Consider the following 57,671-nt stretch of genomic DNA (forward strand, 5'->3'; position numbering starts at 1 on the left):
CAGGCATTCAACGGACAGGAGCATCTATGAAATTTTATGTTAACGCTTTTGTCATGTAAATAGGTGGCATATCATTTATTTTTCCTATTTTTGCCCCATTAATCAATATGTATAACCCCCATAAAACGATGAGACGATGGAAAAAGTTATTATCAACTCGTACGAAGAATTTGAAAAGCTGGTAGGGCAACAAATAGGTGTTTCCGATTATGTGGAACTCTCTCAGGAACGTATTAACCTTTTTGCAGACGCGACACTGGATCATCAGTGGATTCACGTAGACACAGAACGGGCAAAAGTAGACAGTCCGTATCATAGTACGATTGCTCACGGTTATCTGACGCTTTCCATGCTTCCTTACCTGTGGAATCAGATTATTCAGGTGAACAATCTGAAAATGATGATCAACTACGGGATGGATAAGATGAAATTCGGTCAGGCTGTTTTGTCCGGACAGAGCATTCGTCTGGTGACTACTCTGCATTCACTGACCAATCTGCGCGGTGTGGCAAAAGCTGAAATCAAGTTTGCAATTGAGATTAAGGATCAACCGAAGAAAGCCCTTGAAGGGATTGCTGTGTTCCTGTATTATTTTAATTGAGTAACGACGAAAAGATAAGATAAGGCTGTTTCCTGCAAAGGAAGCGGCCTTTTGTTTTATTTATTGGATGCAAGATATGTAAATACACGGAAATCGGTTAAAATATCAAAATAATAAGAGGTTTGTCCTCATTGTGGCATCCATAAGCGCCGCTGAGTGTTTTACGTATTATATATGTATTCAAATAATCATGAAGCAATTAAAAAGTGAGCGTTATGTCTTTAAGTAGTCTTTTAATCATATTTTCATCTTCTTTTATGGCGCTGTTTCCGGTGATCAATCCTTTAGGAAACGGTTTTGTCGTCAATGGATTCTTTGCAAACCTCGACCCTTCACAACGAAAAACGGCTATTCAGAAACTAACCATTAACTTTATAATGATCGGTGTAGGCACTTTGCTGATAGGTCATTTATTCTTATTGATTTTCGGTCTGGCGATTCCCGTGATTCAACTGGGTGGTGGAATACTTATTTGTAAGACTGCGATAGAATTGCTGGGTGATTCCAATTCTTCCGATAAAGAAGGGACCAGCCAGAATGTAGACAGCTTCAAGTGGAAGAGCATCGAACAGAAGATATTTTATCCTATCACGTTTCCTATCAGTATCGGTCCGGGCAGTATATCCGTGATCTTTACTTTGATGGCATCTGCCAGTGTGAAAGGCAAACTGTTGCATACCGGAATCAATTATCTGGTCATTGCGCTGGTCATTATTTGTATGGCGGGGATACTGTATGTGTTTCTTTCACAGGGACAGAGGATCATTCAGAAACTGGGACCTGTAGGAAATCAGATCATTAATAAACTCGTTGCCTTTTTTACCTTTTGCATCGGTATACAGATTTCCGTCACAGGTATATCCCAGATATTCCATCTGAATATATTATGAGTTCGGATGTTCTTTCTTTTTCTTTGCTTGGATAGCCTTCAATGTGTTTCTTCTTACTGAACGAATAGCGGGAACCAATAGTTCCGGTTCCATAATTTCCAGCATGGTACGCAGTTCTTGCTGTAGTTCGGGGATGGAGCAGGTCAGCTGATAGGCAAGTTTGATGCAAAGAGACTGCACTCCTGCCGGTTCTTGCCTTGATACCATTCGTTCCATACAGAAATCCAGTAAGTCCACTCGTGGAGGGTCGGCTAGCTGTTGTTGGCATAGCAGGTTCAGTAACATCCTTCGTTTTCCCGAATGCGGGCAGGTAAGTGCCGCGTCTATCAGTTCGTCTTGTTTCAGAGTCAGCCACTCTACCTCAGGTTTTGAGAAGTGGGTACAGACCCACAACGCCTGATAAGAGACGATGTCATCCTCATCAAAGATCAGCCGGTAAATTTCTTCTCTGAGCCGTTCGTCTTCTTTTATATAATGAAGCAGTTCCCGTATATTTTCTATATGGAAGCGTGTGGCTAGCTGTGTGCGTAAATCCATTTTTATTTTGGGTTCAGTATCTTATTTTTTATCGTCGGCCAGTTGTAAGTGCAAGATTGGATACGGCTTGCCCATGCTGTCTGTTTCATCCCGTCCGATGATCTCGAATCCCAGATGCTGATAGAACCGGAGAGCCTGGTCGTTGTCTTCGTTCACATCCACCTTGTCGATCTGTTTCTGGCGGATGGCATACTCTATCAATCGCTTCCCGTATCCCTTTCCCTGTTCGTCGGGGTGTACAAACAGCATCTCGATCAGTTCATCACTCAATCCCATGAATGCGGCAATCTTTCCGTGAGAGTTGCGGATGATGGAGAGCTCTACTGCCGGCAGATAGTGGTTGCGTATCAGTGGCTTATAGAACTGGATACTCTCTTCTGTCAGGAAGTGGTGCGTGGAGCGGACAGACTTCTCCCACAGCCGTATCAGTTCGTCGTAATCCTGTTCGGTGGGGCGTGCTATATTGGGAATGTAATAACATTCATGATCATATATATTCCCGTTATAGGTAAGTTCTGCCTGATGAAGTGTACCTTCGTAGATAAATCCGTTTCGCTTCAGCACTTGTTGCGAACGTTTGTTGTGCGGATAACAGTTGGCAGTGATGAGGCTGAGCTGTAGTTCGTTGAAGCCATAGTTGAGCACGGCTTGCACTGCTTCCGACATATATCCTTTTCCCCAATACGGTTCGTCCAGCCAATACCCCAGCATACGTACCTGAGGATTTTCCCGTTTCGGATCGGGTACGATGCCGATGGAAGCTATCAATTGCTGTGTATCTTTCAATGTGACAGCCCATATACCTTCCTGTCCTATAAATGTGCTGTGAAGGATTTCACGGGATTCATTCAGCGTCTTGTGGGGAGCCCATCCGGCATTATTCCCCAAATTGGGGTTCTGGCAACAGGCAAAGAATGCTTCTGCATCATTCTCCTGAAAAGGGCGCAACAGCAGACGCTTCGTTTCGATATTCGGGGATAAGGCTGTTTCGGTTCTTTCTGTTTCCGGTTCTTTCTTGTAAACACATTCCAAACGATTTCCGTCGGGGTCGAGTACAACGCTCTCAAAGTATCCGTCGCCCGAAGTGCGTGGTTCACCTGCTATGGTATATCCCTCGGAACGCATTTCTTCCGTAAAGCGAAGAATCTCCTCCTTGCTGGGAAATGTGAACGCAAGGTGTGTCAGTCCCCGCCTGTTTTCTTCTATCGGGGTATTCTGCACATCTACCCGACTCATCAACTCCAGAGTGGGGCCTTCATCAAAAGAGATAAAGTATGACTCGAATCCCTTCTTGGGATTGATATATTTCTCATTACTTGTCCCGCCCAGAAAGCGGACATAGAAATCTTTTAATTCTTCCAGACGAAAAGTCCAGATGGCGATATGATGTAGTTTCATATAAATCGTACTTAACGTTTTTATACTTTATTGATGTGTCACATATTCGTAAACGATACGTGAGATGTCCGCAATGATTTTACTGTTCTCCTGATTATTCTCTTCGGAATCTTTGACGAAGACGGCTATACTGTAAGCACGTCCGTCGGGCAGGAGGACGAAGCCGATATCGTTGCAGGCTACCTGTTGTCCTTTGGCATTGCGGTCACCCGTCCCTGTCTTGTGACCGATCGTTACATCTTTGCCGAGCAATGGGGCAACCAGTCGGTCTTGTCCGGTCTGGCATTCTGTCATTGTCTGATAGATGAAGTCTTTGTATTCCTGTGGGAACAGTGCTTCTTTGCGGAATATCTCCAGAAGTTCCGCGGCGGCCAGCGGAGTAGTCCAGTTTTGATAACACAGACTTTCATCCTGGTGCATATCGTTTTCCGTGCAGACAATGGCACAATCCGTAACACCCAGGGAATGGATGTACTGGTTCACCGCATCTACCCCTCCCTGATATTGAAACAAAATATCACAAGCATTGTTGTCACTTTGTTGCAAGGTGTATTTCAATAAATCTGCAATGTCTATATTGAATCCTCCCTGTGGGAAACTATCCCGTAGCGGACTGTAAGTATCGGGCTTTAAATCCTCTTTCTTTATGGTCAGTTCAAAGTTCAATGACTGTTGCTGTTTTCCCATATAATCTGCCAATGCCAGCGCCTGATGAAATTTGAATACACTCATCAATGGATAATGAATGTCATTGTTGACAGTTACCGTATCTTTTCCGTCGATAATGACGGCAATACCTATTTCAGCTTTCTTTCCTTGGATGGCTTGCTTGAGTTGATTCTCAAGAGAAAGATTCTGTGCACAGATAATAGTGGGGATCAGACAGAGAAGCAGGATGAATGAGCGCATACTAATTTTTTCATTAATTGGTTTGTATTTGGGTCTTAAGAGTCACAAAGATATAAATACTAATTTTATCAGCAAATACTTATCTGGAAATAGTAATCCTACATAAGAATTATCTATTTTTGTCGGTAAACAAAATGATAAGCCTTCTATATGTTAAAATGTCATTCAGAGTTGTTTAAATCGTCGGTGAAGTTGGCGGATGGTTTAAGATTGAGTACAAAAGAAGAATTGAAAGATATAGCACAGTTGCTTCTTCTTTCCGTTCCTTCAAAATTGCGAAAAGAAGAGTATGTATCCTGTCTTGCAGAAGCTGTTCTTACTTGTCCGGATATATGGATTTCGCAGTTGACACATTATGAATGGTTGCTCCTTCAAAAACTGGTGAAAGCAGGAGCCAATACCTATGTGGAAGAACCTAATATGATAATGACGAGTACATTAGAATTGCTTTCTTTTGTTGCGGTCGAGTGTAGTTTGAACGGAGACAAGATTCGTTATATGATTTGTGATGAGTTGCGTGAAGCGGTTGCTCCCCATATTGATAAGTTTTTGACATCGACGGAAGAGAACAGCCGTTTTGTGCTGGAGCAGTATGCTTTAGGAATTTTAAATCTTTATGGGCTCTTACCTTATACAGAATTTTTGAAGCAACTGACCGGATACTTGAAGGGCTCAATGACAAAGGACGAAATTGCTGAAGGTTTATCCAATTCAATGTTGATGAGACAACTGACGTTTGATATAGAAGATATATATAATTCTGTTATGTATCTTCGATCTCCCTTATTATTGGACGTTGAGGACTTGGAGGAAAGATTATATGCACATCGTGCTATAAAAAGTTTGAAGAAGTTTACCGTCGAAGAGGTTTTGTCGGCTGGAACGATGCCTGTGTTCTATATTCCAATCCGCATTCGGATCAACTGAAAGGATTTATGATGAGGAAATTAGGTTATAATGAAGAACTGGCTGAGGCCAAGATACAGTGGCTGTGGTATGCAATACAGATGAACGAAAATCCGATGTCTGCTATTGTTTCGGCAATAGACACGAAGGTTCTTTCTATGCAAGAACTTCAGGAAGTGGTTGGAATAGCTGTAAACTATTGTAATGATTGTCCCCGTTGGTTCTTGAAAGGTCACTCGTCCACCGAAGCATCTGCTCTACTTGGTAGGGGTGAATCGGTGAAAACTCCTCCTCGTATCGTTGCCGGACCAACGATGAAAGCAGCAGGCATGGATATCACTCCTGAAATGCAAAAAATGGTTGATGGTATGTTTTATGATACATTCTCCGGAACGAAAATCGGACGGAATGATCCTTGCCCTTGTGGGAGCGGAAAGAAATACAAGAAATGTTGCGGCAGGGATAACTGAAAAGGGACTGTTCGTAGAGATGCTATGTCGGTATAGGCGGACTGTTCTTTGATACTTCCCGCCATCGAATAAATGAACAGTCTGAAATGGATCATTCATATAAGATTTTTGGTATCCTTGTTGGCTTGATATGGTAAAGTTCTTACCTTTGTAAGGTCATCAAAATAAGTGTTCATGAAGAAGTCTATAAAACATTTGCCCAAGCGAACGCAGGAAGAACTGACAGTTCTGCTGGACTTAGTCTGCAAAAGCGTCGATAACTGTCAGATGATTATCCTGTTCGGGAGTTATGCCAGGGGTAATTATGTTTTATGGGATACTAAAATAGAGTTCGGTGTTCGTACCTCGTATCAGAGTGATTATGATATTCTTGTCATCACCAACGGAGCAGTCAAGCGGGTAGAAAGAAAACTGGAGCGTATCACTAACAAATATCATGATTTGTTTGAATACCGTCGTCACGCTTTTCCGCAATTCATTGTCGAACATATAAATACGGTTAACAATAATCTAGAGGTTAGCCAGTATTTCTTTACAGATATTATAAAGGAAGGAATTTTGCTTTACGATAGTGGCAAATGTCAATTGGCTAAACCACGGAAATTGAGCTTTAGGGAGATTCGGGATATTGCACAAAATGAATTTAGTGAGCTTTATCCTTATGCTTGTGGTTTTCTTGACTTAGTTAAACTATCATTGCCTAATGATCAGCGGAATAAGATTTTTGCTTTTCTGCTTCATCAAGCATGTGAGAAACTTTATAATACTATATTGATGGTTTTTACGAATTACCGTCCGAAAAGTCACAGACTTCGGGACCTTGGTGGGATGGTAAAGCGCTTTTCGATGGAACTGGTAACGGTTTTTCCTCTAAATACGGATGACGAAAAAGAGTGTTTTAATCTATTATGCCAAGCCTATATCGAGGCCCGCTATAACAAAGATTACAAAATTACAAGCGAACAGCTGGAATACTTAATTTCACGTTTAGAGATTCTAAAGGAAATGACTGAACGTCTTTGCAAAGAGAAAATTGCAGAATATAATGCGATGGCGGAAAATGGTTGAACACACGAAATATTTTAAAGTCTTATAACTTTGCATCCGTTTAGCTGTCACTCCCTATAAATTAAAAAGAAGAATATATCTGTCATCTGTCACCGATTTCATTCTAACTATCAGATTATAAATAGTTAATGATGTGACAGCAGTAGGTGACAGCACTGTGATGGCAATTATGCTGTCACCCTTGTATTTGTGATTCGGGATATGTTTTGAAGTCGTTGATTTCATCACGGTATGTAACGATCTTTTCTAAACCTTGAAACAGTTTGTTTTGCAGTTTGAAACTAAAGTTCCAAATGCTTGAAACCATAGTTCCAAACGCTTGAAACTAATGATTCCAAGCTGTTGGAACTAAAGTTTCAAGCCTTTGAAACTATGGTTTCTCTTCGCTGAAACTATGGTTTCAAGGCGACGAAACTAATTCAGTGCTATAACCTTATCATGACCCGGCTTAGATTGCTTCTTTAGTGTCTTCTCTTTTCTATGAGGCTGACTAAAAGTCGGTAGTATCTCGAATGGGGTTGACTAAAAAGTCAATAGTATCCAAAACTCTCCTCCTTCGGGAAGGAGGAGTACCCGTAGGGGGAGGTGGTAGGTGAGTACGTAAATTGATAATAATAAATTAAGTTATATGCTTACCTACCACCCCGCCCTTTGGGCACCCCTCCTTCCCGAAGCTACCCTTTATACACAAGTATATATTATTTTTTTTATCTTTGCTTGATGTTATTAGAGACAGATCAAATTCGTGATCCTCGGCTTTTGCGACGTTTAAACTTAATTTGCTCTCAGATGGTTGTCCATCAAAGTGCTATAGTGAATCAATTTAGTAAGGAACATAAAGAAAAGATGGGTGCTTATAGATTTTTGAACAATTCCTCAGTCAGTTCTGATGCTATCTTATCAGGTCTGATACAAACTTGCTGTAAGAATGCTTCCGGTCGTAAGCATTTACTGTGTATTCAAGATACCTCGGAGATAAACTATGAGGCTCATGTTGAGCGAATGAAGAAAAAAACAGCCAGTCCCGGCATTGTCGGTCAAAGGCAATGTGGTACTTTTTTGCATCCTGTCTTGGTAGTGGATGGCTCCAGCCATATTCCTATAGGCTTTTCTTCGGTCAAGCAGTGGAATCGCTCACCGGATGCTTTAAGTCGTGAAGAACGTAATTACAGATATCAGCCTATAGAAGAAAAAGAGTCATATCGTTGGATAGAAAGTGGAATGGCTGCCAGTGAGCAAATGCCCCGGGATGCAGTTAAAACGATCATCGGTGACCGTGAAGCGGACATTTTTGAACTTTTCAGCCGTATCCCTGCTGATAATGTTCACTTGCTGATACGTTCTGTTCATGAAAGGAATTGTCGGTTGGATGATCCAGACTGTTCTCTCCATCTGAATACATTAATGGAGCAGGCTGTTCTACGGGCAGAGTATAGCTTTGAAGTGCTCCCGGGAAGCGGACGTAAGAAACGGGTAGCGTGCATGGAACTTCGCTTTGAAAGAGTCACCTTGTGCGCTCCTGTTAACGGTCCGGCAAAGGGCAGTCCCCCTGTTAGTCTTTATTGCATACATGTTAAAGAAAAATCTTCCAGTACACCGGTAAATGAGAGCCCTATTGAATGGAGACTGCTAACTACACATGTGGTGGAGACTGTAGAACAAGCAATTGAATGTATCGGTTGGTATCGTTGTAGATGGCTGATTGAAGAGTTGTTCAGAGTGCTCAAAAGAAAGGGATTCATGATTGAGGACGCACAGTTGGAAACAGTTTCGGCATTACAAAAACTAATCTTAATTTCCTTGCAGGCAGCCCTGCAGGTGATGGTACTCAAACTTTCTTTTGATAAAGAAGATGAAAAACTCTCTTCAGAAATCTACTTTACAAGCAAAGAAATAGAATTATTACATATAGTAGGAAAAAAGAGTGAGGGAAATACAAAAATACAGCAAAATCCATATAAAAAAGAATCAATGGCATGGGCAGCATGGATTATTGCAAGGTTAGGAGCATGGAGTGCATACAAGAGCCAGTCCATTCCAGGATATATAACCTTTAAGAATGGACTGGATAGATTTTATACACAGTTTGAACTGTATGAGTTTATCAGATAAGACTTGTGTATAAAGGGTAGCTTCCCGAAGGAGGGGAGTTTAAGATACTACCGACTTTAGGGTCAGCCTTTTCTATATTAAACTTTCGTTTTTTCTTGTCGGTCCCGGATATAATGAGTAATTTAGCAGTCTCAACGACACGAAGACGCTGACACAAACAACCTATTATTATATAAATGAAAATTACCCTATTCCGTAAAAATGGAGATACAACAGCGCTCAGCGTACTGGATCTTGAAAAACTGGTAAACAAAGTAAAAACAGAGATAAAATCCCGCCCGGTTTCCACTTTCAGAGAAGAATTAAGATATATGCTTCCAGATGATCGGTGTATGTTTGCCGACAAGCTTCCCGAGATAATTCCTGCCGCAGAATTTAGAAAAGTAAACGGGCAGAAGCAGATGAAAGCGTACAATGGTATTGTTGAACTGACTGTCGGTCCCCTGTCCAATAAATCGGAGATAGCTCTGGTGAAACAAAAAGCGAGTGAACAACCGCAGACCCGTTGCGCTTTTATGGGTTCGAGTGGAAAAACGGTGAAGATATGGACCACTTTTACTCGTCCGGATAACTCACTGCCCAAAACACGGGAAGAGGCGGAATTGTTTCACGCTCACGCCTATCGGCTGGCCGTGAAATGTTATCAGCCCCAAATCCCGTTCGATATACTTCCCAAAGAGCCGACTTTGGAGCAGTATTCGCGATTGTCTTATGATCCGGATATTATGTATCGTCCGAATTCCGTGCAATTTTATCTCTCGCAGCCCACAGCGATGCCCGAAGAGACGACTTTCCGGGAGGCAGTGCAGGCAGAGAAGTCTCCGTTGACTCGTGCCGTGCCGGGATATGATGCGGAAAATGCTTTTTTGATGCTTTTTGAAGCAGCTTTTCGGAAAGCTTATACAGATCTTAGCGAAGCAGGCCTCCAATTACGGGAAGATAAATGGCAACCATTGGTCGTACAATTGGCCAAAAATTGTTTTGCTTCGGGATTGCCTCAGGAAGAAGTCGTGAAACGTACCGTTTTTCATTTCTATATGTATAAACAAGAAGTGCTGATCCGGGAGATGATTGGCAACGTATATCTCGAATGTAAAGGTTTCGGCAAAAATATCAGTCTGAGCAAAGAGCAACAGCTAGCCTTACAGACCGAAGAATTCATGAAACGCCGTTATGAATTTCGCTATAACACACAAATCGCCGAGGTGGAATATCGGGAAAGGCTTTCTTTCCGTTTTCGTTTCAATCCTCTCGACAAACGGGCGCTGAATAGCATTGCCCTGGATGCACAAATGGAGGGTATTCCACTGTGGGACAGGGATATCAGCCGTTATATCTATTCAAATCGCGTGCCTGTATTCAATCCGTTGGAGGATTTTCTCTATCGACTTCCCGGATGGGACGGTAAAGACCGTATCCGTGAATTGGCAGCCACCGTTCCTTGCCGGAATCCGTATTGGACAGACTTGTTTCACCGCTGGTTTCTCAATATGGTTTCTCATTGGAGAGGGTATGATAAAAAATACGCGAACAGTGTTTCGCCATTGCTGGTCGGGGCGCAAGGGACGCGAAAATCTACCTTTTGCCGGAGTATAATGCCACCTTCGGAACGTTCCTATTATACTGACAGCATTGATTTCTCGCGAAAGAAAGATGCGGAACTTTATCTCAATCGTTTTGCGCTCATCAATATTGATGAATTTGATCAGGTCAGTTCGACACAACAGGGCTTCTTGAAACATATTCTGCAAAAGCCTGTGGTAAATATGCGGAAACCTCATGCCAGTGCTGTGCTCGAAATGCGCCGGTATGCTTCATTTATCGCTACGAGTAATCAAAAAGACCTGTTGACCGATCCTTCCGGTAGCCGTCGTTTTATCTGTATCGAAGTGACGGGAGTGATTGACACGAATCGTCCGATAGATTATGAGCAGCTTTACGCGCAAGCCATGTATGAATTGGAACATGGCGAACGCTATTGGTTCGACCAGGAGGATGAAAAGATTATGATGGAAAACAATCGTGAATTTGAGCAAGTTCCTCCGGAAGAACAGCTGTTTTTCCGGTATTTTCGTGCTGCACAGCCTGAAGAAGGGGAGTGGCTGTCTCCGGCGGAGATCATGGAAGATATTCAGAGAAATAGTTCGATACCGATGTCCGTGAAAAGGGTCAATTCATTTGGAAGAATACTGAAAAAGCAGGAAATCCCCTCCAAACATGTACGTAGCGGTACGCTTTACCATGTCGTAAAGTTAGTGACCGGGTAGCGGGAACAAATAATAAATGTGTGATTGCATTGTGACGGCAAAAATGCCGTCACAATGCAATCACCTCCTGCTGTCACGGGCTGATTCGTTCATAATGAGTCTGTTATGTCCCGTTTGGTGACAGATGACAGCAACTTACCATATATATTCTTCTGTGTAGCGTTGGTAAGTAGGCTCTTCTTTTATTCCTTTGTTACGAAACAATTGTTTTATATAAGCTTGATCTTTGGGCATAAGGCCTCGTTCTCCACGATAGAGTCGGTAATATCCTGTTTTCCCATAGTGTCCCACCAACTGTGATCGGATACTGACTGCGTCTTCATAAGGAATCCTGTCAAGCAACCGTTTAAGTCCCCATGTTACATGAACTTTTGCAGCCGTTTTAAAACATTCGCATTGATTCCCGTCCGCAGGATAGCGTGTCGGATTAACGCTGGTGATATAAAGATAGTCGGCTCCGTTATATTGTGCAGCTATGTGGCGTAAGCATTTGGAGGCTTGTGAGCATTGGTCGTTGAAGCAACGGGCAAAATTGTAAGGGACAGACAGGCTGTCGGGTTCTTCTTTCATTTGTTGACTTTGTTTTATTTATGATAGCAAGGGATACAAGTTTTGTATTCTCTACAAATGTAAGGCTTTCTTTCAAGAATGAGAAATGATTGACAAGCTAATACCATTGTTCTATGCGATTTCTTTTTGAAATCACTATCTTTGCAATGGATCTATTCATTAAATAAAGAAGAGATTATGCTTGCATACACATATATTGAACACGGAAAATTTGAATTGCGAGAAAAACCGGAACCGAAAATTACGGATGCACGGGATGCAATCGTGCGTGTGACTCTTGGCAGTATCTGTACCAGTGACCTGCATATCAAACACGGTAGTGTGCCGCGTGCAGTACCCGGAATAACGGTTGGACACGAGATGGTAGGTGTCGTGGAAGAGGTGGGAGCTGAAGTTACATCAGTCAGACCCGGCGACAGAGTGACTGTGAATGTCGAGACTTTCTGTGGAGAGTGTTTCTTTTGTCATCACGGATATGTCAACAACTGTACCGACCCCAACGGTGGCTGGGCTTTAGGCTGCCGTATCGACGGTGGGCAGGCGGAATATGTCAGAGTACCTTATGCCGATCAAGGACTGAACCGTATTCCCGATACAGTCAGTGATGAACAGGCTCTGTTTGTCGGTGATGTCCTTGCCACAGGCTTCTGGGCAACTCGTATCTCGGAGATTACGGAGAAAGATACCGTCCTCCTCATTGGTGCCGGACCTACCGGAATTTGTACTTTGCTCTGCTCGATGCTGAAGAATCCGAAGCGTATCATTGTCTGTGAAAAGTCCCCTGAAAGGATTCAGTTTGTCCGTGAACATTATCCCGATGTTCTGATAACGCCCCCTGAGAACTGCAAGGAGTTTGTACTCCAAAACAGTGATCACGGCGGAGCTGATGTTGTTCTGGAAGTGGCGGGGACCGAAGATAGTTTCCGGATGGCGTGGGACTGTGCCCGTCCCAATGCGATAGTCACGATTGTGGCTCTTTACGACAAACCTCTGCTTTTTCCTTTGCCTGAGATGTATGGCAAGAACTTGATTTTCAAAACAGGAGGTGTAGACGGCTGTGACTGTGCTGAGATCCTCAGTCTGATTGAAGAGGGAAAGATAGATACCACTCCTCTTATTACCCATCGCTGTTCGCTGAACGAGATTGAGGAGGCATATCGTATCTTTGAAAACAAGCTGGACGGCGTCATCAAGGTAGCGATTGTATGTCAAACCGAAAGTAATAAATAAGAATATGCCTGTTATCGAAATATCCTCTTTGTCTCATCCCGGAGTTGAGATATTCTGTACTCTTACCGAGGCTCAGTTACGCAATCGTATCGAGCCTGACAAGGGTATTTTTATCGTAGAAAGTCCAAAGGTCATAGAGAGAGCTCTGGACGCCGGTTATGAACCTTTAGCCATTTTGTGTGAGCATAAACATATCACTGGCGATGCCTCCGACATCATTGAACGTTGTGGCAATGTACCTGTCTATACGGGTAGCAGGGAGCTGCTTGCTACATTGACCGGTTATGTTCTGACACGTGGTGTTCTTTGTGCCATGCGTCGTCCTGTGGTGCGCAGTATGGCAGAAGTCTGTCGGGAAGCCCGGCGCATCGTCGTGATCGACGGTGTTGTTGATACAACCAACATCGGTGCTATTTTCCGTTCGGCAGCCGCCCTGGGAATTGATGCCGTACTACTGACACGTAACTCTTGTGACCCGTTGAACCGTCGTGCGGTCAGAGTATCGATGGGAACGGTCTTCCTTGTACCATGGACTTGGATGGACGGTTCTCTCAGCGACTTGGGCAAGTTGGGCTTCCGTACAGCTGCCATGGCGCTCACGGATAACTCTGTTTCCATTGATGATCCTGTCCTGGCAACCGAACCCAGATTGGCTATCGTGATGGGTACCGAAGGGGACGGACTTTCGCCGGAAACGATTGCCGAAGCTGACTACGTAGTCCGTATTCCTATGTCGCACGGCGTCGATTCGCTCAATGTAGCCGCTGCGGCTGCCGTAGCTTTCTGGCAGCTTCGTGCTCGATAGTTCTCATAAGGATCCTTTTTATTGTCGGGACATAAGTTCCGCAAATTGATCGAGTGACTGGACATTATATTTCTCAATGAGATTAATGCATTGTTGAAGATAATCTTCATCCACTTTTACTCCATTCCATTGGTACCATCGTTTTACCATCTCAATACCTGCATTATGCTTCTTGGCAACATTCCAAATCGTGACGAGATCATCCTTTTGTTTTCTTGATTTTAACCGTTTCAGCTCAAGTGCCCCTTTGTAGATTTTGATTTCCTCATCATAGATGAGCTGTTTCTTTAGCGTCAGTTCATCATCTCCCAGAAAAGTGACATGGGTCATGAGTTTTAGTCCTTCGCTGAAATCGGCTACAGCGATACCATGGTCGGAAACGATGAAATAGCCGCCATTATTCTTGCGAGTATACAAGACTTGCGGATTGTTATACACAAAGTATTCGAATATGTTTTCCCCTTTGCGGTCTATTTGATAATGATCGATGTAGCGCTCTTTATATCGTTGCATGAAATGTGCTGTGTAATGCATCACCCTATCGCGGGACTTGAAACCCGTCATTTGGATATAGCCATTGCTTGAAGTGCCGATAATGGGGGCATAAGCCTGAAATCCTACGCCTTGCATATATGAATTGTGTTTTCCCACTACTGTCCACACATTTCTTCGGGTGGTGGTGAGGGTTATACGCTGGGTCGCCAAAGGATATGGCAGCATGTTCTTTGTTTTCTTACGAACCTTATCCATGAACATATTTGCTTTGGTCGATATTTCGATGAGGTCCTTATGCACTTCGGCATACAGTTCCTCGTGAGTCATACTTGTCAGATACATATTTGTGTTTTTGAATTGAGACAAAGGTAGTGGTTATCTTCAGAATTGACATCATTGTCGGATGGCTTTTTGCGGATGATGCCGAAAATAAATACTTTATTCTTTTTAGAACCTGTACGCTCTCATATCCATTATTTTGTGCTCCACCATTAATGCTATGGATACATTAGGTCTTTCAAAAGTAACATCATTGTTCATCCTGACTTTAATAGAAAGAGACGAGAGTAGTTTAATGAGACTGAAGCTATGTGTTAATTGCATAGGTTCAGTCCTAAATTTTATATGAGTAGGATTCTTTTTATTCAACAAAATAGAGAACTAAGATTCTTTAGGCTTCTTATAATGTTCATTTATCATTCTACTAACTTCGTTCATTGATATTTCTCCCTCTATATGTTTACGAGCTGTGTCTATGAGAAAATTTGATACACGCAGATTATCGACAGTTTGTAAGCCTATGGAAGCTCTCCATAAGTTGGCTCGTTCACGTTTCTCCTAATCTGTATTATTTAAATATTCATCAAATATGTGCATGTTCTTATCATCTTTTTGATTTTCACGTTATAAGTTGGGGTTCATGTAGCTACAAAAGTACAAAAACAATCCTGATATTGAATATAATTCACTACATTTGCATTATAAAATCGTATCAAACAATGAAGCTAAATAGACTAAAGGCAGTTCTTTTGGAAAAAGGTATCTCTCAGACGTGGTTGGCGAAACAGCTTGATATGAGTTTTAGTATGGTCAATGCCTATGCTTGCAATCGGATTCAACCTAATTTGCAGACACTTCAACAGTTTGCATCGATATTGCAGGTAGATTTGAAGGACTTAATAACCGATAAAAAAGATAGGTAATAATATACAAGCCTTTCTGATGTTATTATTGAGTTTAATTGATTAGAATATAAAAATAAGCAATAAGATGGCAAACTTAAATATTGAACAGAAAAAGGTGAAAAGCCTTTTTCAAGAATCGAAATACAACTTCCTTATACCTGATTACCAACGCCCATATGCGTGGGGTGAGATGGAGTGTAAAACTTTATGGGATGATTTGTTTTCGTTCTCTTTCCCAAATGATGACTGTGACCAATTTATTGACGATGAAGAGTATTTCCTTGGTCCTATAGTAACATTTAAGAATAGAAACCAAATGGAGGTAATTGATGGGCAGCAACGTTTAACGACACTTATGCTTTTGTTAAGGGCTTTTTATAATAAACTAGGTAGTATGAAAGACCCTCGCTCAAAACGGATGAAGGAGGATATTGAAAAATGTATTTGGAGAGCTAATGAATTTGGGGAGTTTGAAACATCTGCTCTGAAAATCAATTCACAGGTTGCTACGGATGAAGATAAAGAAGAGTTTATTGCAATATTGAAAGATGGACAAGGAATTGGCAAAAAAAGTCGTTACGCAAAGAATTTCAATTTCTTCGTTGAAAAGATAGATGCTTTTCTAAGTAATTATCCATCTTATTTTGCATATTTCCCGGCTCGTGTGCTGAATAACTGTGTCCTTTTACCAATAGAGGCGGAATCACAAAATACGGCATTAAGAATTTTCTCAACCTTGAATGATAGAGGGAAACCTCTCTCTGATGCAGATATTTTTAAGGCGCAACTTTATAAATATTATTCATCGTTTGGTAAAAAAGATGAATTTATAGAAACGTGGAAAAATCTAGATAAGATTACTAGCGAAGTGTTTCATCCAATTTATGGTACACCATTAGATGAATTGTTTACAAGATATATGTATTATGAGCGAGCACTTGCAGAGATAAAATCATCAACAACAGAAGCTTTGCGCAAGTTTTATGAAGGAGATGGCAGTTATCCTCTTTTGCATCAGCCAAAGACATTGAGTAATCTTGTAAGCCTTGCCAAATTTTGGCAAGATGTTAACAATCAGGAGACAGAACGTTTCTCAGATAAAGTCCTAAAGCGTTTGTTCGTACTTAGTTATGCTCCTAATGGAATGTGGACGTATATCACTTCTGTGTATTTTATGTACCATCGTAATGAAAATGATGAAATAGAAGAAAATGCTTTTTGTCGTTTCTTGGATTGTATAACAGCTTTCATATGGGCTTATGCTATAACTAATCCAGGTGTTAACTCTTTGCGTACTCCTGTATATGCAGAAATGGTTAAGATAATCAGAGGAGAAGATGTAACATTCTCAGATTTCAAATTTTCAGAAGAACGTTATCGTGCGCAAATAACAAATTATGCATTCAATAATAGTCGTGCGATTACAAAATCAATGATTACTTGGTGGGCTTTTCAATATGATAATCAATCATTATTGTCATTGGAAACCAAATTCGATATAGAACATATATATGCACGAAACAGACTGGATAAAGAAAAAGGTTTATCAAATCCTCAGAATGTAGAAATACTTGGAAATAAGGTTCTTCTTGAAAAAAGATTGAATATCAGAGCTTCCGACTATCGCTTTGTAGATAAAGTAAAATATTATAAAGGTTTTACCACTGCTAATGGTCAGGAAAAGAATGGCTCTCAAATTGTAGAATTGGCGGAGATAAGTAATTCATATAGTGATTTTACTGAAACTGATATTATTAATCGTAATTCTAAAATAATTGATTCGTTTGTGAATTTCCTTAGAGCGAATCAATTATTGAAAGAGTAAAGTTATAGCTTTGAATATCAATTTGTTTTTTAGCATAAACTTCTGATAATATATATTATTAAGAATATGACTCCTGAAGAAAAAGCAAGAATAAAGATAGACCAGTGGTTTGCCGATGCTGGTTGGAAAGTAGTTAATAGGGAGGATTATGAACCTACTGGTACGGCTGTAGCCATAAGAGAAGGTTTATTGAAAGGAAATCTTGAAGCCGATTATTTCCTTTTCATTAATGGAAAAGCAGTAGGAGTACTTGAAGCTAAGCGTGAAGAAACAGACGTTTTTGCTTCAAAAGTATGCGAGCAAGCAGCTCTATATGCACGAAGTGTCCCAAATATCTATCAGGCATATCAAAAGCCATTGCCTTTTATCTTTACCTCAAATGGAAAAGAACTATACTTCTGTGATTTCCGTGAACAAGATTCTTGTTTCAAACAGATAATAACTATTCCTACGCCACATGAATTGGTCAAGAAACTGGGGATTGAGGATACATTTGCCGGACTTCCCACATTGAAAAGGAAGGGGCTTCGTGATTGCCAGTATGAAGCGGTGACAGAACTTGAAAAGAGTTTTCGTGCTGGGCAAAATCGGGCATTGATGGTTCTTGCTACCGGAGCAGGCAAAACATATACTGCTTGTCTTGCTGCCTACCGAATGCTTTCTTATACACCAATGCGTAGGGTGTTGTTTCTTGTCGACCGAAATAATCTTGGAAAACAGGCAGAGGGAGAATTTGGAACTTTCCGACTGACAGAGAATGGAGACGCTTTCAATACTATCTTTACGGTCAATCGCCTTCGCTCGTCTTCTATCCCTTCTGATAGTAACGTCGTTATTTCTACAATACAACGTTTGTTTTCATTCTTGAAAGGAGAAGCTATTGAGGATAATGATGACGATGATGAGAACGAACCTGCAGAGGAAGTAACCTTGCCTCCCAATCCCAATTTACCGCACGATTACTTTGATATGATTATTATAGATGAGTGCCATCGCTCCATTTATGGAAACTGGCGCATGGTATTGGAGTATTTTGATACGGCAAGATTGGTAGGTTTGACTGCGACACCTATTCCCGAAACAATGGCTTTTTTCAATAACAATCGCATTGTCAACTATACATTAGAAAAGAGTATCGTTGATGGTGTGAATGTGGATTGTCGGGTATATAGAATAAAAACCCAAGTCACGGAAACGGGTGGGGCTATATTAGAGGGTGAGAAATTTAAAGAAGAAACAAGATATACAGGTGAGGTCAAGACTGTAAGTAGTAAGGAAACCAAAAACTACACAAATAAAGAACTTAATCGGAGTGTTATTAATCCGGCACAGATAAAGTTAATCCTTTCGACCTATCGGGATGTGGTTTATACAGAATTGTTTAATGACCCGCAACGTGAGCCGAATATGGACTATTTGCCCAAAACCTTGATATTTGCTCTCAATGAAGCTCACGCTACAAATATCGTACAGATAGCTAAAGAGGTGTTCGGACGGAATGACGACCGCTTTGTTCAGAAAATCACTTATTCGGCAGGCGACAGTAACGAACTGATACGCCAATTCCGTAACGACAAGGACTTCCGTATTGCTGTGACCTGTACGTTGGTTGCCACTGGAACAGATGTAAAGCCACTGGAAGTGGTGATGTTCATGCGTGATGTGGAGTCATTGCCTTTGTATATTCAGATGAAAGGGCGTGGAGTGCGTACTATTGGTGATGACCAACTTCGCAATGTTACCCCGAACGCATTCAGCAAGGATTGTTTTTATTTGGTTGATGCGGTAGGCGTGACGGAGCATGCGCAAACAGTGGCACCTATAGATGATGGTCCTACAACAAAAACGATTACTCTAAAGGAGTTGTTAGAACGTATTAGTCATGGCTATATTCCTGACGAGTATCTCAAACGGCTTGCGGCAACGCTTGCCCGAATATACAACAAGGCGGATGATTCGCAACGGAAAGAGTTTGTCCGTTTGTCTCATGATGACATGAAGGAACTTTCTGCTAGAATATACGATGTGCTGGAGAAAGGCATTCTTCCACTGTTTGTAAGCACTGATGAGCCTAACAATGAACGTAAGGGGCTAGTCGCTCCGCTTGCCAATCATGCGGATGCTCGGAAATACCTTCTTATACTTGCAGCCGGATTCGTCAATACATTGATGCCGGGTGAAGATACGCTTATCTCCAAAGGGTTTTCCATTGAGGAAGCAAAAAGTACGACAGAGGCTTTCGAGGAGTTCTGCAAAGAACACAGTGATGAAATAGAAGCACTACGTATTATATATAATAATGAAGGAACGCCTATCACCTATTCTATGTTGAAGGATTTGGAAAACAAACTCAAAATGGCAAACAACCATTTCACTTCCAAACAACTTTGGAACTCTTATGCCATAGTCAATCCTAAAGCGGTAAGGCGTTCCACTACCAAAGAAGAAAGCGATGCATTGACCAATATCATACAACTTGTGCGCTTTGCTTTCCGCCAAATCGAACGATTGGATAGTGTAGTTACTACCTCTAAACAGTTTTTCAATCTTTGGTTAGGACAAACCCAGCGTGAAATAACTGACAAACAGCGAGAGGTTATCAGTCGTATTGTGGATTACATTGCTTCTAACGGAGCTTGTACGGTCAGAGATATTCGAGAGGATGACGCAACCCAAGCGGCACAAATGATTCGGGCATTTGGTAATATGCAGAAAGTGGACGAAGCACTTCATTCCCTTTACACATTTGTAGTATTAAGAAAAGCAGCATAAAAAATGGCAACAAATAGTTCAACTGAGCAATCGCTCACCAAAAAAGTATGGAATCTGGCAACCACTCTTGCCGGACAAGGAATAGGATTCACTGATTATATTACCCAACTGACCTATCTTTTATTCTTGAAGATGGATGCCGAAAATGTAGAAATGTTTGGAGAAGAGTCGGCTATTCCAACTGGTTATCAGTGGGCAGATTTGATAGCATTTGATGGTCTGGATTTGGTAAAACAATATGAAGAGACCCTTAAATTGCTTAGTGAGCTGGACAATCTGATAGGTACGATTTATACGAAGGCACAAAACAAGATAGACAAACCTGTTTATCTGAAAAAGGTCATCACCATGATTGATGAGGAGCAATGGCTCATTATGGACGGTGATGTGAAAGGAGCTATCTACGAAAGCATTCTTGAAAAGAACGGGCAAGACAAGAAAAGCGGTGCAGGACAGTATTTTACTCCTCGTCCACTTATTCAGGCAATGGTAGATTGTATCAATCCGCAAATGGGTGAAACGGTTTGTGACCCGGCTTGTGGAACGGGTGGATTCTTACTTACAGCTTACGATTATATGAAAGGTCAGTCAGCAAGTAAAGAAAAACGTGATTTCTTGCGTGACAAAGCTTTGCATGGTGTGGATAATACGCCTTTAGTGGTGACGCTCGCTTCCATGAATCTTTATTTGCATGGTATTGGTACAGACCGTAGTCCGATTGTTTGTGAGGATTCTTTGGAAAAAGAACCGTCAACTCTTGTTGATGTGATACTTGCCAATCCTCCTTTTGGAACTCGTCCGGCAGGCTCTGTGGATATCAACCGTCCGGATTTCTATGTGGAGACCAAAAATAACCAGTTAAACTTCCTCCAACACATGATGCTTATGCTCAAAACAGGAGGACGTGCTGCTGTGGTGCTTCCTGACAATGTCCTTTTTGAGGCAGGGGCAGGTGAGACTATTCGCAAACGCTTATTGCAGGATTTCAATCTGCATACTATCTTGCGCTTGCCTACAGGGATTTTCTATGCGCAAGGCGTAAAAGCCAACGTGTTGTTTTTCAGCAAAGGACAACCAACCAAAGAAATATGGTTTTACGATTACCGTACAGACATAAAGCATACGCTTGCCACCAATAAACTGGAACGGCATCATTTGGATGATTTTGTTTCTTGCTACAATAATCGAGTAGAGACCTACGATGCAGAAAATAATCCGCAAGGTCGTTGGCGTAAATATCCTGTAGATGAAATTATTGCCAGAGACAAAACAAGTCTTGACATTACTTGGATAAAACCAGGTGGTGAGGTGGACGACCGTTCATTGGCAGAACTGATGGCAGACATCAAGGATAAGAGCCAGACCATCAGTAGAGCGGTGACTGAACTTGAAAAACTGCTTGCAAATATTGAAGAAAATTGAGCTATGCGAAAAGATATTAGCACAAATGATAAAGATATAAACGACCTGTTCTTAAAGGTTGTTGACCTTGTCACGCAGGCAAGGGAACGTGTGGCAACAGCTATCAATATTGCTGAGGTCTTTACTAAGTTCCATATCGGACAATATATAGTAGAATATGAGCAAAAGGGAGAAACAAGAGCCGAATACGGAAAGGCGGTGCTGAAAGAACTCTCCAAACGTCTGACTGATAGGTTGGGAGATGGATGGTCGTATTCAACGCTTAAGAATATACGGCAGTTTTATATTGTCTTTTCTAAAGGGCTAACCAGTGGTTGTCCAAAGTCGAGCCAAAAGGCTAACCAGTGGTTAGCCGATTATCCGAAGGCAGAGGAACATATCTCTGAACCGACATTCGCTCTCTCATGGTCTCATTATCTTATACTGATGAGGGTGGAAAATCCGGATGCCCGCAGTTTCTATGAAATAGAATGTACCCAACAACAATGGTCTAAAAGACAACTTAGCCGTCAAGTAGGAAGCTGTCTTTATGAGAGATTGGCTTTGAGCCGTAACAAAGATGAAGTAATGCGGTTGGCTAAAGAAGGGCAAACTATTGGGAAACCATCGGACATCATCAAGAATCCCATCACATTAGAGTTTCTTGGTCTAAAGCCCGATGCAGTTTACTCAGAGTCTAAATTGGAGAATGCCATTATCAACAAGATGCAGCAATTCTTATTAGAACTTGGCAAAGGATTCCTATTTGAAGCAAGGCAGAAAAGGTTCACGTTTGATGAGCAGCATTTCTTTGTTGACTTGGTGTTTTACAATCGTTTGTTACAATGCTATGTGCTTATAGATTTGAAGATAGACAAACTTACTCACCAAGACCTCGGACAGATGCAGATGTATGTCAACTATTACGACCGCTATGTCAAACAAGACTTTGAAAAGCCGACAATTGGTATTCTACTGTGTAAGGAGAAGAACGATGCACTAGTGGAACTCACCTTGCCTGAAGATGCTAACATCTATGCTTCTGCTTATCAACTCTATCTCCCCAACAAGGCTTTATTGCAAGCCAAGGTGAAGGAATGGATTGAAGAGTTTGAAGAAAATGAGGAATTAAAGAAACTGGAAGAAAATGAATAGTATTTGTGCAGCCAAAACTGCACAAATACAAACAGAAATACGACGATGGATACAAAAGCGTTACGTCAAAAGATACTCGACCTTGCGATACATGGAAAACTTGTACCGCAAGACCCGAACGATGAACCTGCATCAGTTCTGCTCGAACGAATCAAGGCTGAAAAAGAACGACTGATAAAGGAAGGCAAAATCAAGCGGAGCAAGAAGTCTGCAAAGACTTCCGATACGCCACATTATCAGAATGTGCCGTTTGAGGTGCCGAGTTCATGGGTATGGTGCAAATTGGAGGATTATGTTAAAAGTGTGACTGATGGCGATCATCAAGCACCGCCTAAGTCAGATATTGGCATCCCATTTTTGGTTATTTCAGATGTTGCAAAAGGAAAACTAAATTTCTTAAATACTCGTTTTGTTCCACAAGAATATTATGAGAAAATTTCATTTGATAGAAAACCGGAAAAAGGAGACTTGTTATTCACCGTAACAGGTTCTTATGGTATTGTTGTACCTGTAAACATTGATTGTAAATTTTGTTTTCAACGGCACATTGGGTTGATAAAAACTTTGAATACGAGTGAATATCTTTTACACCTGCTAAAAAGTAGTTATATCAAAGGACAATGCGATGAGTTTGCCACAGGTACAGCACAAAAGACTGTAGGATTGGAGACATTACGTTCTTTTCTATTGCCAATTCCACCTTTTGCTGAACAACAGCGTATTGTAATAGAAATAGAGAAATGGTTTTCTTTGATAGAACTTATAGAAGGAGGTAAGGACGATTTACAAACAACCATCAAACAAGCCAAGAGCAAAATTCTTGACCTCGCCATTCATGGGAAACTCGTACCACAAGACCCGAATGACGAACCAGCCATCGAACTGCTAAAACGTATAAATCCCGACTTCACACCTTGTGATAACGGGCATTATACGCAGTTGCTTAATGGATGGACTGTTGCACCTATGCAAGTACTATGCTCTTTGGTTGATGGTGATAAGCAAAAAGGAATAGAACGAATAAATCTTGATGTCAAATATTTGCGTGGTGAGCGTGATGCCAAAACTTTGACTTCTGGAAAATATGTTACTGCAAATTCACTTTTGATTTTAGTAGATGGCGAGAACTCTGGTGAGGTATTTAGGACTTCGATTGACGGCTATCAAGGTAGTACTTTCAAACAGTTGCTTATCAACGAAAATATGAACGAAGAATATGTACTACAAGCAATCAACTTGCATAGGAAAGTCTTGCGAGAAAGTAAGGTTGGTTCTGCTATTCCCCACTTGAACAAGAAACTATTCAAAGCAATAGAAATTCCTATTCCACCTTACAAAGAACAACAAAGGATTATAAAGGCTATAACCAAGGCTTTTATGTCTTTAGATTTAATAATGGAGAGTTTATAGGCTCTCCATTATTAAATCTAATTGTGTAAAGATTCCATGGATTGCATGAATAATTCGCTTTTGTTCTGCCTTCGATGGTATTGGTATCTCTAATTTTGAGTATTCAGAAATCCAATATCGTTTATGGGTGTCACCTACCAATTTGGTTATGCTCATAAACATTGCCACATAATCAACTTCAATGTCCTTATGTACTTTTAGAATCTTCATTGCAGATGACTTTACCTTAAAAGGGAAATCAACTAGTTTCGAATCAGTTGTAAAATCATCAAAGATTATACAAGGAAGATTCGAGTATATACCAGTAGCCTCGTTAGTGTAACCAATAATAAATGATTTACCGGCTGTCAGAACTGGGGTTGAATAAGAGTCATCATAAGCTGTCGATTCTACAATATAAGCTGTAGACTGTTCATAACCTATAATTTGGTCAAGCCTACAAAACGTCCATCCATCAGGCAACTGCGTATAATGCCCGATATATTCTATTATATTGTTGCCGTATTCATTATAAATCAATATAATATGGTAACAAAATTCAAAAGCTATCTCGCCAAAACTAATTTGGCAAAAAACACTGTTACATCGTATGTGTGGACAGTACAGTATTTCCTCAATCATTATGGAGAAGTAAACAAAAAGAACCTTTTAACATATAAAGGGTATCTGGTGGAGAACTTTAAACCGCAAACGGTAAACCTACGATTGCAAGGTATCAACAAGTATTTGGAATTTACAAAACAGGAGAAACTGAAGGTAAAGTTCGTCAAAGTACAGCAGAAGAACTTTTTGGAAAACGTAATCAGCGATGCAGACTACAAATATCTAAAAACACGCTTAAAAGCTGATGGTTATAATGAGTGGTATTTTATCGTATGGTTTATGGCTGCCACAGGCGCACGTGTCAGTGAATTGCTTCACATCAAAGCTGAGCATGTACAAGTTGGCCATCTTGATCTTTACAGTAAAGGTGGAAAAATACGTCGTTTATATATTCCGAAAAATTTGCGTACAGAAGCCACAAAATGGCTCAAAGAAAAAAGTCTTATTTCCGGCTATATATTCCTGAACCGATTTGGGGAACGTATTACAACACGTGGCATAGCCCAACAACTGAAACATTTTGCGGGAAAATACGGAATGAATAAGGAAGTGGTTTATCCTCATTCATTCCGTCATCGTTTTGCCAAGAACTTCCTTGACCGATTCAATGACCTTGCTCTACTTGCTGACCTTATGGGACATGAAAGTATTGAAACTACTCGTATTTATCTCCGTCGAACAGCTAGTGAACAGCAAAAAATTGTGGACAAAGTAGTAAACTGGTAAGTTTTATCTATCCTTAGAAGTGTAATTAATTACACTTCTAAGGATTTTTGAATATCATCAAGGGATGAAAAAAGTTCTTCTATCTTTTGAACGATGTGTTGTTGCTCGTTGATAGGGGGGAGTGGAAAATACATATCATTAAAGTCTGTAATATTAAATCCTGTTTGAGCCGTCCTTGAAATTTCTTTTAGTTTTCCTTGATATAGGTCAGATAAATAATAATAGTATGCATACTCCTTGTATATGAGATTTTCAAATTTAAAGATAACCTTTACCATTGCCACATTATAAGCCCCTTGTTTAGCATGAAACACTTTTCCTAAAGAACCACCATAACGTGCTAATAATATATCTCCTTTTTCGGTCTGTTTTGAAGCAAGATTAATTGGGATATAAACAGGTACAGGAGACTCTCCATAATCTCTAATCTGATAAAGTCTAATGTAATTTGGTTTAGGTATAGTTTCAAAATAACTCTTCGCAGGTTGTGATCCTCCAGATATATCTAAGATAGAATTATGACTACACCATACCCATGTCCTAGGTATTTTATAAGGTAACTTCCCACTATGCCCGTTATCACAAGGTGTGAAGTCGGGATTTATACGTTTTAGCAGTTCGATGGCTGGTTCGTCATTCGGGTCTTGTGGTACGAGTTTCCCATGAATGGCGAGGTCAAGAATCTTACTTTTGGTACGAATGATAAGAGTTTGTAAGTCTGTGGTATCGGATTCGAGAGCTTCAATGAGAATGTCATACTTAACAATTTCGTTTATTATCCGTTCAATTTCTTTTAAAGGAGGTAACGGTATTCGCATATTTTGAGATTGAGTCAAGGATATGTTAACTTGACCAGCAGACCCTCGTGTCGCGATAGAATTAATTTCTGACATTTCTTCTAAATATGCTTTTAGGTATGGCACTAGCACTTCTTTAAATTTATAAGGTCGTATTAGGACAGCGGCCTGATTAAAATTCGCTTGTGGTAATGTTGATGGAATAATCGCAAGTTTACCCAGAGGTGGCCCAACAATATTCATAATAAGGTCTCCAACTTCTGTACGCGAACGCAGAAGTTTTCCATTATGCACTTCTTCTGTAATATATTGTGGATGGTAGGCAAAATCTATTTTCTGATTTCTGAGATTATACATCTTAATGTAAGGGATACCATTCTCAACAAAGCAAGTTTTATCGGGTGTACTTCCTGATGCCACATAAGCAATATCTTCCAACTTACACCACACCCAATTATCCGGCACCTCAAACGGCACATTCTGATAATGTGGCATATACCATTTTATATACGGCTTGTTTGCTCAGCCCCAATAAAGTTGCAACCTCCTTGAATGATAGATATTCTTTATCCTTGAAATAGGATATGGGTTGTTCACTGATTACCGTTTGGACTTTGGTTTCTATTTCTTGTATTCTCTTCTGCCGCACCGCTTCTTTATATGCAAGATTATTGCACCGATGAGAACAGAAGCGTGTCGTTAACTTTTGGGCATAGAATGTTGTGCCACACCATTCACATACCTTCTTGATTTTCATTTTACTTGTTGCCATATTCGTTACTTTTAGAGGTTTATTTCTCTTGTAATTTCTCTATTTTGTTCAACTATCGTAAATCATAGTCAACCATAGTAAACTTTCTCCACGACCTTTCCGACCTAAAATCGGAGAGTAACAAGCGAGCAACAAATACGGTACAAAAATGAGCTGAAAAAGCTCTATAAACGATAACCATCGCTTATAAGGCTAAAAAGAAAGGCGCTCAAAATGAGCGCCTTAATAATCGTTGATGATAGATGCTAATTGTTGGTAACCACCACTTACTTGCCGATGCAGAAAATGTTTTGTATCATTTTTGACTTGTAATAAATTGATATTTAATATATTATGTTTTTATGAAATGCTTCGGGGGACAAACTGGGGACAAAAATTTGCTATCCAAAAGATAAAAAGAGCAAATATAAGGTCTATCCCTTGATGTTTTTTAGGCCAATTTTTTTGTCCCTCGGAAAGAAAAACAATCCTGTTCTCATCATACGATGATATTCGAAGCACACTGCAAATATAATAAAGTTTAGTCTGTTTTTTGTATATCTCTTCAAGTTCTAAACTAAACGGCTTTTATAAGCTCCCAAAGCCATACCTATTTTTCTTTTGGCCAGCAAAATTGTTAAAGGGACATCACTTTGTCCTTCCAACTCTATCTCTTTTTCACCAGTCGTTGTTTGGGCTATGTGCTTTGGCGGTATATCCTTTGTTTTACCTTTCCCTGTTTTAGCCTTTTTCTTACTTTCTCCATTATTCCGCATATCCCCTTCGGGCTACCTGATGTGAATTGTGTGGCAAAGGTGCTTGTCATGTCTCTCTTGTCTGCAAGGTCATAGCCTTTGAGTTCACAACCAAATCTTCACCTTCTGATATGCAAATAAAACAGCTGGTAATATAGAATTGCGTAGATGCTTATGTACAACCTCTGTTTTTGCAAGTACACCGAATGTAGGGATAAATGCAAGTTGTTGTATCTCATTGTTTTGCATATACGTGTTGTACTGCATCTTTCCAGCCTTTTGCAAAATATCTGCTATCCGATACAACGCACTGAGTGATAGGGAGTTTTCGCATAGATGTTACAGAATCTTTGTTGAATCCAAAGATTGTGGCTTTCTTGGAATTTCTTTGGTATCATTATGTTTTTTGTGTGAATGTTGCACCTCAAAAAGTAGACACTGGAAGGTAGAAAAAAGATAGAGATTGGTTATCTTCGTAAGTGGATAAAGGAAGCGCCCTGTAGAGAGGGGGTAGCCCGAACGAAAGGGCGCTTCCTTAGCCCGTTTTGATTACCCCTGTCATCTACCGGAAAGGAGAAACTTTTATGGCAAAACATTTGAATCCATTGGAAAAAGAGTTCTTGATACGTAAGTTCAAGAGCAATTCCTTGATTAAGTTAAGTGACTTCTGTCTTAGAATCAATGAGGATGACATGATAAATTGGTTTGAAGAACCGGACTTTTCTGACTTTATGGAAGACTCTGAGATTGTTGAGAAAATCGATGTGCACATTAAAGAAGAATCTATACTGTATACCAAAGTCGAGTTCACTTATAACCAGCTTATGGCAAAATTGTTTCGATTGCCTAAATTCATACAGATGGAAATAGGAAAGGCGTTGATAGCAAATGCTTCGGAAGAATTTGAAAAGGAAGAGTAAGAACATCCTTCTTGAGTTACATAGTTTATAGTAATGAACCCTGCTAAATTATATCTTCACTGATATAATATCTATATTCATATAGATTCAGTTTCTTGTTCTGTCATGCGGTATATGGAGTTTATTTACTAATTTTGCACTGATTTTGAAATAACATAAAACTAACAATGCAGAGAATTTGGATGGGCATACTATCAATCACCACAATTCAGGGTAATAAACGCTCGGAATGTGTGTTGAATGTTCATGTCTCCGGCATTGAATCTCGTATTGTAAATACTTTCCAGCGAACATAATAAAGTACATTTTACTATACTTTGATCTAGAATAGAGACTGAATGGCTGGAGAGTCTTTAGCAAACTTTTCAACTATTTTGTTTTATACCCATTTATGGCAGTTGCTTTTGTGATACTTCTCTGTCATTTCCGTTTGATGGGTGATTGATAACTTGATTATTAACGCGCAGTGATGCACATAAATTGAGAAGAAATAAATTATAAATTTGATGGCAGCAAGGTGTTCTTTACATCTGATACCCACTTTTATCACGGAAATAGACACTGTCTGGAATTTTGTGTAAATGGAAACAGGATTCACTTGTAAATTCTCTTATATCTGGATTCTGTTTTCAAATATAAGCATAAATTGGTTCATAATTTGAATCCCGTATTTTCCATTTACACAAAATATTCTATAGTGCCGAATTATACAATTTATTAGTGCTTCTCGTATAGCACATGAGCAGATGTTTCTTCTTGTCGTATACCATCTTTTATCATAATAGGACGTGGTAAAACCTGTATCAATCTATTATAAACGCAGAAAGAAAAAGCAAGGTTGATGATAATACAGCAGGAATGCAGTCTATTAAGCAGTTAGGTGTTTAACTCATAATACTGCATAAGCAGAAAAAGGAGGTCCGCTAAAAGCTGCGAAAGACTTCAGTTCCCATATCGTTACTGATATAACAGGAACAAAAAACGGCACAACGGATTCTATTTCAGTAATTTGCACAGCTTTTCATACCTGAGGACAACTCGCTTGATATTAACTTTGTAACGATCAAAAAAGTATGGAAACGAGTATGGGCAGATCGACCTTCAAAATTCTCTTCTACGTGAAGAAGGGCAGCGAGAGAGCCAACGGCTATCTCCCCCTGATGTGCCGTTTTACGGTGGACGGCGAAATCAAGCAGTTCAGCTGCAAGCTGGACGTGCCCCCGAAACTTTGGGACGTGAAAACGGCACGTGCCACGGGCAAGAGCGCCGAGGCGCAGAAAATCAACGCGGCGGTTGACCGGATACGTGTGGGCGTGAACCGCCGTTACCAGGAACTGATGCTGTCCGACGGCTATGTCACCGCCGCCAGGCTGAGGGACGCCTGCCTCGGGCTGGGCGTGAAACGCGAGACGCTGCTGAAGCTCTTCGAGCAGCACAACGAGGAGTTCATCAAGAAGGTGGGACACAGCCGCGTGCAGGGAACATACAACCGCTACCGTACCATATACAGGCACCTGTGCGAGTTCGTCCCGAAAGTGTACCACCGTGACGACATTCCCCTGAAGGAACTCAACCTGACGTTCATCAACAACTTTGAGTATTTCCTGCGTCCGGAGAAGAAATGCCGCACCAATACCGTATGGGGTTACATGATCGGGCTCAAGCACATCATCTCCATCGCTCGCAACAGCAGCGCGCTTCCCTTCAACCCATTCGCCGGGTACATCAACTCCCCCGAGAGCGTTGACCGGGGCTACCTGACGGAGGCCCCGGTGAAAAGCGGGACCTGCGAACTGGTACGCGACCTCTTCATCTTCTCTGTGTTCACCGGACTGGCATACGCGGACGTGAAGGCACTGACGACCGACCGGCTCCAGACCTTCTTCGACGGCAACCTCTGGATCATCACCGCCGGCGCAAGACAAACACCGAGTCCAACATCCGCCTGCTGGACGTTCCCAAGCGTATCATAGAGAAGTACAAGGGGCTGTCCAAGGACGATCATGTATTTCCGGTACCGAGCAACGGCAGATGCAACACCATATTGAAGGAACTTGGCAGGCAGTGCGGTTTCAAGATACGGTTGGCCTATCATGTGGCCCGGCATACGAATGCCACCACCGTGCTGCTCTCGCACGGTGTACCCATCGAGACCGTAAGCCGTCTTTTGGGGCATACGGATTTGAAAACCACCCAGATATATGCGAGTGCGCCCAGAGTGGTCGCTTAATAAATACTTCTTTATCAAGAAGTTATGATTGGGTTCGATATAATCCTATCGTCAATCAGTTTATCCAAAGGGGAAACCCGATGGGGAGTGTAGCATACTGATTAAAGCTCCAAGTCCACTAATAGTTAAGTGGCGACTGAGGGGCAAGACGAAAAGACATACATAAGGATGAAGCCTTGATTGGTTGAACGATAGTTCGGTGGTACCAAATCTTGCAACAACGGAAGACTATTATACATACGTTGTTTCATAGTACTCTGCCTATTTTGTGCGTTAGTGCAGAGCATAAAGAACCGACTATGACACAGCCGCAATAAGCGGACAAGAACGAAAGTCGCATCCGACAGTATGACGTGCTAATAGTTATTAGGAGAACTAACTGGGGATTACCTAAGTCGGAACGCTGGAATAAACAGCTATAAAGAAAGCTTTTGAATATCCGATATGGTAACGGAACTTCCGTAGTAGTCCGAGCAAGGGAAAGCCTTGTACATGGCGAAGGGAAGTAGTCTGTAACTTTAATACAAACAACGGAAAACGTGAGAGGTGTATGAGAAATCCAGAGCAAGTATTAAACATTTTAGCTGGACACAGCAACGAGCCTGAGTATAAATACGAAAGGCTCTACCGTATTCTATTCAATGAACAAATGTTCTTTGTCGCCTACCAACGTATGTATGCAAAGCCGGGAAACATGACACCCGGCACAGATGGTAAAACAGAGGATGAAATGAGCATTGATAGGATAAACAAACTCATAGAGAGTATAAAGGATGAGACTTATAGGCCCAATCCTGCAAAGAGAATTTACATTCCGAAAAAGAATGGGAAGATGCGTCCGTTAGGAATACCGTCTTTTGAAGACAAATTGGTTCAAGAGGTAGTAAGAATGGTGCTTGAAGCCATATATGATGGACACTTTGAGTGGACATCGCACGGTTTCAGACCAAACCGAAGCTGCCACACAGCACTGAAAAGTCTACAAAACAATTTCAACGGTACAAAATGGTTCATTGAGGGAGATATAAAAGGCTTCTTTGACAACATAGCCCATGATGTGCTGATAGAAATAATGAAAGGTAGAATAGCAGATGACAGATTTCTTCGTCTGATACGGAAATTCCTCAATGCAGGGTACATAGAAGAGTTGCAATTCAACAAGACTTATTCAGGGACACCGCAAGGTGGTATCATAAGCCCTATTTTGGCAAATATATATCTTGACAAGTTCGATAAATACATGGATGAATATGCCGACAAATTCAATAAAGGGACAATAAGAAGTCGTAACAAGGACATTTGCAAACTCAACAACAGAGTACACTACCTAAAGCGTAGGATAAACGAAGTGAAGGATGCAAACGAAAGAACAAAAATGGCAGAAGAACTGCACGAAAAGCAGAAGCGGATACTAACAATGCCAAGTGGCAACGATATGGATAGAAATTTTCGCAGACTGAGATATGTGCGCTACGCTGATGATTTTCTAATCGGGGTTATCGGAACGAAAAACGAATGCGAGAAAATCAAAGCCGACATCACTAGGTTTATGCAGGAAAAGTTAAGGCTGGAGATGTCACAGGAAAAAACTTTGATTACAAATGCACAAGACAGCGCAAAATTTTTTGGTTACGAAATATATGTCCGTAAAGACTATGCCACAAAGAGAAACAGTAACGGAACAGTGCGCAGATACTTCAACGGGAATGTGATATTGCACGTTTCAAGAGAAGTAAAGCCTCGAAGCCATGAAAGTTGTCACCAAACACGGCAAGGAAACATGGGTGTCAAAAGACAGGGCTTATATGATTGACAATGAAGCGCACGAGATTGTATCTCAGTTCAATACCGAAATACGAGGGTTCTACAACTATTACTCAATAGCAAACAATGTATCGGCTTTGGGACGCTCTTTCGGTTGTATCATGAAGTTCTCCATGTACAAAACTCTTGCTCAAAAGCTGAATATGTCAGTGAGAAAAGTCATTGAAACATACCGTAAGGACAATCTCTTTGCCGTGCCTTTTGTAAACAAGGGAGGAGAAACCAAGTACAGGGTATTCTACAATGAGGGTTACGCCCGTAAAACGGATTGTGAAACAGCCCCAAGTGATAATCTGCCGTATATGTTCAAAACGCCATCGTTGAGTCTGATAGAAAGGCTTACAACAAAAACGTGCGAACTATGTGGCAAGCACGGAGAAGTGGTAATGCACCATGTCCGCACTCTCAAAGAGTTAAAAGGTAAAAATGACTGGGAACGCAAAATGCTCTATATGCACAGAAAGACTTTGGTCGTATGTGCGGAGTGTAACGCAAAAATCCAGAGCTGTGGTGAGTAAAATGATGTTACAGATGGAGAGCCGTATACATGGAGACGTGTAAGTACGGTTCGGGGGCAGGTAAACGAAAACCTACCGCTGTAAAGCGGAAAGGCGTTGTTTGCCGAGCCTACGGATAACCAACCAGAAGATCAGCAGCGACATGGAAATCCTGTCCCATAAGCTGGAAAAGATGGAGAAGGAGATATGCGATGCCATCTGAGGAAATGATATTTACGAAACGGACGATTTTTCTCCTTCCTCATCAAAGTTCGTCCGTCCCTGCGGGACTCCGCGTTTTCCCTTCGGTTTCCAGCAGAAAATTTCCGCATGGTGAAATTTTCTGCCGGAAAAACGCTCCGAAAACGCAGGGACGGACGTGAGGGGGATTCAGAAGGCGAAAACTGCGACCGACGTAGTGCATGTGCGACAAGGAAAAGAACTGTCCAGGAACCCCTTTTCATGCCGTACCCCGGCATGAGACCGCTTTTCTCTCCGACTGTGGGGAAGGCTCTCCTGCTCCCTCTGCATTGCATGTACGGGTTGTCCTGCCCGTATTCACGTCCGCTGGTATTGCCTGCCCTTTCCTTGGGAGAAACGGCTTACCGCAACGGGCGGTGTGGCACAGACTTTTCCGGATATGGAGGAACATTCTGGAAAAAGAATGGAAGACGGGCTATTATTTGGCTGTATAACAACAAAGTTGTATTTTTGCAAAAAATAATATTATGGCTATAACTATCAAGAACATTCCGGTTTTGGAAGGCGCTACGGCGGAAGATTTCGTACGCAGTGCAGACAAGAACGCTGCAAAGGTAACACCCCGGTTATCAGTGGCGGCAAAGAAACGGTTGCGAAAAGTATTGGAAAAGTCCCGTTCATTCCGGTTCAATTAACAGCAATGGACGGTATTTCTTTATATGATGATTGTGTCATGCTTGCCTATAACAAGGAAGTACGGAGGAATTGCCTTCCTTTCACTTGTGGCGAGAATGACCTTGATGATTTTTTCTCAATGATGCCGATCTGTATGCGGATGAACTCCTTGGAAAAACATATTGTTGGGTGACGACTGAAATTCCGCATCGTATTGTGGCCTTGTTTACCTTGTCCAATGACAGTATCAAGACCAGATTAATATCCCCAATGATAAAAACAGGCTGCAACGCAATATTGTAAATCCTAAACGTGGACGCAGCTATCCGGCCGTGCTGATAGGAAGACTGGGTGTCAACCGGGAATATCAGGGTACATCAAGCCACGTAGGACGGCAACTGATGGCTTTCATAAAGACTGGTTCCGTCACGAGGACAACAAGACAGGATGCCGTTTTATCGTGGTGGATGCATACAATGGGGAAAAGATTCTCGGGTATTATGAAAGAAACGGTTTCGTTCCACTCTATAAAACAGACGTGATAGAAAAGCAATATTATGATATTCCGCAAGATGAACCTTTGAAAACCCGTCTGCTGTATTTTGATTTGAAAAAGGACTGACATAATATTCAGTAAAATCCTTTGAGGTGACAACGGGTTCCAAAGACGGGCTGTCGCTACGATTGCCTGCCATATGACACCGGCCGTTTTCTTGATGGCGGGCGGTGGATTTATCGTTACATTTCATGGGCAGCCAATCCGGAATGACAAGTAATGCCGCACCTGTGGCATAATAGAGCATTATTTTGAAGGCGGAGGCTTTGTCCGGTTCTTCTTTTTCCAAGGTTTTCGTCGGATGTCTCCAAGTTTGCCACACTTATTTTAGAATAGTCCGCATTATCAGCCGGTTGCGAGTTTCAGTCTGCCGTTCCGATTCTCTTTATCGCATCGTAGCATGTCGTTGATATATTCCAAATACTTATCCATGAATGGGCGACTTATAATTTTGTCTCAGGCAAATATCGAGACGCACTCCTGAATAAAGTTCATGATTTAAAGGACTCCGTATTCCGGAAGGGGCAACGCACACGCATTTTTCCAACAGCCGACCTTCCTGTCACTTCCCTGTAATCCTCCTCAAAATCAACACTTCCGTATAAGCTGCATGAAAGCCCGGGCACGCTTCCTGTTTCCAATCCCATATCCGCTCCTTCTGCAATATCACATATTGCCGTTCTCTTTTCATATCCTTGAATATTTCTCCAAACATACCGAAGACAGAAAAACTGCATGGAATTTTAAATTTTCACCGGACAGGCAGTAAACAGAAGGAATCCGTCATCCTCATTTCTTGCGGCAAAAATAGTTGTTTTTCAGGCCGGTCCCGCAAGGCGGCCCTTCGGGCTGGTTGCACGTGAAAAAATCTTCCTCAGGCTTCGCGTGAGCGTATTTTTTCACGGCAAGCCTTGCCGGAGACCGCCGAAAAACAAACTGGAGGAAGCACAAGAAATAAGAATGCCTACCCGTGTAGGCCATGTATAACTCAAAAAATTATAAGGCTATGGCAGACAAGAGCGCAGAAAAGGAAAGACCGTTCAACGAGTGGTTCACAAAATCCTATGACAGATTGAGAGGGACGTTACGCCGGTACGGAATGCTGGACGAGGACAATTTCCATGACACCTACCTTTTCGTAAGAAGGCAGGTGCTGGTTCCCGGAGACATAACGGACTATGACGCGTATTTCATCGGATGCTACAAAAAGGCGGCCCTGGTAAAGATTAAAAGGGAGAACCGGTATGCACACCCTGAAGATGATTTCTTCCTCCGATGTGGCGAGGAGGCAGAATTCCTTTCCGAGGATGACCTGAACGGGTGCGAGAGGCTGGTTAAGGACATACTGCGTTTCGTAAGGCCGGATGTTCATGCTCCGGTTCTATGAGGCGCAATTCTCGTTCAAGGCACTGGCGGAATGCATGGGCGTATCGGCATCGGCCATATCGCAGAAAGTATACAGGATAGTGGACGCGGTACGTACCCACAGCGGTTTCGCATGGAGAAGCCAGATGCTGGCGGTGGAAAGCTTCATGTATTGAAAAAATCGTTTAACGGAAAAGTAAGAAAGTTATGGCACTGATAGTATACAACAGGGAAAACTCCCGTCCGCAGGAAGTCACATACAAGGGAAAGCGGACCATCAACCTTGACAGCAGGGGGACCGTCTATCTGTCAAAGACGATGTCAATCGAATTGGGAATCCTCGGCGGCGGACGGGTGAACTTCGCCCACGACGACGAGACGGGTGACTGGTATATCTGCCGGGCCGACGACAGTGAGGGGTTCATCGTCTGGAAGGACAAAAGAGGCGCAAGGTTCTCGGCGGGGTTTATCGTGCAGAGGCTCATGCGGCAGGCGAAGGTGGAGAGGAAGAGCGTGCAGTTCATGATGGCGAGGATGCCGGTGGAGATTGGCGGGGTGGCCTATTACAAGATACAGCTCTCGAACCCGATACTGAGATAGAGGCATGGGCCGGAGGAGTCCGGCTATATATGACATAACGGAAACAGGCGCATCCGACGGGACAGGAGCCCGGGGGATGTGCCTGTTTTTATGAGCCGCCATGTTTACGCACGGACATGCGGTTGTCACCGGCCGGCATAAGGTCACTTCGGCAAGACCGGGAAGCGGCATTGCCGGAGGATAATGATATCAGTACGGGATGTGCCGTCATTACGGGAACGGCCGTTCCACCGGTACACGAACGGCCCACCCAATTTCAGAATGACATAATAACATAATAAAATAAGGGCCTTTTTTATAACGGAATCCCCGTATCTTATTGCCATACCGGAAAAATGTTTCCATGTCCCGTCATGTTATGCCAATGTTGTCACCGGATCATAATTTATTATATACTTTTATATAGAAATGATAGAGGTTTGCTTCCCACATTTCTGTCCGGATAGATACGGTGTGTCCACCTTACATTAGAACCCCTGTGGTGATTAGCATCAGCAAACATACGTCTTATTTCTGCTTCTGTACATAGATAGTCATCTTCATGGCTTCTTCTGTAGGTATACTTACCTTTTCCTTGTTGTGATCCAAGATTTTTAAATGATTGATATTGCCTAAGGTTATAATAAATTTAATAGAATAGATATTAGTTTGTGATATTTGTAGAAATGATGCAAATAGATGAATCTTATTTGTGGATATGGATATTTAGTTATATATTTGTGGAAAAACAAATTGTATGATAGCAGAAATTAGATTTAAGAACATGTTCTCATTTAGAGACGAGGCTATATTAAGTTTTGAAGCTGATAGAAGTAAGGATATGGAATCATATCATGTTGTTGAATTGGGTGGCGGTGTGAGACTATTGAAAGTGGCTGTTATTTATGGAGCAAATGCTTCGGGTAAGAGTAATATTATTAAGGTTTGTGATTTTATCAAGTCATTCATTACTTATACTCCACTTAATAAGGCAGAACAAATTCAAATAGTCCCGTTTCTCCTGAATAAAACAAGTTCAAGGCAGTTATCTGAATATTCGATTTCGTTCTATTTGAAGAATGAGGAGAAAGCTGTTTGTTATATCTATTCAGTAGCTTTAGATAGATGGCACGTAGCAAAGGAAAGTTTAATTTATTATCCAAGTCAACAGCCTGCTACTATATTTGAAAGAAATACTGAAAATAACGTATCTGTTATTAAATTTGGACAGAAAATCAAGATGTCGCAAGCTGTCAAAGAGGAAATAACATTGAAGTGTTTGCATAATATGTCAGTTTTTGCTGCCTATATGCAGGTGAATACACATATTGTAGAACTAGAGAAGGTTCTTCAGTATCTAATCAATCAGGTTATGCCGGCTATTGTACCTGCATCATCTTTAAGTCGTTATGCCGAAGAATCAATCAAGAATGAGTTAGCAAAAGATTATATTTTGAGATATCTGCAGGAAGCAGATTTTAATATTTCAAATATTACTTCCAAAGAACAAGAAACGCATAAAGGGCCGATTAATTATACTATGTATCAGCATAAAGTTTCATCTGAGTATGGTAACAATGATTATTATGAGTTCTCGGAACTGTTTGAATCGGATGGTACTATTCGTACATTTGGCTTGGCTGCTCAAGTACAAAAGATTCTTGAAAAAGATGCTTTTCTCGCAGTTGACGAGATTGAATCTTCTCTTCATCCGAAATTGATAGAATACATCATTGAACGTTTTCTAAAAGAATCAGAACAGGCACAGTTGTTGCTCACTACGCATTATGATGGACTGTTAGGAGAGGAAGATTTGCTTAGAAAAGATAATGTTTGGTTTACTGAAAAGAATCCGGATGGATCAAGTGTACTGTATCCTCTGACAGACTTCAAGGGATTGAATAGGATCAGTTCTTTCCAAAAGGCATATAAGTTCGGTAAATTCGGTGCAGTTCCTAATCTATAATCGTGTATTTTTATGAGAAAAGCAAGAAAAAATACAGCGACCAGACAGATTATTCATATCGTCGGTGAGGGTTTGACTGAATTATTCTATTTCAGTCATTTGAAAAAAATACTTGGTTATAGATACTCTATTTCTCCTCGTTTATTTGAAAACAATAGTATTGAGAAAATAGAAAAGAAAATAAAGGAACTTCTGGATGAAGATGTCTTTGTAATATGTGTTTTTGATGCTGATGTTAGCAGGCGTTCTGATGCAGAGAATAAAAAAATGGTATCGCTCAAAAAGAAATATGAAAATAATGCTAATGTGATTCTTTGTGATAGCTTACAGTCAATAGAATATTGGTTTTTACTACATTTTGAAGATACATGTCGACATTTCCAAGATTCAGCAGCAACAGAAAGAGCATTAAAGCAATATCTGCCAACATATGATAAAACTCGGAAATACCTTGAGAAGGATAAATGGGTTAAAGAAATGCTTGCAGACTCAAAAATGGATAAAGCATGTGAATTGGCCGAAAAATATAAAGGTAGAGATTCTTATAGCGAGATTTATAAGGCGATTAAAAAAGTTAGTGAATCGTTGCAATAAATATGAATTGATGAAAAAAAAAGATTTATATATTGTTTTGGGAATCATAATTAGTGGAATTGCTATCGCATTTATCATTAATACGATGTTGACATATGGTAATGTTATTAAAACAAACCTTTCGAATGATTCTTGGTTAAATTTTTGGGGAAGTTATAGTAGTGGAATTTTTGCTGTTGTAGTAGGTTATCTTGCTATTATTTATAGTAATAGAAATAGTGAGAAAGCTATTATGCAACAAGATAAACTGTTAATTCATCAACAAAATATTAAAAAGTTGGATGATTATAATAACTGTCTAAAAAATAATTTGGCTTTACTTAATATAGTAGATGTTATGGGAATTACTGTTGGTCTTGACCATCAGAATATATCATTATCTAAATCAGAAATATGTCAAATGAAAGGTCGAATCTATGCAACAGATTTTTGCAGTATAGATATGTGTTTGAAGTTGATGTACAACGCCAGAAAACAAATTTAGAAAAGACTTATGAAGAATGCTGGATTAAAGCACGTATTGGACTATCGGATTTATTGGATCAAGAACTCTCTTTTATAGAACGTGTTAATCAAAACAGATATGATATTCAAATAAAAGAGAATAATATGCATCGAAAAAATATCTTATTGGAATTAAGTAAACAAGCGGTAGATATAGAAAAGAAAAAGTTATTTCTGCAAGAGATTAAGGATGCTAACATGGAACTGGAACGATTAGATAGAAAAATTATTTCATACTATGATGATGTTGATAAGATGACCACTTTGATTAAAGATTTTTCGCTTGAATTAAATAGTACTATAAAAGTCTTATTTGATATTTCTTTATTGCTTATTAAAGAGAAAGAGGCTCAATTAAAATTAGAAAAATAAGGGTTTAGTATATATATTAAGTTTTAGGATCACTAGTGTTCCATTAAAATTGGTCCAAATTAAAATTTAAATAGACTTGGCCCATTTGGTCCGAATCGTTCTTTGTCATTTTGAAATTTAGTTTTATCAAAGGAGTCTCTCAGTTGAGTTTTATCCGTCAATGAGATGCTCAATATTTGTAGTACTTTGTATGTACTTTACTAGTCTACATACTAAATAAGGCACGCTATATTTATATTTCTGCAATTCTATATGATAAGAACCGGTAAGTTTGACTTTTTTACGATATCGGAAGTGGTAAGGTTTATGAAGAAGTTTTCCTAATACTGGCGTTTCCTCCTAATCAAATATGTCTATACAGATTTTCCGGTAGTTGAGGAAGGCTTGCTGTTAAACACATAATAAATAAAGCTTGTAAATAGAGAAGGCTGAAGAATAAAGTCATAGAATTTAGCGTATGATCTTTTCTTTTTATCACTGAACTTATCGTTTTTCATTAATATTCTGTAATTTTGCCACACAATTGAGAAATATATAAAATATGGTAACTATATATTGCCTTAAAGTGTGATCCTTGTTAAGCAGTAGGATATAGAAAATATAAACCTTCTATAAATCGTATAATCGTGTATAGAGGGTTTTGCTGTAAGATAGTATATAGTCACTTAATATTTTTGCCCTAAATAATATATAATGTATAGTCATGGATAAGGACATAAATCGTATCAAAGTAATGTTGGCAGAGAAGAAGCGCACAAACAAGTGGCTTGTAGAACAATTAGGAAAGGATCCTGCTACAGCATTAAAATGGTGCACGAATGCAGCATAATCCAGCCTCGAGACTCTACTTCAGATAGCAAAGGTGCTAGAAGTAGGGGAAGAAGATGTGCTCGTTTATCCTTCAAAGATGTGACAATAACATATAAGAAATATACTGATGGATTTCAAACAAAATAACTTCGAATAACATTCATGCAAGTAGAAGAAATAACACAAATGTTACGAGAGTCACCAAGCATACGACTCATAAAATCAAGAAGTGTGGATTTCTTCTTGTCTTTTGTCATTGAGGCGTTTGAGGGACAGTCGGCTATAATGCAGGAACGCTTGCACATGCTACTGGAGAACCGACTGGATGAGCAGGAAAATGCGTTGGTGGAGGATAATCTTGAAATGACAAGACTAGGGGAGTCGAACGAACAGAAAGCAAAACGACTCATCAAAGACTGGACAGACAAGGGATTCTTGACCAACTATCAGAACGAAGAGGGAGAGGTGATATACGAGATTTCGTCGCACACAAGCAAACTGATGGATTGGGTGGTGAGCTTGAAAAAAGAGGATTACATCGGTACGGAATCGAAGTTCAAGACGCTGTTTGCCCAACTGAAGGAATTGGTGGAATACTCGAACGAGGACCGCGAGAAGCGACTGGAACTGCTCCGAGCCAAAAAGATGGAGATAGAGCATCAGATTCAGCGACTGGAGATGGGCGAAGAGGTCGAGGTGTATGAGGACTACCAGATAGAACCACGATACAATAGCTTGAATAAACTGGCTAAGGAGCTGCTTAGCGATTTCAAGGAGGTGGATGACAACTTCAAGGGGATTATCAAAGAGATATACGAGCGCCAGACAGACAATGCGGAGAAGAAAGTATTGCTGAACTACATCTTTGATGCGTATGGCGAACTGAAACAATCGCAACAAGGCAAGAGTTTCTATGCATTCTGGGAATTCCTGCTCTCGGCCGATCTGCAGAAAGAATGGGACGAGTTGACTGGTGCACTCTATGAAACACTGGAGAATAGAGGCATTGATGCGCATGACATGTTTCTTAGGGAAATGAAAAAGCATCTATTTGACGCAGGCGAGAAGGTGGCGAAAACCAACGATCGCATGAGCGAGAAACTGAGTCGCATCATTCGGCAGAACGGACAGATGAATGCAGAGGTGACAAAGCAGGTGATTAACGATATAAAGAAACTGCTCATCGAAGCCACCAAACAGAAAGAGAAACCAGAAGCTTCGCTTGAATATGAAACTATCGATATCAATCTGCCAGTCGAGCGCCCTCTGACTCTGACTCCTATAAAAGAGACTGTGTATAAGGATAAGCCTGATATAGCTGAACTGAGTCTGGACGACTTGGAGCGCATAGGCAAACTCTACAATCCGTTTCACATCGATCGTCAGGTGCTGAGAGACCGCATTAACGAGGTGCTGTACGACAGGCAGCAGACGACACTAGCAGAGGTGATAGAACGGAACGAGGGTGTGGAGAAAGGTCTGTCGGAAGTGTTTGGATACATTGGCGTGCTGAAGGAATATAAGACTGTGGTAAACGAAGAGCGCCAGCAATATATTGTTTTTGCAGAAAACAAAACGATATCAATTCCCGAAATCATAATAACACGATGAACGCAACAAATATACAACCATACAGCAGGGCTGTGGTGAAACTTCTGAAAGGCATCGTAGAGAAAGACGATGTAGTGTGGAATGATGTACTCGACTACCAGAGCGAGATACTGGACTATATCAGCGTGATGGGGCTGGAACTCATCGTGAAAAAGGATGAGGGTTTTGCCTTTGTCAAGCAACTGAAATTGGACGATGACAAAACGTTGAACATGACGTCGAGAAGGTTGTATGGTTTTGAGGTGTCGGTGATACTCATCGTGTTGAGGCAGATACTCGAAGACTTCGACAGCAATCCAACAGAGTCGCAGGCTTCGTACAAGTATGTAACCGCCACTGAAATAAAGGAAGAGGCGGAACTGTTCCTGCCCACCACCTTCAATCGTGCCAAGTTTGAGAAAGACCTTGACCGCTATATCGACAGCATCGTCAGCTTTGGTTTCCTTGTGGAAGCAAAGCATGCTGAGGGCGAGAAACGCTATAAAATACATCGCATCATCAAGGAGAAGGTGACACTGGACGATCTATTGGAATTCAAAAACAAACTGAACGACTATGATGCAGCAGATGAATCTCTTTAATACCAGTCCGGAAGTGGCAGGCTTCAAGCTTGACTATTTGGAAGTGTGGAACTGGGGTACATTCGACCAAAAGGTGTACTGCATGAATACGCAGGGCAATAACTCGCTGCTGACCGGTGCCAACGCATCGGGCAAGAGTACGCTGGTAGATGCTCTGCTCACGCTGCTAGTGCCACTGAAGCGCCAACGATTCTACAACCAATCATCGGGTGTGGAGAAGAAGGGCAACCGTACAGAGGAGTCGTACTTCTTTGGCAACTATGGCAATCAGCAGCAGGAGGGTGCAGCGAGCACTACCACGCTTAGATTGCGAGACAAAGGGGCACGTTCGGTACTTCTTGCATCGTTCTGCAATGTGGACAAACGTGTGGTGACGCTGTTTCAGGTGCGCTACTACACTGGCGAGGAACTGAAGGTGTTGTTTGGCATAGCTCGCGAACCGCTGACTATAAAGCGCGACTTTTCGGAGTTTGACCTGCATGGCGACTGGCGCAAGCGACTGACGAAGAAATACAATACGAACGACACAAGACGCAAGATAGAGTTTTTTGACGGCCCGGTTGCGTATGGCGAGAAGATGATAGCCCTCTTCGGAATGCGTTCGGACAAGGCGCTTACACTCTTCAATCAGATAGTGGGCGTGAAAGTGTTGGACGATCTAGACAGTTTCATCCGTACGAATATGCTCGAGGAAATGCCGGCTGAGGAAAAGTACCAGGAACTAAAGGACAACTTCCAAAATCTGATGGAGGCGAAAACCAATATCGATAAGGTGAAGGAGCAGATTGCCCAACTGGAACCTATCAATACATTGGCAAAGGAACTGATGGCGATAGACACGCGCATAGCTGAATTGGAGCAAGAGAAGAGTGTGGTGGCCTATTGGTTTGCTGCGCGAACGGTGGATTTGTGCAACGAGGAGTTGGCGCGCTGCAAGAGCAACTTGAGAAAACTGGAAGATGAGTTGAAGGCGTTAAAGGTGAAGAAGAGTGAGCTGGAACAAGAGCAGACGCGCTTGTCGGTGGCTATTGAGAAGGACGAGGTGGGTCAGCAGATACGTGAGATTGAGAAGGAAATCAATCAGAAGGTGAAGATGCGTGATAACCGCAAGGCCAAAGCCGAAGAATACGATAAGCTGGCAAAGACGGTGGAGCTGACACAAAGTCCTGATGCAGAGGTATTCGATGCCAATCGTGCGACCGCCAAACACGAGAAAGATGCTCTGCAGGTAAAGATTGACAGGCAACTCATGGAAGAGAAGCGTCAGGCACAAAACCGTCAGGATGAAATCAACGGCACGATATCAGAGCGAGTGGATACTATACGCTATCTGCAGCAGCATAAGAACAATATCTCTGGTCGTGTGGCTGAGATTCGTGATGAGATACTGAAGGCTGTTGGTGCAACCGCCGAAGAGATTCCATTCATCGGTGAACTGATACGTGTGAAGGATATTGAGTGCGATTGGGAGTATGCCATCGAGCGTATTCTGCACAATTTTGCATTGAGATTGGTGGTGCCAGAGAAGTATTACAAGCAGGTGAATGAGTATGTGAATGGTCATAATCTGCGAGGACGCATCGTGTATCAGCGATACGAGGGCACAGAGCCTCTTCGTGAGTTTGAGGATAGGACATTGAAGGTGGATTCGTTGCTCCGTAAGGTTGAATACAAGCCAAAGTGCTTGTATTTGGATTGGCTTGAGGATAGGTTATTTGCTGAGTTCAACTATAGTTGTGTTGATTCGCTTGCGGACTTCAACTATCTGCAAGAGAAAGCAGTAACGAAAGAGGGACTGATAAAGGCGAGAGGTGGTAAGCATGAGAAAGACGACCGACCAGAGACACGAGGCAAGGAACACTATGTGTTGGGCTGGGACAATAAGGAGAAGATTGCCATGCTACAGGCGGAAGTACGCCAGTTGCAGCAGGATGAAAAGGAGGTGGCAACCAAAGTCCGTCGTATAGAGGCAGATACAAAGAATGCTCAGGAGAAGCGAGAAACCTACTCGAAGCTGTTTGATAAATACGATAAGTTTGATGATATCGACTGGTGGTCGTGTGCACTCGTCATTCAGCAAAAGGAAGAACAGAAGCGACAACTGGAGGAGACCAATGATAAGGTGAAGATGTTGCAGGGGCAATTGGAGAGGGTGAGAAAGGAACTTGGTGCACTTGAGGAGAAGTTTAATGAAGCTATCGGTAACAAAGCATTATTGGAAAATCGTGAGAATATACTCAAGAAACAGAGCAATGATTGTGCTTTGGCTTTGGCTCAAATAGGCGTTGTTGATACCGATGCTTTTGAGTCGCAACACACAGATTTACTGAATGTGGCATTGGTGGGTTTGGACAAAATGCGTGACACGTTACAGAGTGACATCAATTCCGCTTTGCGGAAACAACGTGAGACGAAGGGTAGCAAGAGTGGCGATTTGAAGAACCTGATTTATCGCTTCAAGAATCCCACTGAGGAAATTACCGCGAAGTATCGCGATTGGCGTTCGGACGTGAACCGTTTGCCCGAAGCCGTGGAGTTTGTGGGCGAATATCAGACCTATTACCAACGATTGCTGGACGAAGATCTGCCTGGGTTTGAATCGCGCTTCAACAAGTATTTACAGGAGAATATCATCAACAAGGTCAGTGCATTCAATATGTTCTTCCAGAACTGGCGCCAGTCTATCACCAAGACCATCGACCAATTGAATTCGTATCTTGTGGGCATCGATTTCAAGGATGCTCCAAAGACGTATATCCAGTTGGTCGCAGCCAAACGATTGAACGTGGATTTGAAGGAGTTCCAAGACCTTCTGAGCAGTGCGATCCCGAACATCCATGAGATGAATTCGACAATCGATGGCAGCAGGATTCATTTTGAACAGCATATCGAACCACTGATGTCTCGTTTACAAGACGAATCATGGCGAAAGTTGGTGATGGACGTGCGTGGATGGTACACATATAAGGCGGAGGAGTTTTATCAAGACGATGATCAGAAGCGTAACACCTACGAGGCTATGGGACAGCTGTCAGGTGGCGAGAAGGCGCAATTGACATATACCATCCTGGGGTCAGCTATCGCTTATCAGTTTGGCTTGACTAAGAACGGACTCGACTCTTCGTTCCGCTTCATTGCCATAGATGAGGCTTTTCGCGCACAGGACGAGGACAAGGCTCGCTATCTGATTTCGCTCTGCAAACAACTCCACCTGCAGTTGCTCGTGGTGACTCCGAGTGACAACATCCACATCGTGGAGAACGATATTTCGTATGTGCATTATGTGGAGCGCAAGGGCGACCGTTCTGTACTCTATAATATGCCTATCAGTGAGTTTAAGGCAGAACGTGAAAGGAGTATGGAGGTATGATAACGGCAGCAGAAATACGTAAGAAGACAGAACGCAAGTATGTGGATTATTTGCGTTCAGTGGTTGCTGGCTCTGAGTTTGAACCAATTGTGATTCCTTGCGATAAGAAAGCGAGCGCATCGATGGATGAGTATCAGCACGAACTAACGGACATCCGTTCGCAATCGAAAGAGGTGAAGGGCTTTGGTTACACGATTGAGTGGAAAACAGTGAAAACGAAAGCATTGGGCGAACAGGATCTGCCTGAGCGTGTGTTGTTCAGGAGTGCATCGGACGTTGAGCGCTTCTTGCTGAAGGGTGGTGAAGTGTCACAGTTTCGCAAGGATGTGGCGATGTTGTTTAATGAGTTTCCGCAGCTTCGTCCATGGGTGGAACGCTATCCACTTAAGGTGATCGAGAATGCTTCCTCTTGGCCTGATTTGTTGAAAGTTTTGCGCTATTTTGTGGCGAATCCTTGTCCTGAGTTGTACATTCGTGAATTGCCTATTGAGGTGCACACCAAGTTCATTGAGCGCAATAAGGGAGTGCTTCGTGAGTTGCTGGATATTGTCATTGTAGAGCATGTCTGTTCGGATGAGAAGGAGTTCGAAAAGCGCTTTGGATTGCGATACGATGAGCCATGGGTGCGCATTCGTGTGTTGGAAGCATCGATTGCGAGTGAATACTTTTCTGGTGTAGACGATCTGACGATGCCTCAGAGTCAGTTCTGTGCGTTATCGTTGCCTGTGCAGAAGGTGTTTGTGGTGGAGAATAAAGTCAACTTCCTGACTTTTCCCAAGTTGGCAGGAAGTCTGCTGATTTGGGGGCATGGATTCACCGTTGGCATCCTCAAGTCTGTTCCATTCATGCGGCACGCTTCCCTATACTATTGGGGCGACATTGATGTACAGGGCTTCGAAATTCTCTCGCAGTTCCGCAGTTATTTTCCCCAGACGCAAAGCCTTCTGATGGATCGCGCTACCTTTGACACCTATTTTGAAGGCGACAAAGGCACTCCAAGCAATGTATCAAAGCCTCTCCATCTTACCCCTGCGGAAGCCACACTGTATAATCATATCAAGTCTCACAACCTACGTCTAGAGCAAGAGAAAATTCCGCAAAAATGTATTGAAAATATATTCAATAGTTCGTTAAAAATTAGCCAAGTCTAAGCGGTTCTGCGGTAAATAAAAGTAGTTCTTTGAAAGTTTTGTCAATTAATGTCGTGTCTGCTTGAATGGCGAACACGCCGTTCAAGCATATTGGCATTGTGTGTTACCGACTTGCATGAAGAAATTGAATATTTGATTTTCATTCTTTTGCAAGTGCCCTTGGCGAGATTGATTGCAGTAAGCGAAACGTTGAAGTGAAAGGCCATCTTTCTGAACAAGTCTTGACTATTACAGCTTACCATTCAAAAGCTTAGTTACTTCCAAAATAGATGTACATAATATGTCAAACTTGCGTTTTTACAAGTCTTCTGAGTCGTTTAGAAGCAATCTTTTCTCATTTTTTTGATTTACCATATGTGGCATGATAGATATATGATTTCCATCATCTCGGTTAAACCTTACATCTTTTGTTCTTGTAGGTTCATGCCACTAAGTCGAGTTAAATTTTGATTGTCTTAAAACTTCAATCTGCCAGCATCTTTAATAACAGATAATATTCTTTCTTATGTCTTTCCATCTTCGCTAAGTCTTTGTCTGTCGGGTGTAGAATGCGGGTAATATCCATATTGTACTGAAGGTCATTCAATTTGACTTTGATGGCCAAACGATGTCCGCGGAAACGCTTGATATATGTTTCACGATTGCTAGTTGTGCGGAAGTCCATTAGATCGAGAGTCTCTTCAATCTCGTCCCATTCTTGCTTTTTTAATTTGTGGTATTTTTCGTTCGGAAAGGATCCTACGATATCTTCAAATTCATAAATCCAGTCATGTTTTTCCTTGTTCTTCTCCCAGTCATCCAGTATCGCTTTCAGTTTTCTAATGATCTCTTTTACGGTATGACCTGTATCTTCTGTTGCATTAAACAGAAATCCCACGGTTTTTTCTTTCCAGTCGAAACCGTTTCGTCCGACAGTCGATAAATGTTCTTCAATGTAATCTTTACCTGCTTGATCTACCTGTCCTTTGTGCAATTCTTTGGCCAATCGTGCCGCTGCGTATGCTACATGTATCTTATATCCCATGATATCTTCATAGGCATCTTTTGTTTCTTTTGCAGCTTGAGGGTTAAACGTTCCCAAGTATTTGATATATTTCATATAAGTTCGTTCTCCCGCACCTGATAGCCCTGACATAGTGTCAAGTAGCTGGTCTGCAATCCGATCCAATACATTAATATCTTGGATATTGTTGCGCATTGCTTCATTCAACCGTTTTCCCGCCTGTTTCGCCATTCGTTATTCCAATGCGATGCTCTGCTTGCAGAATGCTATAAAATTTGAGTTAAGTTTCATCCTTTTACACGCTTCTTTTTAATTAATTCCTCTTGTTTTTAATTATATAGTTAATTATAACATGTGTGTGTCAAAACTCAGTTTTTAAAAACATGAACTTATAATCTGAAATTTGAGCATCCTAAAAGACTAAAGAAAGGGTCATATCATTACTCAATACAGAGCTTGATACGACCCTTTTACGTGTTATAATTACTATTTGTAACTTTTCGGGGCTGTCATTTTGGTTTTGACACATCTCCATGTTGCTAATGATTATGGGATTATATCCCGTTTTTGTCAATGTTTACTTTTTCTATTTCATCCCATTCTGCCAGAGAGATAATGTCATGGTATTGTTTCAATGATAAAACATTCTCCTCGCTATCCATACATTCGTATTCCCATGGAAGTTGATAAACGGTTCCTTCTTCATGATGGCCCATGTAGTCGTGAAATGTGTACGGAATCAATTTCACATGGTCCTTCTCCTTGAGTATTCGTAAAAGTTTGGCAGCGTCGTGTATTTCCAAAGGAGCGCCAGTCTTGTAAAGTGCAGTGGCGACTTCTATCGCGACATCCGCATACGCTGAGTAGCTGTTGGAAACAATGATTCTCCAACCGGGGCTGTCAAAATCCGATGCGAGTACATTCAGCCGCGACAATCCCAGTTCCCCATAATGGTCTGAGGCGAATTTGTTGAAATCCGTTTCACTGTCGAGATCGTATTCATCTTGCAAATCGCAGAATTTAACCATGTTGTAATATGCGACATCTTGTAATTCCAATGGTACTCCATTCAGGAAGGTCCGCTTCTTTCGTGTAGTATCAAACCTTTCAAAATACCGGTCATAGGCTTCATGAGCGATCCGATAGTATTTGCAATACGAACATATCGTCATTGTATCTAACAGTCGCCCGAAATTCTTGCAGACGGAATCCTCCAGTGCTTTTATTGCAGTCTCCTCGTCTTCGACTTCAATTTTAAATCTCGGTTCGATTCTGTTGAACTCCTTTCTCGCAATTCTTCCGTTTCGCTGCTGGTAAGGAAGATGATTCGCCACATAATCATTGAACCCCTCCGGATCTTGTATGATAGCATCGATTAGCTTCTGAAGATGTAAGGCCAACTTTACAAAGAAATCCCTTTGCCATTCGGGATAAAAACAATCACCTATTCTGTCTCCATATCGGGAATAATTCGCAATAGTAAAATACGAGTGTTTCCTGTCTGAGAATTGTATGGTACGATTTTCTTTATATCTGGCGGAGCTAACATGATACCATACCATTTCCCTGGGATTTGACAATTCCCAATCCCGGAGGTATTCTTCCTTGCTTTCATATTCTCCGTCTGCAATCGACGCTTCGCAATCTCCCCATTCTTCCTGAGTAGGGCGGGGCAATTCGATATAAAATCCTCTGTATTCATTGTCACCCATCTCTTCCAGTTGAGCAAATTGCTCCTGAAGTTTAACTAACATCTTCAATGTATCGTTATCAACCACGATTTCTGTATCGCGCCCGCTTCCGAGCTGTTCGAATATCGCAGCATTCAATCCGCATTCTTTCGCCAAGTCTATGAAAAGATGCCTGGTAAAGATTGTCTTCTTATGTCGTTCCATATCTCATTCGTTTTCAATCGTTAAAAATTTCCCCGGATCAAATCCATTGATTACATGCTCGTTTTCAAATGCATATCCCATCTGGTTGCAAATCACTTTTGTACTCCCGATTTCTGTGTCGATATTGGTATGCGAATGTCCGTAAATCCAAGCATTGATCCGGCTGTTACCGATCAGGTCTCCGTATTCACTGGCAAAGGCACTGTTCAATACGGAACCTTTATGCTGAGGAGCAACAACCTGCAAAGTAGGCAGGTGGTGAGTCACGACCACTATGTGTTCTGCCGTACTTTCGGCAAGACTTTTTTTGATATGCCCTAAACAGAAGTCATGCATCTGATTATATGCTTCCGTTTGGAGCAGTTTCCCTTTGTACATGGTCTGACGGAAATCGTTAAGTCCTTTCCAAACGAAATATTCGTCTACCGGTTCGATATGCGACCAAAATGTGCTCATTATGAAATCGGTATCGTCTATTCTCAATACTTGATTTTGATAATAACCGACATTCTCTTTGAACATCCATCGCCATTGTAATCCCCGTTCCATCACATCGCAATAATTGTAATATTCATGGTTCCCGGGAACAATAAGAACCTGCCTATAGTTTTTAGATGCCCATTCCCAGAAATTCCCCAAAGGAGCTACTCTGTCTTTCAGATAGAAAATATCTCCGGCCAATACGAGTATATCGCCCGTTACCGGAAATCTGTTTTGTTTTATGTACCTGCTGTTCTCCCTGAACTCAAAATGCAGATCGCTCATATATTGTATTCTCATATTACTTATTTTTATTTGCTTGTTCAACCTGTTTTTGGATTATCCTCTTTACCTGCTCAAATGAGACCGGAGTAAAGTCATTATTATCCACTCCCACATCATATTGCGTCGGAAAGAGCATATCCAGCCGTGAAGCGTCTTTTCCCGTATTATTCTTGCTCGTATGCACATGCCCGAACAGTTGCCACATATTCCTGTAAGCACCTCCATAGCAGAGGAACGGATAGTGGTTCAGGTAGATTTTCTGCTTGTCGACCTCTATGTGCATTTGCATGCTTGTCAATTCAAACCTGCTGGCGTACCCTTGCCTGATATTTTTTAGATCATGATTACCGAGAATGAGATAGATTTTTCCATTCAGTCTGTTAAGAATCTTGGTCCATTCATGGGATCCTCCCAGGCAAAAATCCCCCAGATGAAACACGATATCATCTTGATCAACTACCCGGTTCCAATTTTCGATCAGCGTTTCGTTCATATCTTCTACATTCTTGAATGGCCTCTTGCAAAAGTCAATGATATTCGAATGATAAAAGTGCGTGTCCGATGTAAAATACACCTTGTTTCCGTCAAATTTGTAATTCATTTTGCTCTCTTTTGTGCACATTGCTGTGCGGTTAATTAAAATTGGTTGTTCTTGTGCTCATTGTACGGAAATGACGGGAGAGGAATTGCACGGAGCAAACAGTCACCAATGGGCATAAAACAAAATAGTTGGAAAGTTCGGTAAGGACTCTCCAACTATTCTGTTGTTTATTTTAAGATCAAGATACGAGCATCTATCGCATCTTATCTCCTATATCTGTTCGTTGGAAAGTATTTATGATATTCTCTGGCGTTTCAATGCTCCAAACATGAAGAACATACGACTGAACTTCGAAGCATTTGTTGTCTCGAATTGTCGTTTGGGATAATATGTTCATTCTATTTTGCTGCATTGTAAATTTTCAAAAGAGGCGCAAATATACAGAATAATTTCGCAATACTCCAAATATTTTTCAGTGAATTCTTCAAATCACCCTATAAAAATCACTGTGAGACTTAAGAGGATGTTCAATATGCCATGATTCGAATACTTCGCAATAATTGTTGGGAATATTTATCAAATGTATTATATGAAATCTCATTGGTGATGATTTCTGCTGTTATATTCAAATATACCAATCGCTTGATTATCAGAATCTATTTTGGCTGAAAAAACAATTCAGTTCTATTCGAATATTATCTGTAATTTGGATAAGTTTTAGTGGTACTGATAAAATTTGCCTATTTATCACTGTTAAATTGTATGAGGGACAGAATTTTGTCCCTTGTATCCGTTCAGGGAACAAACGGGGGACAAAATCATGAAAAATTGATACAATACTTTATTATTCCTTTGCATTTAATGTGTTGATTATCAATGTCATCTAAGTTGGACTGTTTCTTCTTTTACTTTCTATTGTATATTGTATAATATATTGATAATCAATAAGTTGTATACTACTATTTGCCGATGCAAAAATGCTGAAAAATATTCTGAAGCACCATATCATTTGTTACTTCCCCTGCAATATCCGAAATGAAGAAAATACACTCTCGTATATCTTGCGAAAGAAAATCTCCGGATATATGTGAATCAAGCCCATCCTGCACTCGATGAATAGCATCTAAAGCTTTACTTAAAGCTTCATAATGCCTTACGTTTGTCACAATAATATCATTTTGTGTTACCGTAGGCAGATGTGCTGCGTTAATAAGCATCTTTTGTAACTCGTCGGTCTGTCTACGTTCTTTTGCCGATATGAAGATAGACTTCATGTATTCTTTAGGAAAGTCCTTTAATAAAGCAGATAATTCTTCTTTCTGCTTTTCCTCAATCAAATCCGCTTTGTTGAATACAACAATTAGTTGTTTCTCCTCACAACGAGGAATGATCTTTTCTGATAATTGCTTTATCTGAGAAGATGCATCAGATGAATCAACCATCCAAAGTACAATCTCCGCTTGATCCAGCTTTTGGAATGTACGTTCAATACCAAGACTTTCAATGGTATCATTTGTTTCCCGGATTCCGGCAGTATCAATGAATCGGAAAGTGATGCCACCTATATTAATAGTATCTTCAATGACATCACGCGTGGTACCATGAATATCACTGACAATTGCTTTATCCTCGTTCAGTAATACATTCAGTAAAGTTGATTTCCCCGCATTCGTTTCACCGATGATAGCTACCGGAACACCATTCTTAATAGCATTCCCTACATTGAATGAATGAACCAGTCGGGAGATAACCTGCTCTATTTCATCTGCGAGTTTTCGCAATGCCGAACGATCAGCAAACTCCACATCTTCTTCGCTGAAGTCAAGTTCCAGTTCGATCATGGAAGTGAAGTTTAGCAACTTACTTCGTAGGTCCGTTAACTCTTTGCTAAAACCTCCCCGCATCTGACTCATGGCCAAACGATGAGTGGCTGCGGAAGAAGATGCAATCAAATCGGTTACAGCCTCCGCCTGACTTAAGTCCATCTTTCCGTTGAGAAACGCGCGTTGGGTATATTCTCCCGGTTGAGCCATACGGCAACCGTTCTTAATCAACAATTGCATTACTTGCTGAAGAATATAGGAAGAACCATGACACGTGATTTCTGTACTATCCTCTCCCGTATAGGAATGAGGAGCCCGGAAAAGACTCACAAGGACTTCGTCTATGACTTCTTTTCCATTATAGATACGCCCGAATGTCAGCGTATAAGGCTTTTGTTCACTAAGCAATTTGCCGGTTTTGGCTGGTTGGAAGATGCGGCTTGTAATTGAAATAGCTTCAGGACCGGAAACACGGATGCTTCCGATGGCTCCTCCTTGAGCGGTAGCAATAGCGCAGATAGTATCTTGATTCATTATATTTCTTTTTGGACGATGCAAAGATAATTGTTTCTAAGTAAAAAAAATAAGATTAGACACAACTTGTGCTTTATTTGTTTATATTTGCTGCCGTTCAAACAATGCACATGCAAAATATAATGATAGCCTATGGAGCCGGATACAAACTTATATTCACCGAATGAGAATAATGAAATCATACGGGAAAATTCACAAAAGATACTTTCTGTACTTGCCACACATCAAATAGCTTTATGGGAATATGACATTCCGACAGGGAAATGTAGCTTCACGGACGATTACTTCCGTACGTTAGGCTTGAAAGAGGCGGGGGTAGTCTTTAAAGATATTAATGACTTTTACCATTTCGCATACCCCGAAGATATAAATGCCTATCAGACAGCTTTTGCTAAAATGCTTGCTTCGGAGTCCAAAGCATCTCAGATACAGGTCCGTTGTGTCGGGGAGCATGGTGAAGTGATTTGGCTGGAAGATCATTTCTTGTCTTATAAAGGGAATGAAGAAGGAGAGCCGGATAAACTGTTGGCATATACTGTAAATGTTACCTCCCAGTGTGAAAAGGAACAGCATATTAAACATCTGGAAGAACATAACCGTAAAATAATAGAAGCTTTACCCGAATTTATCTTCATCTTTGACGAAAATTTCTTTATAACGGATGTGCTGATGGCGCCGGGTACGATTCTGCTGCATCCGGTAGAAGTGCTGAAAGGAGCGGACGGGCGCAGTATTTATTCTCCGGAAGTAAGTGATTTGTTTCTTTGCAATATTCGCGAATGCCTGAAGGACGGGAAGCTGAAAGAGATTGAATATCCGTTGGAAGTGGATGGGAGTAAACATTATTTTCAGGCACGCATCGCTCCGTTTGAAGGTAACACCGTGCTGGCGTTAATACACGATATTGGCGACCGTATCCGTCGTTCCGAGGAATTAATTGAAGCGAAACGACGTGCAGAGGATGCCGACCGGATGAAGTCTGTATTTCTCGCAAATATGAGTCATGAGATTCGTACTCCGCTGAATGCGATAGTAGGATTTTCGGAGATTATGGCTTTAACGGAGAATGAAGAGGAAAAACATGAATATCTGGAGATTATCCAGAAGAATAGCAATCTGTTGTTGCAGTTGATCAATGATATTTTGGACTTGTCCCGCATCGAATCCGGTAAATCGGAGATGCACTTCCAGCAAGTCGAAATAGCTGGCTTGGTGGATGAAGTGGAGAAGGTGCATCAGTTAAAGATGAAGTTGAATGTGGACTTGAGAGTGGTTCGTCCGCAAGGAGAGTTCTGGACTTCTACCGATCGGAACCGTGTGATGCAGGTACTCTTCAATTTTTTATCCAATGCCATTAAGAATACTGAAACGGGAAGTATCACATTGGGATTGAAGCAGGAGGGAGACTGGCTGAAACTGTTTGTCAGCGATACGGGCTGTGGAATTCCGGAAGAGAAACTTCCTCAAATCTTTACTCGTTTTGAAAAACTGAACGACTTTGTGCAAGGTACCGGACTGGGGCTTTCTATTTGTAAAAGTATTGTAGAACGTCTTGGTGGTCGTATTGAAGTTAGCTCGGAACTGGGACAAGGTAGTACGTTTGCGCTTTATCTGCCTTATCAGGAGATACCGGTAGAAGTTGCCGAACGGAGTCTTTCTACTAAGATTGATTCTGAATCCGTACGTCATAAAAAGATTTTGGTTGTGGAGGATATCGAATCGAACTTTGCCCAGTTGAATATCTTATTAAAGAAAGAGTATACTATCCTGTGGGTGCGTAACGGACAGGAAGCAATCAATAGCTTTATTCGGGAAAAACCGGACTTGATATTAATGGATATTCGTATGCCTGTGATGGATGGCATTCAGGCTACAGAGAAGATTCGAACTATTTCTCTTTCGGTTCCTATTATTGCAGTCACAGCCTATGCGTTCTATACGGAACAGCAACAGGCTATTCAGGCTGGATGTAATGCAGTTATCTCCAAACCATATTCTTTGGAGAAACTGAAAGAAACGATAGAAACCTATATCGGATAATTAATTTTCTAAAAGGAGACCAACATTCTGAAAGTTAGATTGTTATTAAAGTAATAATAATAATCTAATTTTTGTTGGAATATGGAGAAAGTGAAAAAGATAGTCCTCATCGGAGCTAGTGGTTTTGTTGGTTCCGCTCTGCTAAATGAGGCATTGAATCGTGGCTTTGAGGTGACAGCTGTAGTTCGTCATCCCGAGAAAATAAAGATAGAGAACGAGCATCTGAAAGTAAAGAAAGCGGATGTCTCTTCGCTCGATGAAGTATGCGAAGTTTGCAAAGGAGCGGATGCCGTTATCAGTGCATTCAATCCGGGATGGAATAATCCTGATATATATGACGAAACCATCAAAGTATATCTGACTATCATTGATGGAGTGAAGAAAGCGGGAGTGAATCGCTTCCTGATGGTAGGTGTGCCGGATCACTGTTTATTGCGCCGGGATTGCGACTGATGGATTCGGGTGAAGTTCCTGAGAATATCCTGCCCGGAGTTAAAGCTTTGGGAGAGTTTTACTTGAATTTCCTGATGAAGGAGAAAGAGATTGACTGGGTATTTTTCTCTCCGGCAGCAGATATGAGGCCGGGAGTACGCACCGGACGTTACCGTTTGGGCAAAGACGATATGATTGTGGATATCGTGGGTAACAGCCATATTTCTGTAGAAGACTATGCAGCTGCAATGATCGATGAGTTGGAACATCCCAAGCATCACCAAGAGAGATTTACGATTGGATATTAATGAAAAAATGGCTTGAAATATACAATACAGAGTATGATTCAAGCCATTTCGTTATGATGGATATATCTCTTATATTCTATCGAGCACAGTCTTAATCAGTGTATCGATTGTATTCTTATATCCGGTATTAGCCTCTTTGATCAGTCGGTTGGCTATCACCATGCAGACGGTCATTGCCTTATGTCCCATCAGTCGGCTAAGTCCTGCAAGTGCCGAACTTTCCATTTCGAAGTTGGTAATCTTAAAGCCTTTATATTCAAATGCTTCGATCTTATCATTTTGTTTCGGGTCCGCTAACGGAATACGGAGCTCACGTCCTTGTGGCCCAAAGAAGCCTCCCGCGGCAATCGTTACACCACGTACCATATCTTCTTTAGCAATCCGGTCAATCAGTTCTTCACTGGCATCAATAACATAAGGCGCAGGGGCACACATATTTCCCGACCAGCCCATGTGATTAAGGAAAGCACGTTCGAAAGGAAGATCGCATACCGCATTGCGTCCGGCATAGAAATTCAATAATCCGTCGAAACCGATAGATTTCTGTGAGCAGACGAAGGTGCCTACCGGAGTATTTGGCTGTAATCCTCCACATGTACCGATACGTACTAACTCCAGTTGGCGGAACTTTTCTTTTTCTTCCCGTGTCTCGAAGTCGATGTTGGCAAGCGCATCCAGTTCGTTCATAACGATGTCGATATTATCGCAACCAATTCCGGTAGAAACCACTGTGATTCGTTTACCTTTATATGTACCCGTGATTGTTTTGAATTCGCGGCTTTCCACTTCACATTCTTTGTTTTCAAAGTGAGAAGCTACGAGTGCTACACGTCCGGGATCTCCTACAAGGATCACTTTATCTGCCAGCCATTCGGGCTTTACGTGAA

Annotated in this window: 46 protein-coding genes and 8 pseudogenes (2 of these 54 only partly in view); 37 read left to right on the forward strand and 17 right to left on the reverse strand. The window is 41.4% G+C overall.

Annotation, left to right across the window (positions count from 1 at the left end):
• From ACHLI0_RS20810 to ACHLI0_RS20820, 3 genes are all read left to right on the forward strand, one after another.
• A protein-coding gene (locus tag ACHLI0_RS20810; protein WP_048694918.1) for an SGNH/GDSL hydrolase family protein crosses the window boundary here: on the forward strand, window positions 1-30 show its final stretch. Its footprint begins 501 nt before the window's first position; 30 of the gene's 531 nt are visible here — the last part of the coding sequence; the start codon falls outside the window, past its left edge; its stop codon occupies window positions 28-30.
• A 106-nt stretch (window positions 31-136) separates the two neighbouring features.
• Complete coding sequence (locus tag ACHLI0_RS20815; RefSeq protein ID WP_004308264.1) at window positions 137-601, forward strand: MaoC family dehydratase; 465 nt, start codon at window positions 137-139, stop codon at window positions 599-601.
• A 215-nt stretch (window positions 602-816) separates the two neighbouring features.
• Entirely contained in the window at window positions 817-1,491 is a 675-nt protein-coding gene (locus ACHLI0_RS20820; RefSeq protein WP_008760156.1) for a MarC family protein, read from the forward strand.
• On the opposite strand, the gene ACHLI0_RS20825 is transcribed toward ACHLI0_RS20820, so the two are convergent.
• The 3 genes from ACHLI0_RS20825 to bla are packed head-to-tail and all read right to left on the reverse strand — an operon-like array spanning window position 1,486 to window position 4,335.
• On the reverse strand, window positions 1,486-2,028 hold the full coding sequence (locus tag ACHLI0_RS20825; RefSeq protein WP_048694910.1) for a HEAT-like fold family protein: 543 nt from the start codon (window positions 2,026-2,028) through the stop codon (window positions 1,486-1,488). The genes ACHLI0_RS20820 and ACHLI0_RS20825 overlap by 6 nt on opposite strands.
• A gap of 21 nt (window positions 2,029-2,049) precedes the next feature.
• Complete coding sequence (locus ACHLI0_RS20830; protein ID WP_490749955.1) at window positions 2,050-3,426, reverse strand: GNAT family N-acetyltransferase; 1,377 nt, start codon at window positions 3,424-3,426, stop codon at window positions 2,050-2,052.
• A 27-nt stretch (window positions 3,427-3,453) separates the two neighbouring features.
• On the reverse strand, window positions 3,454-4,335 hold the full coding sequence (gene bla, locus ACHLI0_RS20835; RefSeq protein ID WP_196044860.1) for a class A beta-lactamase, subclass A2: 882 nt from the start codon (window positions 4,333-4,335) through the stop codon (window positions 3,454-3,456).
• Window positions 4,336-4,485: 150 nt separating this feature from the next.
• On the opposite strand from bla, the gene ACHLI0_RS20840 reads away from it, so the two are divergent.
• From ACHLI0_RS20840 to ACHLI0_RS20860, 5 genes are all read left to right on the forward strand, one after another.
• Window positions 4,486-5,262, forward strand: a complete 777-nt coding sequence (locus tag ACHLI0_RS20840) for a hypothetical protein (protein ID WP_490749956.1) — start codon at window positions 4,486-4,488, stop codon at window positions 5,260-5,262.
• A gap of 8 nt (window positions 5,263-5,270) precedes the next feature.
• Window positions 5,271-5,711: an SEC-C metal-binding domain-containing protein gene (locus ACHLI0_RS20845; RefSeq protein WP_490749957.1), complete on the forward strand. Its 441-nt coding sequence runs from the start codon at window positions 5,271-5,273 to the stop codon at window positions 5,709-5,711.
• Window positions 5,712-5,885: 174 nt separating this feature from the next.
• Window positions 5,886-6,779, forward strand: a complete 894-nt coding sequence (locus tag ACHLI0_RS20850; protein WP_490749958.1) for a HEPN domain-containing protein — start codon at window positions 5,886-5,888, stop codon at window positions 6,777-6,779.
• Window positions 6,780-7,568: 789 nt separating this feature from the next.
• A complete protein-coding gene (locus tag ACHLI0_RS20855) occupies window positions 7,569-8,891 on the forward strand; it encodes an IS4 family transposase (protein ID WP_490748799.1) in 1,323 nt (440 codons plus the stop codon).
• Window positions 8,892-9,067: 176 nt separating this feature from the next.
• Window positions 9,068-11,158: a BT4734/BF3469 family protein gene (locus ACHLI0_RS20860; protein WP_270601919.1), complete on the forward strand. Its 2,091-nt coding sequence runs from the start codon at window positions 9,068-9,070 to the stop codon at window positions 11,156-11,158.
• A gap of 135 nt (window positions 11,159-11,293) precedes the next feature.
• Here ACHLI0_RS20860 and ACHLI0_RS20865 read toward each other — a convergent pair whose 3' ends face one another.
• The gene (locus ACHLI0_RS20865; protein ID WP_225720717.1) at window positions 11,294-11,728 is read right to left on the reverse strand and encodes a DUF6078 family protein; all 435 of its coding nucleotides are present in this window, start codon (window positions 11,726-11,728) and stop codon (window positions 11,294-11,296) included.
• A gap of 177 nt (window positions 11,729-11,905) precedes the next feature.
• On the opposite strand from ACHLI0_RS20865, the gene ACHLI0_RS20870 reads away from it, so the two are divergent.
• A complete protein-coding gene (locus ACHLI0_RS20870) occupies window positions 11,906-12,958 on the forward strand; it encodes an alcohol dehydrogenase (protein ID WP_490749959.1) in 1,053 nt (350 codons plus the stop codon).
• Window positions 12,959-12,962: 4 nt separating this feature from the next.
• Window positions 12,963-13,763: a TrmH family RNA methyltransferase gene (locus ACHLI0_RS20875; protein WP_008764665.1), complete on the forward strand. Its 801-nt coding sequence runs from the start codon at window positions 12,963-12,965 to the stop codon at window positions 13,761-13,763.
• Between the two features lie 18 nt (window positions 13,764-13,781).
• Here the strand turns inward: ACHLI0_RS20875 and ACHLI0_RS20880 are convergent, their stop codons facing one another.
• Window positions 13,782-14,600, reverse strand: a complete 819-nt coding sequence (locus ACHLI0_RS20880; RefSeq protein WP_234135779.1) for a hypothetical protein — start codon at window positions 14,598-14,600, stop codon at window positions 13,782-13,784.
• Between the two features lie 656 nt (window positions 14,601-15,256).
• On the opposite strand from ACHLI0_RS20880, the gene ACHLI0_RS20885 reads away from it, so the two are divergent.
• The 6 genes from ACHLI0_RS20885 to ACHLI0_RS20910 all read left to right on the forward strand — a co-directional run bounded on the left by ACHLI0_RS20885 (window position 15,257) and on the right by ACHLI0_RS20910 (window position 24,005).
• Window positions 15,257-15,460, forward strand: coding sequence for a helix-turn-helix domain-containing protein (locus tag ACHLI0_RS20885; protein ID WP_055217103.1), 204 nt, complete (start codon window positions 15,257-15,259; stop codon window positions 15,458-15,460).
• Window positions 15,461-15,527: 67 nt separating this feature from the next.
• Window positions 15,528-17,267: a DUF262 domain-containing protein gene (locus ACHLI0_RS20890; protein ID WP_055217104.1), complete on the forward strand. Its 1,740-nt coding sequence runs from the start codon at window positions 15,528-15,530 to the stop codon at window positions 17,265-17,267.
• A gap of 66 nt (window positions 17,268-17,333) precedes the next feature.
• Window positions 17,334-20,039 (forward strand): type I restriction endonuclease subunit R, encoded by a 2,706-nt coding sequence (locus ACHLI0_RS20895; protein ID WP_490749960.1) that lies wholly within the window; start codon window positions 17,334-17,336, stop codon window positions 20,037-20,039.
• Window positions 20,040-20,042: 3 nt separating this feature from the next.
• The gene (locus tag ACHLI0_RS20900) at window positions 20,043-21,461 is read left to right on the forward strand and encodes a type I restriction-modification system subunit M (RefSeq protein WP_008764670.1); all 1,419 of its coding nucleotides are present in this window, start codon (window positions 20,043-20,045) and stop codon (window positions 21,459-21,461) included.
• Window positions 21,462-21,464: 3 nt separating this feature from the next.
• Window positions 21,465-22,595, forward strand: coding sequence for a PDDEXK nuclease domain-containing protein (locus ACHLI0_RS20905; RefSeq protein WP_490749961.1), 1,131 nt, complete (start codon window positions 21,465-21,467; stop codon window positions 22,593-22,595).
• Between the two features lie 45 nt (window positions 22,596-22,640).
• Window positions 22,641-24,005: a restriction endonuclease subunit S gene (locus tag ACHLI0_RS20910; protein WP_272184111.1), complete on the forward strand. Its 1,365-nt coding sequence runs from the start codon at window positions 22,641-22,643 to the stop codon at window positions 24,003-24,005.
• On the opposite strand, the gene ACHLI0_RS20915 is transcribed toward ACHLI0_RS20910, so the two are convergent.
• Window positions 24,000-24,524, reverse strand: coding sequence for a restriction endonuclease subunit S (locus ACHLI0_RS20915; RefSeq protein WP_227202024.1), 525 nt, complete (start codon window positions 24,522-24,524; stop codon window positions 24,000-24,002). The genes ACHLI0_RS20910 and ACHLI0_RS20915 overlap by 6 nt on opposite strands.
• 6 nt (window positions 24,525-24,530) lie before the next feature.
• On the opposite strand from ACHLI0_RS20915, the gene ACHLI0_RS20920 reads away from it, so the two are divergent.
• Window positions 24,531-25,334 carry a tyrosine-type recombinase/integrase gene (locus ACHLI0_RS20920; RefSeq protein WP_151209410.1) on the forward strand — a complete coding sequence of 268 codons (804 nt, stop codon included), beginning with the start codon at window positions 24,531-24,533 and terminating at the stop codon, window positions 25,332-25,334.
• A 29-nt stretch (window positions 25,335-25,363) separates the two neighbouring features.
• Here ACHLI0_RS20920 and ACHLI0_RS20925 read toward each other — a convergent pair whose 3' ends face one another.
• The 3 genes from ACHLI0_RS20925 to ACHLI0_RS20935 form a co-directional block, all read right to left on the reverse strand.
• Window positions 25,364-26,626 (reverse strand): restriction endonuclease subunit S, encoded by a 1,263-nt coding sequence (locus ACHLI0_RS20925; protein WP_272184110.1) that lies wholly within the window; start codon window positions 26,624-26,626, stop codon window positions 25,364-25,366.
• Window positions 26,598-26,903: a helix-turn-helix transcriptional regulator gene (locus ACHLI0_RS20930; protein ID WP_055217106.1), complete on the reverse strand. Its 306-nt coding sequence runs from the start codon at window positions 26,901-26,903 to the stop codon at window positions 26,598-26,600. The genes ACHLI0_RS20925 and ACHLI0_RS20930 overlap by 29 nt, the downstream gene beginning before the upstream one ends.
• Window positions 26,904-27,454: 551 nt before the next feature.
• Window positions 27,455-27,658: a hypothetical protein gene (locus ACHLI0_RS20935; protein ID WP_224319008.1), complete on the reverse strand. Its 204-nt coding sequence runs from the start codon at window positions 27,656-27,658 to the stop codon at window positions 27,455-27,457.
• Between the two features lie 563 nt (window positions 27,659-28,221).
• On the opposite strand from ACHLI0_RS20935, the gene ACHLI0_RS20940 reads away from it, so the two are divergent.
• The 7 genes and pseudogenes from ACHLI0_RS20940 (at window position 28,222) to ACHLI0_RS20970 (ending at window position 34,606) form a co-directional block, all read left to right on the forward strand.
• Window positions 28,222-28,557, forward strand: a complete 336-nt coding sequence (locus ACHLI0_RS20940; RefSeq protein WP_490749962.1) for a hypothetical protein — start codon at window positions 28,222-28,224, stop codon at window positions 28,555-28,557.
• 490 nt (window positions 28,558-29,047) lie between these two features.
• A pseudogene (locus ACHLI0_RS20945) lies at window positions 29,048-29,134 on the forward strand (metallophosphatase); the annotation flags it as partial.
• A gap of 496 nt (window positions 29,135-29,630) precedes the next feature.
• Window positions 29,631-30,763, forward strand: a pseudogene (locus ACHLI0_RS20950) (site-specific integrase); the annotation flags it as partial.
• Between the two features lie 574 nt (window positions 30,764-31,337).
• A pseudogene (locus ACHLI0_RS20955) lies at window positions 31,338-33,129 on the forward strand (reverse transcriptase domain-containing protein).
• A gap of 309 nt (window positions 33,130-33,438) precedes the next feature.
• Window positions 33,439-33,846 carry a hypothetical protein gene (locus ACHLI0_RS20960; protein WP_490749963.1) on the forward strand — a complete coding sequence of 136 codons (408 nt, stop codon included), beginning with the start codon at window positions 33,439-33,441 and terminating at the stop codon, window positions 33,844-33,846.
• Window positions 33,837-34,004, forward strand: coding sequence for a hypothetical protein (locus tag ACHLI0_RS20965; protein ID WP_224319032.1), 168 nt, complete (start codon window positions 33,837-33,839; stop codon window positions 34,002-34,004). The genes ACHLI0_RS20960 and ACHLI0_RS20965 overlap by 10 nt, the downstream gene beginning before the upstream one ends.
• Before the next feature lie 5 nt (window positions 34,005-34,009).
• Window positions 34,010-34,606 (forward strand): annotated as a pseudogene (locus tag ACHLI0_RS20970) (GNAT family N-acetyltransferase).
• Window positions 34,607-35,102: 496 nt separating this feature from the next.
• Here the strand turns inward: ACHLI0_RS20970 and ACHLI0_RS20975 are convergent.
• Entirely contained in the window at window positions 35,103-35,231 is a 129-nt protein-coding gene (locus ACHLI0_RS20975; RefSeq protein WP_258770893.1) for a hypothetical protein, read from the reverse strand.
• A gap of 315 nt (window positions 35,232-35,546) precedes the next feature.
• Here ACHLI0_RS20975 and ACHLI0_RS20980 point away from each other — a divergent pair.
• The 6 genes and pseudogenes from ACHLI0_RS20980 to ACHLI0_RS21005 all read left to right on the forward strand — a co-directional run bounded on the left by ACHLI0_RS20980 (window position 35,547) and on the right by ACHLI0_RS21005 (window position 39,920).
• Window positions 35,547-36,081: pseudogene (locus tag ACHLI0_RS20980) on the forward strand (sigma-70 family RNA polymerase sigma factor).
• Window positions 36,082-36,112: 31 nt separating this feature from the next.
• A complete protein-coding gene (locus tag ACHLI0_RS20985; protein ID WP_490749964.1) occupies window positions 36,113-36,505 on the forward strand; it encodes a hypothetical protein in 393 nt (130 codons plus the stop codon).
• 736 nt (window positions 36,506-37,241) lie between these two features.
• Window positions 37,242-38,450 carry an AAA family ATPase gene (locus ACHLI0_RS20990; protein ID WP_224319034.1) on the forward strand — a complete coding sequence of 403 codons (1,209 nt, stop codon included), beginning with the start codon at window positions 37,242-37,244 and terminating at the stop codon, window positions 38,448-38,450.
• A gap of 12 nt (window positions 38,451-38,462) precedes the next feature.
• Complete coding sequence (locus ACHLI0_RS20995) at window positions 38,463-39,044, forward strand: RloB family protein (protein WP_224319035.1); 582 nt, start codon at window positions 38,463-38,465, stop codon at window positions 39,042-39,044.
• A 10-nt stretch (window positions 39,045-39,054) separates the two neighbouring features.
• Window positions 39,055-39,528, forward strand: coding sequence for a hypothetical protein (locus ACHLI0_RS21000; protein ID WP_490749965.1), 474 nt, complete (start codon window positions 39,055-39,057; stop codon window positions 39,526-39,528).
• On the forward strand, window positions 39,489-39,920 hold the full coding sequence (locus ACHLI0_RS21005) for a hypothetical protein (RefSeq protein WP_224319037.1): 432 nt from the start codon (window positions 39,489-39,491) through the stop codon (window positions 39,918-39,920). Before ACHLI0_RS21000 ends, ACHLI0_RS21005 begins: the two co-directional genes overlap by 40 nt.
• Window positions 39,921-39,979: 59 nt before the next feature.
• Here the strand turns inward: ACHLI0_RS21005 and ACHLI0_RS21010 are convergent.
• Window positions 39,980-40,117 (reverse strand): annotated as a pseudogene (locus ACHLI0_RS21010) (IS4 family transposase); the annotation flags it as partial.
• A gap of 506 nt (window positions 40,118-40,623) precedes the next feature.
• Here ACHLI0_RS21010 and ACHLI0_RS21015 point away from each other — a divergent pair.
• The 5 genes and pseudogenes from ACHLI0_RS21015 (at window position 40,624) to ACHLI0_RS21035 (ending at window position 47,443) form a co-directional block, all read left to right on the forward strand.
• Window positions 40,624-40,833 (forward strand): annotated as a pseudogene (locus ACHLI0_RS21015) (helix-turn-helix domain-containing protein).
• Window positions 40,834-40,916: 83 nt separating this feature from the next.
• The gene (locus ACHLI0_RS21020; RefSeq protein ID WP_224319038.1) at window positions 40,917-42,341 is read left to right on the forward strand and encodes a DUF3375 domain-containing protein; all 1,425 of its coding nucleotides are present in this window, start codon (window positions 40,917-40,919) and stop codon (window positions 42,339-42,341) included.
• Window positions 42,338-42,922, forward strand: a complete 585-nt coding sequence (locus ACHLI0_RS21025; RefSeq protein ID WP_007855929.1) for a DUF4194 domain-containing protein — start codon at window positions 42,338-42,340, stop codon at window positions 42,920-42,922. The genes ACHLI0_RS21020 and ACHLI0_RS21025 overlap by 4 nt, the downstream gene beginning before the upstream one ends.
• Window positions 42,897-46,292: an ATP-binding protein gene (locus tag ACHLI0_RS21030; protein WP_490749966.1), complete on the forward strand. Its 3,396-nt coding sequence runs from the start codon at window positions 42,897-42,899 to the stop codon at window positions 46,290-46,292. Before ACHLI0_RS21025 ends, ACHLI0_RS21030 begins: the two co-directional genes overlap by 26 nt.
• Window positions 46,289-47,443, forward strand: a complete 1,155-nt coding sequence (locus ACHLI0_RS21035) for a Wadjet anti-phage system protein JetD domain-containing protein (RefSeq protein WP_007855926.1) — start codon at window positions 46,289-46,291, stop codon at window positions 47,441-47,443. The genes ACHLI0_RS21030 and ACHLI0_RS21035 overlap by 4 nt, the downstream gene beginning before the upstream one ends.
• 463 nt (window positions 47,444-47,906) lie before the next feature.
• On the opposite strand, the gene ACHLI0_RS21040 is transcribed toward ACHLI0_RS21035, so the two are convergent.
• The 5 genes from ACHLI0_RS21040 to mnmE form a co-directional block, all read right to left on the reverse strand.
• A complete protein-coding gene (locus tag ACHLI0_RS21040) occupies window positions 47,907-48,677 on the reverse strand; it encodes a hypothetical protein (RefSeq protein WP_473378773.1) in 771 nt (256 codons plus the stop codon).
• A 323-nt stretch (window positions 48,678-49,000) separates the two neighbouring features.
• A complete protein-coding gene (locus tag ACHLI0_RS21045; protein ID WP_224319041.1) occupies window positions 49,001-50,341 on the reverse strand; it encodes a hypothetical protein in 1,341 nt (446 codons plus the stop codon).
• Window positions 50,342-50,344: 3 nt separating this feature from the next.
• Window positions 50,345-51,121 (reverse strand): metallophosphoesterase, encoded by a 777-nt coding sequence (locus ACHLI0_RS21050; RefSeq protein WP_224319042.1) that lies wholly within the window; start codon window positions 51,119-51,121, stop codon window positions 50,345-50,347.
• A 1-nt stretch (window position 51,122) separates the two neighbouring features.
• Window positions 51,123-51,707: a metallophosphoesterase gene (locus tag ACHLI0_RS21055; protein ID WP_224319043.1), complete on the reverse strand. Its 585-nt coding sequence runs from the start codon at window positions 51,705-51,707 to the stop codon at window positions 51,123-51,125.
• 899 nt (window positions 51,708-52,606) lie between these two features.
• Window positions 52,607-54,004 (reverse strand): tRNA uridine-5-carboxymethylaminomethyl(34) synthesis GTPase MnmE, encoded by a 1,398-nt coding sequence (gene mnmE, locus ACHLI0_RS21060; protein ID WP_490749967.1) that lies wholly within the window; start codon window positions 54,002-54,004, stop codon window positions 52,607-52,609.
• Window positions 54,005-54,136: 132 nt separating this feature from the next.
• Between mnmE and ACHLI0_RS21065 the strand changes: the two genes are divergently transcribed.
• Window positions 54,137-56,044 carry a PAS domain-containing hybrid sensor histidine kinase/response regulator gene (locus ACHLI0_RS21065; RefSeq protein WP_490749968.1) on the forward strand — a complete coding sequence of 636 codons (1,908 nt, stop codon included), beginning with the start codon at window positions 54,137-54,139 and terminating at the stop codon, window positions 56,042-56,044.
• A gap of 81 nt (window positions 56,045-56,125) precedes the next feature.
• Window positions 56,126-56,784 (forward strand): annotated as a pseudogene (locus ACHLI0_RS21070) (NAD(P)-dependent oxidoreductase).
• Between the two features lie 69 nt (window positions 56,785-56,853).
• Here the strand turns inward: ACHLI0_RS21070 and ACHLI0_RS21075 are convergent.
• Window positions 56,854-57,671 carry the 3' portion of a nucleoside phosphorylase gene (locus tag ACHLI0_RS21075; protein WP_054959345.1) on the reverse strand. 61 nt of this gene lie beyond the right edge of the window, so only the last 818 of its 879 coding nucleotides appear in the window; its start codon lies beyond the right edge, outside the window; the stop codon is at window positions 56,854-56,856.

It is taken from the genome of Bacteroides sp. RCH18, from assembly GCF_058231005.1.

Coding starts and splice junctions, on each gene's coding strand:
- ACHLI0_RS20815 (WP_004308264.1), top strand. CDS start 137: ATGGAAAAAGTTATTATCAACTCGTACGAAGAATTTGAAAAGCTGGTA.
- ACHLI0_RS20820 (WP_008760156.1), top strand. CDS start 817: ATGTCTTTAAGTAGTCTTTTAATCATATTTTCATCTTCTTTTATGGCG.
- ACHLI0_RS20825 (WP_048694910.1), bottom strand. CDS start 2,028: ATGGATTTACGCACACAGCTAGCCACACGCTTCCATATAGAAAATATA.
- ACHLI0_RS20830 (WP_490749955.1), bottom strand. CDS start 3,426: ATGAAACTACATCATATCGCCATCTGGACTTTTCGTCTGGAAGAATTA.
- bla (WP_196044860.1), bottom strand. CDS start 4,335: ATGCGCTCATTCATCCTGCTTCTCTGTCTGATCCCCACTATTATCTGT.
- ACHLI0_RS20840 (WP_490749956.1), top strand. CDS start 4,486: ATGTTAAAATGTCATTCAGAGTTGTTTAAATCGTCGGTGAAGTTGGCG.
- ACHLI0_RS20845 (WP_490749957.1), top strand. CDS start 5,271: ATGATGAGGAAATTAGGTTATAATGAAGAACTGGCTGAGGCCAAGATA.
- ACHLI0_RS20850 (WP_490749958.1), top strand. CDS start 5,886: ATGAAGAAGTCTATAAAACATTTGCCCAAGCGAACGCAGGAAGAACTG.
- ACHLI0_RS20855 (WP_490748799.1), top strand. CDS start 7,569: ATGGTTGTCCATCAAAGTGCTATAGTGAATCAATTTAGTAAGGAACAT.
- ACHLI0_RS20860 (WP_270601919.1), top strand. CDS start 9,068: ATGAAAATTACCCTATTCCGTAAAAATGGAGATACAACAGCGCTCAGC.
- ACHLI0_RS20865 (WP_225720717.1), bottom strand. CDS start 11,728: ATGAAAGAAGAACCCGACAGCCTGTCTGTCCCTTACAATTTTGCCCGT.
- ACHLI0_RS20870 (WP_490749959.1), top strand. CDS start 11,906: ATGCTTGCATACACATATATTGAACACGGAAAATTTGAATTGCGAGAA.
- ACHLI0_RS20875 (WP_008764665.1), top strand. CDS start 12,963: ATGCCTGTTATCGAAATATCCTCTTTGTCTCATCCCGGAGTTGAGATA.
- ACHLI0_RS20880 (WP_234135779.1), bottom strand. CDS start 14,600: ATGTATCTGACAAGTATGACTCACGAGGAACTGTATGCCGAAGTGCAT.
- ACHLI0_RS20885 (WP_055217103.1), top strand. CDS start 15,257: ATGAAGCTAAATAGACTAAAGGCAGTTCTTTTGGAAAAAGGTATCTCT.
- ACHLI0_RS20890 (WP_055217104.1), top strand. CDS start 15,528: ATGGCAAACTTAAATATTGAACAGAAAAAGGTGAAAAGCCTTTTTCAA.
- ACHLI0_RS20895 (WP_490749960.1), top strand. CDS start 17,334: ATGACTCCTGAAGAAAAAGCAAGAATAAAGATAGACCAGTGGTTTGCC.
- ACHLI0_RS20900 (WP_008764670.1), top strand. CDS start 20,043: ATGGCAACAAATAGTTCAACTGAGCAATCGCTCACCAAAAAAGTATGG.
- ACHLI0_RS20905 (WP_490749961.1), top strand. CDS start 21,465: ATGCGAAAAGATATTAGCACAAATGATAAAGATATAAACGACCTGTTC.
- ACHLI0_RS20910 (WP_272184111.1), top strand. CDS start 22,641: ATGGATACAAAAGCGTTACGTCAAAAGATACTCGACCTTGCGATACAT.
- ACHLI0_RS20920 (WP_151209410.1), top strand. CDS start 24,531: ATGGTAACAAAATTCAAAAGCTATCTCGCCAAAACTAATTTGGCAAAA.
- ACHLI0_RS20925 (WP_272184110.1), bottom strand. CDS start 26,626: ATGCCACATTATCAGAATGTGCCGTTTGAGGTGCCGGATAATTGGGTG.
- ACHLI0_RS20930 (WP_055217106.1), bottom strand. CDS start 26,903: ATGGCAACAAGTAAAATGAAAATCAAGAAGGTATGTGAATGGTGTGGC.
- ACHLI0_RS20935 (WP_224319008.1), bottom strand. CDS start 27,658: ATGCGGAATAATGGAGAAAGTAAGAAAAAGGCTAAAACAGGGAAAGGT.
- ACHLI0_RS20940 (WP_490749962.1), top strand. CDS start 28,222: ATGGCAAAACATTTGAATCCATTGGAAAAAGAGTTCTTGATACGTAAG.
- ACHLI0_RS20960 (WP_490749963.1), top strand. CDS start 33,439: ATGGTGAAATTTTCTGCCGGAAAAACGCTCCGAAAACGCAGGGACGGA.
- ACHLI0_RS20965 (WP_224319032.1), top strand. CDS start 33,837: ATGGCTATAACTATCAAGAACATTCCGGTTTTGGAAGGCGCTACGGCG.
- ACHLI0_RS20975 (WP_258770893.1), bottom strand. CDS start 35,231: ATGAAAAGAGAACGGCAATATGTGATATTGCAGAAGGAGCGGATATGG.
- ACHLI0_RS20985 (WP_490749964.1), top strand. CDS start 36,113: ATGGCACTGATAGTATACAACAGGGAAAACTCCCGTCCGCAGGAAGTC.
- ACHLI0_RS20990 (WP_224319034.1), top strand. CDS start 37,242: ATGATAGCAGAAATTAGATTTAAGAACATGTTCTCATTTAGAGACGAG.
- ACHLI0_RS20995 (WP_224319035.1), top strand. CDS start 38,463: ATGAGAAAAGCAAGAAAAAATACAGCGACCAGACAGATTATTCATATC.
- ACHLI0_RS21000 (WP_490749965.1), top strand. CDS start 39,055: ATGAAAAAAAAAGATTTATATATTGTTTTGGGAATCATAATTAGTGGA.
- ACHLI0_RS21020 (WP_224319038.1), top strand. CDS start 40,917: ATGTTACGAGAGTCACCAAGCATACGACTCATAAAATCAAGAAGTGTG.
- ACHLI0_RS21025 (WP_007855929.1), top strand. CDS start 42,338: ATGAACGCAACAAATATACAACCATACAGCAGGGCTGTGGTGAAACTT.
- ACHLI0_RS21030 (WP_490749966.1), top strand. CDS start 42,897: ATGATGCAGCAGATGAATCTCTTTAATACCAGTCCGGAAGTGGCAGGC.
- ACHLI0_RS21035 (WP_007855926.1), top strand. CDS start 46,289: ATGATAACGGCAGCAGAAATACGTAAGAAGACAGAACGCAAGTATGTG.
- ACHLI0_RS21040 (WP_473378773.1), bottom strand. CDS start 48,677: ATGGCGAAACAGGCGGGAAAACGGTTGAATGAAGCAATGCGCAACAAT.
- ACHLI0_RS21045 (WP_224319041.1), bottom strand. CDS start 50,341: ATGGAACGACATAAGAAGACAATCTTTACCAGGCATCTTTTCATAGAC.
- ACHLI0_RS21050 (WP_224319042.1), bottom strand. CDS start 51,121: ATGAGAATACAATATATGAGCGATCTGCATTTTGAGTTCAGGGAGAAC.
- ACHLI0_RS21055 (WP_224319043.1), bottom strand. CDS start 51,707: ATGAATTACAAATTTGACGGAAACAAGGTGTATTTTACATCGGACACG.
- mnmE (WP_490749967.1), bottom strand. CDS start 54,004: ATGAATCAAGATACTATCTGCGCTATTGCTACCGCTCAAGGAGGAGCC.
- ACHLI0_RS21065 (WP_490749968.1), top strand. CDS start 54,137: ATGGAGCCGGATACAAACTTATATTCACCGAATGAGAATAATGAAATC.